The 56661-nt window shown below is 66.0% G+C and carries 53 protein-coding genes (2 of these 53 only partly in view); 24 read left to right on the forward strand and 29 right to left on the reverse strand.

Annotated elements, in window-relative coordinates:
- The 3 genes from N0B28_RS13790 to N0B28_RS13800 form a co-directional block, all read right to left on the reverse strand.
- Positions 1 to 585, reverse strand: partial view of a serine/threonine transporter gene (locus N0B28_RS13790; RefSeq protein ID WP_043861432.1) — the beginning only. 693 nt of this gene lie to the left of the window's left edge; 585 of the gene's 1278 nt are visible here — the first part of the coding sequence; it begins with the start codon at positions 583 to 585; its stop codon lies beyond the left edge, outside the window.
- A 228-nt stretch (positions 586 to 813) separates the two neighbouring features.
- The gene (locus N0B28_RS13795) at positions 814 to 2016 is read right to left on the reverse strand and encodes an amino acid aminotransferase (protein WP_043861431.1); all 1203 of its coding nucleotides are present in this window, start codon (positions 2014 to 2016) and stop codon (positions 814 to 816) included.
- Positions 2017 to 2153: 137 nt separating this feature from the next.
- A complete protein-coding gene (locus N0B28_RS13800) occupies positions 2154 to 3170 on the reverse strand; it encodes an Ldh family oxidoreductase (protein WP_043861430.1) in 1017 nt (338 codons plus the stop codon).
- 148 nt (positions 3171 to 3318) lie between these two features.
- On the opposite strand from N0B28_RS13800, the gene N0B28_RS13805 reads away from it, so the two are divergent.
- The 6 genes from N0B28_RS13805 to N0B28_RS13830 all read left to right on the forward strand — a co-directional run bounded on the left by N0B28_RS13805 (position 3319) and on the right by N0B28_RS13830 (position 8589).
- The gene (locus N0B28_RS13805) at positions 3319 to 4188 is read left to right on the forward strand and encodes a MurR/RpiR family transcriptional regulator (RefSeq protein ID WP_275726776.1); all 870 of its coding nucleotides are present in this window, start codon (positions 3319 to 3321) and stop codon (positions 4186 to 4188) included.
- Positions 4189 to 4217: 29 nt separating this feature from the next.
- Entirely contained in the window at positions 4218 to 4976 is a 759-nt protein-coding gene (locus tag N0B28_RS13810) for an ABC transporter substrate-binding protein (protein ID WP_054914583.1), read from the forward strand.
- Positions 4977 to 5085: 109 nt separating this feature from the next.
- Positions 5086 to 5805, forward strand: a complete 720-nt coding sequence (locus tag N0B28_RS13815; RefSeq protein ID WP_043861427.1) for an ABC transporter permease subunit — start codon at positions 5086 to 5088, stop codon at positions 5803 to 5805.
- Entirely contained in the window at positions 5802 to 6512 is a 711-nt protein-coding gene (locus tag N0B28_RS13820; RefSeq protein ID WP_043861426.1) for an ABC transporter permease subunit, read from the forward strand. Before N0B28_RS13815 ends, N0B28_RS13820 begins: the two co-directional genes overlap by 4 nt.
- Positions 6513 to 6536: 24 nt before the next feature.
- Positions 6537 to 7781, forward strand: a complete 1245-nt coding sequence (locus tag N0B28_RS13825; RefSeq protein ID WP_043861425.1) for an FAD-binding oxidoreductase — start codon at positions 6537 to 6539, stop codon at positions 7779 to 7781.
- A 19-nt stretch (positions 7782 to 7800) separates the two neighbouring features.
- A complete protein-coding gene (locus N0B28_RS13830; protein ID WP_043861496.1) occupies positions 7801 to 8589 on the forward strand; it encodes an amino acid ABC transporter ATP-binding protein in 789 nt (262 codons plus the stop codon).
- A 99-nt stretch (positions 8590 to 8688) separates the two neighbouring features.
- Here N0B28_RS13830 and N0B28_RS13835 read toward each other — a convergent pair whose 3' ends face one another.
- Both N0B28_RS13835 and N0B28_RS13840 read right to left on the reverse strand, forming a co-directional pair.
- Complete coding sequence (locus N0B28_RS13835; RefSeq protein WP_058540134.1) at positions 8689 to 8982, reverse strand: hypothetical protein; 294 nt, start codon at positions 8980 to 8982, stop codon at positions 8689 to 8691.
- A 158-nt stretch (positions 8983 to 9140) separates the two neighbouring features.
- Positions 9141 to 10871, reverse strand: coding sequence for a hypothetical protein (locus tag N0B28_RS13840; protein ID WP_275726780.1), 1731 nt, complete (start codon positions 10869 to 10871; stop codon positions 9141 to 9143).
- Positions 10872 to 11068: 197 nt separating this feature from the next.
- Here N0B28_RS13840 and N0B28_RS13845 point away from each other — a divergent pair, with 197 nt between their 5' ends.
- From N0B28_RS13845 to N0B28_RS13865, 5 genes are all read left to right on the forward strand, one after another.
- Positions 11069 to 11860 (forward strand): hypothetical protein, encoded by a 792-nt coding sequence (locus tag N0B28_RS13845; RefSeq protein ID WP_275726782.1) that lies wholly within the window; start codon positions 11069 to 11071, stop codon positions 11858 to 11860.
- A gap of 2 nt (positions 11861 to 11862) precedes the next feature.
- Positions 11863 to 13503, forward strand: coding sequence for a hypothetical protein (locus N0B28_RS13850; protein ID WP_275726786.1), 1641 nt, complete (start codon positions 11863 to 11865; stop codon positions 13501 to 13503).
- Positions 13504 to 13540: 37 nt separating this feature from the next.
- A complete protein-coding gene (locus N0B28_RS13855) occupies positions 13541 to 14179 on the forward strand; it encodes a glycine zipper domain-containing protein (RefSeq protein ID WP_275726788.1) in 639 nt (212 codons plus the stop codon).
- A 30-nt stretch (positions 14180 to 14209) separates the two neighbouring features.
- Positions 14210 to 14671 carry a hypothetical protein gene (locus N0B28_RS13860; RefSeq protein WP_054914589.1) on the forward strand — a complete coding sequence of 154 codons (462 nt, stop codon included), beginning with the start codon at positions 14210 to 14212 and terminating at the stop codon, positions 14669 to 14671.
- Between the two features lie 306 nt (positions 14672 to 14977).
- Entirely contained in the window at positions 14978 to 15793 is an 816-nt protein-coding gene (locus tag N0B28_RS13865; protein WP_043861344.1) for a type 1 glutamine amidotransferase, read from the forward strand.
- Between the two features lie 80 nt (positions 15794 to 15873).
- On the opposite strand, the gene N0B28_RS13870 is transcribed toward N0B28_RS13865, so the two are convergent.
- Complete coding sequence (locus tag N0B28_RS13870) at positions 15874 to 16791, reverse strand: LysR family transcriptional regulator (RefSeq protein WP_054914590.1); 918 nt, start codon at positions 16789 to 16791, stop codon at positions 15874 to 15876.
- Positions 16792 to 16903: 112 nt separating this feature from the next.
- On the opposite strand from N0B28_RS13870, the gene araD1 reads away from it, so the two are divergent.
- Genes araD1 through N0B28_RS13890 form a run of 4 tightly spaced genes read left to right on the forward strand, consistent with a single transcriptional unit; the run spans position 16904 to position 22487 of the window.
- Positions 16904 to 17902: an AraD1 family protein gene (araD1, locus tag N0B28_RS13875; RefSeq protein WP_275726796.1), complete on the forward strand. Its 999-nt coding sequence runs from the start codon at positions 16904 to 16906 to the stop codon at positions 17900 to 17902.
- 57 nt (positions 17903 to 17959) lie between these two features.
- On the forward strand, positions 17960 to 19282 hold the full coding sequence (locus tag N0B28_RS13880; RefSeq protein ID WP_054914592.1) for an MFS transporter: 1323 nt from the start codon (positions 17960 to 17962) through the stop codon (positions 19280 to 19282).
- A 30-nt stretch (positions 19283 to 19312) separates the two neighbouring features.
- Positions 19313 to 20869 (forward strand): altronate dehydratase family protein, encoded by a 1557-nt coding sequence (locus N0B28_RS13885; protein WP_058540127.1) that lies wholly within the window; start codon positions 19313 to 19315, stop codon positions 20867 to 20869.
- A 31-nt stretch (positions 20870 to 20900) separates the two neighbouring features.
- Entirely contained in the window at positions 20901 to 22487 is a 1587-nt protein-coding gene (locus tag N0B28_RS13890; protein ID WP_275726802.1) for an aldehyde dehydrogenase (NADP(+)), read from the forward strand.
- Between the two features lie 67 nt (positions 22488 to 22554).
- On the opposite strand, the gene N0B28_RS13895 is transcribed toward N0B28_RS13890, so the two are convergent.
- Together N0B28_RS13895 and N0B28_RS13900 are read right to left on the reverse strand one after the other, a co-directional pair.
- Entirely contained in the window at positions 22555 to 24177 is a 1623-nt protein-coding gene (locus tag N0B28_RS13895; protein WP_275726804.1) for an ankyrin repeat domain-containing protein, read from the reverse strand.
- A 34-nt stretch (positions 24178 to 24211) separates the two neighbouring features.
- Complete coding sequence (locus tag N0B28_RS13900) at positions 24212 to 24541, reverse strand: hypothetical protein (protein WP_043861351.1); 330 nt, start codon at positions 24539 to 24541, stop codon at positions 24212 to 24214.
- Positions 24542 to 24860: 319 nt separating this feature from the next.
- On the opposite strand from N0B28_RS13900, the gene N0B28_RS13905 reads away from it, so the two are divergent.
- Complete coding sequence (locus N0B28_RS13905) at positions 24861 to 25934, forward strand: NAD(P)-dependent alcohol dehydrogenase (RefSeq protein WP_043861352.1); 1074 nt, start codon at positions 24861 to 24863, stop codon at positions 25932 to 25934.
- A 9-nt stretch (positions 25935 to 25943) separates the two neighbouring features.
- Here N0B28_RS13905 and N0B28_RS13910 read toward each other — a convergent pair whose 3' ends face one another.
- Positions 25944 to 26966, reverse strand: a complete 1023-nt coding sequence (locus N0B28_RS13910) for a hypothetical protein (protein WP_043861353.1) — start codon at positions 26964 to 26966, stop codon at positions 25944 to 25946.
- 125 nt (positions 26967 to 27091) lie between these two features.
- Between N0B28_RS13910 and thpR the strand changes: the two genes are divergently transcribed.
- Positions 27092 to 27634: an RNA 2',3'-cyclic phosphodiesterase gene (gene thpR, locus N0B28_RS13915; RefSeq protein WP_058540122.1), complete on the forward strand. Its 543-nt coding sequence runs from the start codon at positions 27092 to 27094 to the stop codon at positions 27632 to 27634.
- A gap of 44 nt (positions 27635 to 27678) precedes the next feature.
- Positions 27679 to 28389: a hypothetical protein gene (locus N0B28_RS13920; protein WP_275726809.1), complete on the forward strand. Its 711-nt coding sequence runs from the start codon at positions 27679 to 27681 to the stop codon at positions 28387 to 28389.
- 65 nt (positions 28390 to 28454) lie between these two features.
- Here N0B28_RS13920 and N0B28_RS13925 read toward each other — a convergent pair whose 3' ends face one another.
- From N0B28_RS13925 to N0B28_RS13940, 4 genes are all read right to left on the reverse strand, one after another.
- Positions 28455 to 29348: an AraC family transcriptional regulator gene (locus N0B28_RS13925; RefSeq protein WP_054914598.1), complete on the reverse strand. Its 894-nt coding sequence runs from the start codon at positions 29346 to 29348 to the stop codon at positions 28455 to 28457.
- Positions 29349 to 29453: 105 nt separating this feature from the next.
- Positions 29454 to 29801: a cupin domain-containing protein gene (locus tag N0B28_RS13930; RefSeq protein WP_043861356.1), complete on the reverse strand. Its 348-nt coding sequence runs from the start codon at positions 29799 to 29801 to the stop codon at positions 29454 to 29456.
- Between the two features lie 9 nt (positions 29802 to 29810).
- On the reverse strand, positions 29811 to 31217 hold the full coding sequence (locus tag N0B28_RS13935; RefSeq protein WP_054914599.1) for an FAD-dependent oxidoreductase: 1407 nt from the start codon (positions 31215 to 31217) through the stop codon (positions 29811 to 29813).
- Complete coding sequence (locus N0B28_RS13940; RefSeq protein WP_116054260.1) at positions 31214 to 32245, reverse strand: ABC transporter substrate-binding protein; 1032 nt, start codon at positions 32243 to 32245, stop codon at positions 31214 to 31216. The genes N0B28_RS13935 and N0B28_RS13940 overlap by 4 nt, the downstream gene beginning before the upstream one ends.
- 176 nt (positions 32246 to 32421) lie before the next feature.
- Between N0B28_RS13940 and N0B28_RS13945 the strand changes: the two genes are divergently transcribed.
- On the forward strand, positions 32422 to 33903 hold the full coding sequence (locus tag N0B28_RS13945) for a PucR family transcriptional regulator ligand-binding domain-containing protein (RefSeq protein ID WP_275726812.1): 1482 nt from the start codon (positions 32422 to 32424) through the stop codon (positions 33901 to 33903).
- A gap of 3 nt (positions 33904 to 33906) precedes the next feature.
- Here the strand turns inward: N0B28_RS13945 and N0B28_RS13950 are convergent, their stop codons facing one another.
- From N0B28_RS13950 to N0B28_RS13985, 8 genes are all read right to left on the reverse strand, one after another.
- On the reverse strand, positions 33907 to 34845 hold the full coding sequence (locus tag N0B28_RS13950) for a LysR family transcriptional regulator (RefSeq protein WP_100632808.1): 939 nt from the start codon (positions 34843 to 34845) through the stop codon (positions 33907 to 33909).
- 27 nt (positions 34846 to 34872) lie between these two features.
- Complete coding sequence (locus N0B28_RS13955) at positions 34873 to 35847, reverse strand: quinone oxidoreductase (RefSeq protein ID WP_275726814.1); 975 nt, start codon at positions 35845 to 35847, stop codon at positions 34873 to 34875.
- Between the two features lie 125 nt (positions 35848 to 35972).
- Entirely contained in the window at positions 35973 to 36281 is a 309-nt protein-coding gene (locus N0B28_RS13960; RefSeq protein ID WP_043861362.1) for an AzlD domain-containing protein, read from the reverse strand.
- A complete protein-coding gene (locus N0B28_RS13965; protein WP_043861363.1) occupies positions 36271 to 36987 on the reverse strand; it encodes an AzlC family ABC transporter permease in 717 nt (238 codons plus the stop codon). The genes N0B28_RS13960 and N0B28_RS13965 overlap by 11 nt, the downstream gene beginning before the upstream one ends.
- Positions 36988 to 37148: 161 nt before the next feature.
- A complete protein-coding gene (locus tag N0B28_RS13970) occupies positions 37149 to 37646 on the reverse strand; it encodes a VOC family protein (RefSeq protein ID WP_275726820.1) in 498 nt (165 codons plus the stop codon).
- A gap of 37 nt (positions 37647 to 37683) precedes the next feature.
- On the reverse strand, positions 37684 to 38622 hold the full coding sequence (dsdC, locus tag N0B28_RS13975) for a DNA-binding transcriptional regulator DsdC (RefSeq protein ID WP_054914605.1): 939 nt from the start codon (positions 38620 to 38622) through the stop codon (positions 37684 to 37686).
- Between the two features lie 14 nt (positions 38623 to 38636).
- Positions 38637 to 39989: a D-serine ammonia-lyase gene (locus tag N0B28_RS13980; protein WP_275726822.1), complete on the reverse strand. Its 1353-nt coding sequence runs from the start codon at positions 39987 to 39989 to the stop codon at positions 38637 to 38639.
- A 37-nt stretch (positions 39990 to 40026) separates the two neighbouring features.
- Positions 40027 to 41370: a gluconate:H+ symporter gene (locus tag N0B28_RS13985; RefSeq protein ID WP_078480339.1), complete on the reverse strand. Its 1344-nt coding sequence runs from the start codon at positions 41368 to 41370 to the stop codon at positions 40027 to 40029.
- 217 nt (positions 41371 to 41587) lie between these two features.
- On the opposite strand from N0B28_RS13985, the gene N0B28_RS13990 reads away from it, so the two are divergent.
- Complete coding sequence (locus N0B28_RS13990) at positions 41588 to 43306, forward strand: amidase (RefSeq protein ID WP_275726827.1); 1719 nt, start codon at positions 41588 to 41590, stop codon at positions 43304 to 43306.
- A 144-nt stretch (positions 43307 to 43450) separates the two neighbouring features.
- On the opposite strand, the gene N0B28_RS13995 is transcribed toward N0B28_RS13990, so the two are convergent.
- The 5 genes from N0B28_RS13995 to N0B28_RS14015 form a co-directional block, all read right to left on the reverse strand.
- Complete coding sequence (locus tag N0B28_RS13995) at positions 43451 to 44686, reverse strand: saccharopine dehydrogenase family protein (protein ID WP_043861369.1); 1236 nt, start codon at positions 44684 to 44686, stop codon at positions 43451 to 43453.
- Between the two features lie 26 nt (positions 44687 to 44712).
- Positions 44713 to 45810, reverse strand: coding sequence for a carboxynorspermidine decarboxylase (gene nspC, locus N0B28_RS14000; RefSeq protein ID WP_043861418.1), 1098 nt, complete (start codon positions 45808 to 45810; stop codon positions 44713 to 44715).
- 157 nt (positions 45811 to 45967) lie between these two features.
- Complete coding sequence (locus N0B28_RS14005) at positions 45968 to 48373, reverse strand: TonB-dependent siderophore receptor (RefSeq protein ID WP_078480337.1); 2406 nt, start codon at positions 48371 to 48373, stop codon at positions 45968 to 45970.
- Positions 48374 to 48483: 110 nt separating this feature from the next.
- Positions 48484 to 49449, reverse strand: coding sequence for a DUF4880 domain-containing protein (locus tag N0B28_RS14010; protein WP_043861371.1), 966 nt, complete (start codon positions 49447 to 49449; stop codon positions 48484 to 48486).
- Positions 49446 to 49955: a sigma-70 family RNA polymerase sigma factor gene (locus tag N0B28_RS14015; protein ID WP_043861372.1), complete on the reverse strand. Its 510-nt coding sequence runs from the start codon at positions 49953 to 49955 to the stop codon at positions 49446 to 49448. Before N0B28_RS14015 ends, N0B28_RS14010 begins: the two co-directional genes overlap by 4 nt.
- 166 nt (positions 49956 to 50121) lie before the next feature.
- Between N0B28_RS14015 and N0B28_RS14020 the strand changes: the two genes are divergently transcribed.
- On the forward strand, positions 50122 to 50868 hold the full coding sequence (locus N0B28_RS14020; protein ID WP_058540110.1) for a hypothetical protein: 747 nt from the start codon (positions 50122 to 50124) through the stop codon (positions 50866 to 50868).
- A 55-nt stretch (positions 50869 to 50923) separates the two neighbouring features.
- Here the strand turns inward: N0B28_RS14020 and N0B28_RS14025 are convergent, their stop codons facing one another.
- The gene (locus tag N0B28_RS14025) at positions 50924 to 51355 is read right to left on the reverse strand and encodes a hypothetical protein (RefSeq protein WP_043861374.1); all 432 of its coding nucleotides are present in this window, start codon (positions 51353 to 51355) and stop codon (positions 50924 to 50926) included.
- A gap of 50 nt (positions 51356 to 51405) precedes the next feature.
- Complete coding sequence (locus N0B28_RS14030) at positions 51406 to 51702, reverse strand: DUF3144 domain-containing protein (protein ID WP_043861375.1); 297 nt, start codon at positions 51700 to 51702, stop codon at positions 51406 to 51408.
- A 221-nt stretch (positions 51703 to 51923) separates the two neighbouring features.
- On the opposite strand from N0B28_RS14030, the gene N0B28_RS14035 reads away from it, so the two are divergent.
- Entirely contained in the window at positions 51924 to 53600 is a 1677-nt protein-coding gene (locus tag N0B28_RS14035) for an MFS transporter (protein WP_275726837.1), read from the forward strand.
- A gap of 41 nt (positions 53601 to 53641) precedes the next feature.
- Here N0B28_RS14035 and N0B28_RS14040 read toward each other — a convergent pair whose 3' ends face one another.
- Positions 53642 to 54874 (reverse strand): M20/M25/M40 family metallo-hydrolase, encoded by a 1233-nt coding sequence (locus tag N0B28_RS14040; protein ID WP_275726839.1) that lies wholly within the window; start codon positions 54872 to 54874, stop codon positions 53642 to 53644.
- Positions 54875 to 54980: 106 nt separating this feature from the next.
- On the opposite strand from N0B28_RS14040, the gene N0B28_RS14045 reads away from it, so the two are divergent.
- Complete coding sequence (locus N0B28_RS14045; protein ID WP_253087135.1) at positions 54981 to 55382, forward strand: GFA family protein; 402 nt, start codon at positions 54981 to 54983, stop codon at positions 55380 to 55382.
- A gap of 137 nt (positions 55383 to 55519) precedes the next feature.
- Positions 55520 to 56661: the 5' portion of a GGDEF domain-containing protein gene (locus tag N0B28_RS14050; protein ID WP_080922866.1), read on the forward strand. The gene runs 37 nt beyond the window's last position; only the first 1142 of its 1179 coding nucleotides appear in the window; its start codon is at positions 55520 to 55522; its stop codon lies beyond the right edge, outside the window.

Here is a 56661-nt window from a genome sequence, read left to right on the forward strand (position 1 = left end):
GAGGATGCCGCCGTTCCAGTGCGGTATCAGGAACACCGCCAGCAATGCCAGGGCCACGATGAAGGGGTACACCAGCAGGCTCATGACCTTGACGGTGGCCTGCTCGCCGCAGCGCACGATGACCAGCAGGCCCAGGATCAGCACGAACGACAGCAGCACCCGCGGCGGCGGCGCCATGTGCAGTTGATGCTCCATGAAGCTGCTGACCGTGTTGGTCAGGGCCACGCTGTAGATCAGCAGGATGGGGAAGATGGCAAGGAAGTACAGCAAGGTGATGCAGGCGCCGGCGCTGAGGCCGAAATGCTCCTCCACCACTTCGGTGATGTCGGCACCGTCACGCCCCGAGAGCACGAAGCGGGTCAGGCCACGGTGTGCGTAGTAGGTCATCGGGAAGGCCAGCAGCGCGAGGATCAGCAGCGGCCAGAAGCCGCCGAGGCCGGCGTTGATTGGCAGGAACAGCGTGCCGGCACCGATGGCGGTACCGAACAGGCCCAGCATCCAGGTGGTGTCCTGCCGGGCCCAGCTACCTAGGGCGGCGGGGGTCGATTCGAAGCGTTGATCAACGCTCGGGGCCTGCTCATTCATCCGGGTGCAACTCCGCTCGCAAGACTGCAACATCGCTGGGAGTGGCCAAACAGACGCATCGGCGCACCCCAGCTGTAAAAGAGGGGCGCGATTGTGCGCGCTTTGGTTGCACTTGCAAAGCCCTTGCCGAGGAGTGGTTGCACCTGCCGGCAACGCAGCGCCGGTCAAGGCCGCCCCCACAAGGCCATCACTGTACGTGTGGGAGCGGGCTTGAGCCGCGACTGGCCGTTATGCGGTCTTGTGCACCGCCGCGAACGCCTCGGCCACCTGCTGCAGGTTGTCCGGGCGCACGCCCGACATGCACACCCGGCCGCTGTCGATCAGGTACACGCCGAACTCGTCACGCAGCCGGCGCACCTGCTCCACGCTGAAGCCGGTGTAGCTGAACATGCCGCGCTGGCTCAGGAAGAAGTCGAAGTTCTGACCCGGCAGCAGCACAGCCAGTGCATCCACCAGCGCCTGGCGCATGTCCAGGATACGCAGGCGCATCCCCTCCACTTCAGCCTGCCACTGGGCGTTCAGGCCGGCATCGCCAAGCACCGTCGCAACCAGTTGTGCACCGAAGTTGGGCGGGCTGGAGTAGTTGCGGCGCACGGTCGCCTTGAGCTGGCCCAGCACGCTCTGCGCGGTGGCGCTGTCGTCACAGACCACCGACAGGCCGCCAACCCGCTCGCCATACAGCGAGAAGATCTTGGAGAACGAGTTGCTGACCAGGCACGGCACGCCGGCGCGGGCAAACTCGCGAATGGCGTAGGCGTCGGCGTCCAGGCCTTCACCGAAGCCCTGGTAGGCGATGTCGAGGAACGGAATCAGCTCGCGCGCCTTGACCACCTCGATCACCTGCTGCCATTGCGCCTGGTTCAGGTCGACCCCGGTCGGGTTGTGGCAGCACGGGTGCAGCAGCACGATGCTGTTGGCCGGCAGGGTCTGCAGGGTGGCGAGCATGCCGTCGAAGTCCAGGCCACGGGTGGCCGGGTCGAAGTACGGGTAGGTGTTGACCTTGAACCCGGCGCCTTCGAAGATCGCGCGGTGGTTGTCCCAGGTCGGGTCGCTGACCCAAACCTGCGAGTCGGCGAAGTAGCGCTTGAGGAAGTCGGCACCGACCTTCAGCGCACCCGAGCCGCCCACGGTCTGCACGGTGGCCACACGTGCGCCACCCACGGCCGGGTGATCGGCGCCGAACAGCAGCGCCTGGATCGCCTGGCGGTAGCTGCCCAGGCCTTCCATCGGCAGGTACAGCGAGGCTTCGTGGGGCTGGTCGGCCAGGCGTTTTTCCGCCTCGCCCACTGCCGCCAGCTGTGGCACCACACCGGCGGCGTCGTAATACAGGCCGATGCTCAGGTTGACCTTGTTGGCACGCGGATCGGCCTTGAAGGTCTCCATCAGGGAGAGAATCGGATCGCCGGCATAGGCATCGACATGTTTGAACACAGCGTGCAGCTCCTTGGGTCTGGGCAAATCGTGAAAGACGCTGCCGAGGATACCTGTAGCCGCCGATTTGTGACATGACCCTGGATGCAACTGATCAGTGCAGCTGCGCATGCATCCGCCGGCGAAAAGGCCGCGGGTCACCCCTTGGCCAACACCTGCAACTGCTCGAACTCCTGCGCCGTCACGCTCACCCCGTCCCGCGCCGACGCCTCGCGCTCACGCAAGCGCCGCTCGCCGGGCATGCGGGTCAGGCCTACCGCCTGCATCTGTTCCACCAGTTCACGGCTGCGCTCGGCAAAACGGCTGCCTTCGGCCTTGGTCGGGTCGATCACGATCACCAGTTGCCCGGTCCACGGGGTCTTGGCGCCCGGGTGCTGCGACCAGTCGAACTCGAACGAGAAGTTGCCGCCGGTCAGCGCCGCGGCCAGCAACTCGACCATCATCGACAGCGCCGAGCCCTTGTGCCCGCCAAAGGGCAGCAAGGCACCCCCGTCGAGAATCGCCTGCGGGTCGCAGGTCGGCTGCCCGTCGCGGTCCACGCCCATGCCTTCGGGCAACTGCTCGCCCTTGCGCGCGGCAATCTGCACGTCACCATGGGCGATGGCGCTGGTGGCCATGTCGAACACGATCGGCGCATGCCCGGCACAGGGTGCGGCGAACGCGATGGGGTTGGTACCGAACAGTGGCTTGCGCGCGCCGTGCGGCACCACGCAGGTCATGCTGTTGACCACGCTCAGGGCCACCAGGCCTTCTTCGGCAAAGGGCTCGACATCCGGCCACAGGGCCGCGAAGTGATGCGAGTTGTGTATCGCCAGCACCGCAATGCCGGCACTGCGGGCCTTTTCCACCAGCAGCGCCCGCGCCGCCTCGAGCGCCGGCTGGGCAAAACCGCCCCCGGCATCGACCCGTACGTAGCCGCTGGCCACGTCCTGCACCTGGGGCACCGCCGTGCCGTTGACCCAGCCACTGGCCAGGGTCGACACATAGGCGGGGATCCGGAATACCCCGTGGCTATGGGCGCCGTCGCGCTGGGCGCTGGCGCAGTTGGCGGCCAGCGTGCGGGCAACCGATTCGCTGGTGCCGTGGCGCACGAAAATCTGCTGCAACAGGCGCTCGAGATCGGCCTGGGGCAAGTGGTGAACAGCTGCGGACATCTGAAGCTCCCTTGTTGGAATTGGTATGGGCGACAGCAGTGAGCGATAGCGGACTTTCCTCCGATTGACAGCAAACTGTCAAATGTTGACTTGATGACAGAAAACATTCATTTTCTATTCCCAGCGCAACCGCCGTCGAGAATCGTCCGTGAGCCAACCGATCAAGCAACGCCTGGAAAACAGCCTGCAACATGCGGCGGCCTCGGGTCGCAAGATCGCCACGTACATGCTCGCCCATTTCACCGACCTGCCCTTCGAGACCTCGGCCAGCCTGGCGGCAAAAATCGGCGTCAGCGAATCGAGTGTCGGGCGTTTCTGCCGCTCGCTCGGCTACGTGCACCTCAAGGCCCTCAAGCACGATCTCAAGGACGACTTGGGCGATGGCCCATGGCTGGTCGGTGATCGGTTGCAAGAATTTCGCCAACAACAGGGCAAGGACGACATCGACCGCGCGCGCAGCCTCGAGCTGGAGGTCGCCGCCCTGGTGCGGGTCTACGAGTACAGCCGCACCGAGGCCTGGCACACCGTGGCCCGGCGCCTGGCCGAACGGCGCCGGGTATTCATTGCCGGGTTCCAGACCGAGCGCGGTATCGCCCAGTGCATGAGCCACCTGCTGCAATACCTGCGCGATGGCGTGCAGGTGGTGGACGGCAGCGCCGGGCACTTCGGCGAAGTGCTGCTCAGCGCCTCGCACGACTGCGCGCTGGTGGTGTTCGAGGCGCGCCGCTACTCGCGCCACGCCCTGGTGCTGTGTCGCAAGGCGCGCGAAGCGGGCATCCCGGTAACACTGGTTACCGACACCTTCTGTGACTGGGCCGATGCCAACGCCGACGAGGTGTTTCGCATCCCCACCGAATTCAATCTGTTCTGGGAGTCCACCGCGACGATGCTGTCGTGGGTACACCTGATGGTCAACGAGGTCTGCAAGAAGCTCGGGCCGGATGTTGAAAAACGCTTGGAAGCAACTGCCGCTCTACACAACGAATTCGTTGGCTACACGTCAACGAGCAAACAATAGCAAGAGTGCAATCAACCACGAGGTGTTTCATGAAACCCGTCCTCCGCTTTGCAGGCGCATGCGCGCTGCTGTTCGCCGGCATCACCTCGGCCCAGGCCGAAACCCTGAAGATCGCCACCGAAGGCGCCTACCCGCCGTTCAACTACGTCGACTCCAAGAACCAGCTGCACGGCTTTGACGTGGACATCGCCAAGGCCCTGTGCGAACAGATGAAGGTCGAGTGCACCGTGGTGGCCCAGGACTGGGAAGGCATCATCCCGGCGCTGATGGCCAAGAAGTACGACGCCGTGGTGGCCTCGATGATCAACACCGAAGAGCGCCGCAAGAAAATCGCCTTCACCAACCACTACTACAAGACACCGCTGTCGGTCGCAGTGCCCAAGGACAGCGAGATCACCGACGCGCAGACCGACTTCAAGGGTTACACGGTGGGCGCGCAGTCCTCCTCCACCCAGGCGATCTACGCCGAAGACGTGTATGGCAAGGCCGGTGCCGACGTCAAGCTGTACCCGACCCTGGACGAAGCCAACGCGGACCTCGCCGCCGGGCGCCTGGACGGGGTGATTGCCGACAAGTTCCCGCTGCTCGAATGGCTGGGAAAGGCAGGCAAGGACTGCTGCAAGATCCTGGGTGACGTCAAGGGCACCACCGCCGATGCCTCGATCGCCGTGCGCAAGGAAGACGAGGCGCTGCGCGAGCGCCTGAACAAGGCCCTGGACGAGATCGTCGCCAACGGGACTTACCAGAAGATCTCCAGCAAATACTTCGACTTCGATATCTACCAGTAAGACCGCATTCGCTGGCAAGCCAGCTCCCACAGGGTTTTGCGTCAACCGCGACCCTGTGGGAGCCGGCTTGCCGGCGAAGAGGCCCTGTTGTCTTGCCGAGGGTTCGCGCATGATCGAACAACTGTCCCTGTTATCCTTCGCCAGCGGCGGCTGGGGCCAGGCCCTGCTGGCCGGCGCCCTGGTGACCATTTCCCTGGCCCTGGCCTGCCTGCCCATCGGCCTGCCGCTGGGCCTTGGCGTGGCGCTGGCCGCCCGCTCGAAAAAACGCTTCCCGCGCGCCTGGGCCACCGTGTTCTCCACGGTATTTCGCGGCCTGCCCGAACTGCTCACGCTGTTGATCATCTATTACGGCTGCCAGATCGCCGCGCAGAAGATCCTCACCGCCATGGGCTACGAGGGCGAGGTAATGATCAATACCTTCCTCGCCGCCATGATCGCCTTCAGCCTGGTGTTCGCCGCGTTCTCCAGTGAAATCTGGCTGGGCGCGTTCAAGACCATTCCCAAGGGCCAGTACGAGGCCTCGGCCGCGCTGGGCCTGAGCAAAACCACCACCTTCCGCAAGGTGGTGTTCCCGCAGCTGGTGCGCATCGCCCTGCCGGGCCTGTCGAACAACTGGCTGTCGCTGCTCAAGGACACCTCGCTGGTGTCGACCATCTCGCTGGTCGACCTGATGCGCCAGACCAACCTGGCCGTCAGCGTGACCAAGGAGCCGATGTTCTTCTACACCGTCGCCTGCCTGGGCTACCTGCTGTTCTCGGCGCTGTCGGGCCGGGTCTTCGCCTATATCGAACGCCACACCAGCCGTCACCTGCGGAGTGCACGCACATGAATCTCGATGCCCTGCTGGCGTTCTTCGTCGACCCCGACCTGCTCGAACGCTACGGCCCGCGCTTTATCGACGGGCTGCTGGTCACCGGCAAACTGGTGGCCATCTCCTTCACCCTGGGCGCCCTGCTGGGCCTGCTGCTGGCGCTGGCGCGGCTGTCGAACAACGTGCTGCTGCAACGCCTGAGCGCCGGCTACATCTACTTCTTCCGGGGCTCGCCGCTGCTGGCGCAGCTGTTTCTGCTGTACTACGGGCTGGGCTCGCTCAAGAGCTTCTGGCAGGACGTCGGCATGTGGTGGTTCTTCCGCGAAGCCTGGTACTGCACCCTGCTGGCCTTCACCCTGAACACCGCCGCCTACCAGGCCGAGATCTTTCGCGGCAGCCTGATGGCCGTGGCCCCCGGGCAATACGAGGCGGCCAGAGCACTGAGCCTGAAGCGCTCGACCACCTTCTTCAAGGTGATCCTGCCGCAGTCGCTGATCGTGGCCATCGGCCCGCTGGGCAACGAGCTGATTCTGATGATCAAGGCCAGTGCAATCGCCTCGCTGGTGACCATCTACGACCTGATGGGCGTGACCAAGCTGGCCTTCTCGCGCAGTTTCGACTTCCAGATCTACCTGTGGGCCGCGGTGCTCTACCTGCTGATCGTGGAGATCGTGCGCCGCAGCCTCAAACACATAGAAGCCCGACTGGGCCGCCACCTGCGCTGAACCGTAGCCGTAGAGGATTTTTTCATGCATTGCCAAACCATCGTTCTGGGCGCCGGTATCGTCGGTGTTTCCACGGCCCTGCACCTGCAAGCACGCGGGCGCAAGGTGATCCTGATCGACCGTGACGAACCGGGCAGCGGCACCAGCCACGGCAATGCCGGCCTGATCGAGCGCTCCAGCGTGATCCCCTATGCCTTCCCGCGCGAGCTGTCCAAGCTGCTGCGCTACGGCCTCAACCGCCAGCCCGACGTGCGCTACAGCTTCAGCTACCTGCCCAAGGCCGCGCCCTGGTTGCTGCAATACTGGAAGAACTCCGCCCCGGCGCCCCTGGCCGAGGCCACCCGCGCCATGCTGCCGCTGGTGCAGCGCTGCGTCGAGGAACACGACGCACTGATCGAGGCTGCCGAACTGGGCGCCATGGTGCAGGCCAAGGGCTGGATCGAGGTGTACCGCACCCAGCCTGCCCTGGCCCAGGCCGTGGCCGATGCCCAGGCGCTCAAGCCCTACGGCCTGCAGTTCGAGATTCTCGACAAGCAGCAACTGCACGAGCGCGAACCGGACCTGAGCGCCAACGCCGTGGGCGGCATCCACTGGCTCGACCCCAAGACCGTGAGCAACCCCGGCGGCCTCACCCGCGGTTACGCGGCGCTGTTCGTCAAGCGCGGCGGGCAGTTCATCCAGGGCGATGCGCGCACCCTGCGCCAGGTGGCCAGCGAATGGCAGGTCGACACCCGCCAGGGCCCGGTCACTGCACCGGAGGCGGTGATCGCGCTGGGCCCGCAGGCCGGCGAGCTGTTCCGCCCGCTGGGCTACGATATCCCGTTGGAGGTCAAGCGCGGCTATCACGTACATTTTCATGCCAAGGCCGGTGCTGCACTCAAGCATTCACTGTGCGACGTGCAGGGCGGCTTCGTGCTGGCACCGATGGCCCAGGGTATTCGCCTGACCACCGGCATCGAGTTCGCCGCCAGCGACGATGCGGCCAACGAGGTCCAGTTGCAGCGCTGCGAAGCCATCGCCCGCCAGCTGTTCCCGCTGGGCGAGCGCACCCAGGACGCGCCGTGGCTGGGCCGACGCCCCTGCCTGCCGGACATGCGCCCGGTGATCGGCCCGGCGCCGCGGCACAAGGGCCTGTGGTTCAACTTCGGCCACGCCCACCACGGCCTCACCCTGGGCCCGGTATGCGGGCGCCTGCTGGCAGAAATGATCACCGGCGAAAACACCTTTACCGACCCGACGCCCTATGGCGCCGACCGCTTCGAACACTGAGATCGCGGAGAACAACAACATGACCGCACCACTGAGCCTTGCCGCTGCACGCCCCGACACGCACCCCGACCCGCGCAAGGTCGTGGTGAGCATCGACGGGCTGAACAAGTTCTATGGCGACTTTCACGTACTGCGCGACGTCGACCTCAAGGTGCGTGAAGGTGAGCGCATCGTGCTGTGCGGGCCGTCCGGCTCGGGCAAGTCGACGCTGATCCGCTGCATCAACCGCCTGGAGATCGCCGAAAAAGGCACCCTGCTGGTCAACGACACCGACCTGGCGCTGACCACGCGCCAGGCCGCCGAGGTGCGCAGCGAGATCGGCATGGTGTTCCAGCACTTCAACCTGTTCCCGCACATGAGCGTGCTCGACAACTGCACCCTGGCGCCGATGAGCGTGCGCGGCCTGTCGCGCAAGGAGGCCGAGGAGCGGGCACGGTTCTACCTGAACAAGGTGGGCATCGAGAGCCAGGCGGGCAAGTACCCCAGCCAGCTGTCGGGCGGGCAGCAGCAGCGGGTGGCAATCGCCCGGGCGCTGTGCATGAAGCCAAAGATCATGCTGTTCGACGAGCCGACCTCGGCACTGGACCCGGAGATGGTCGCCGAAGTGCTGGATGTGCTGGTCAAGCTTGCCGACACCGGCATGACCATGCTGTGCGTGACCCACGAAATGGGCTTTGCGCGACAGGTGGCCGAGCGCGTGCTGTTTCTGGACGGCGGGCAGATCATCGAGGATGCCCCGCCCGAGGCGTTCTTCAACAACCCGCAGAGTGATCGGGCCAAGGGCTTCCTGGCGCAGATTCTGCACTGAAGCCGCTGACCTTTCGCGGGTCACGCCCGCTCCCACAGGGGCTCACGCCGGCCTTGAGGGAGCGGGCTTGCCCCGCGAAGAGCCCACCACGTACTACGCCTAGCGCGCCTGCATCTTCGACTTGATAAACCCGGCCACGAACGTCAGCACCGCGCCGCCGGCACCACCGCCGACGATGCTGCTGATGATCGCCGCCATGTCCAGCGACCCGCCAGCCCCCATGCCGGCCCCGGGCTCACCGGTGATCGCGGCCAGTATCTGGCCCACGATCACCCCGCCCACCCCGCCGAAGATCGAATTGAGCAACGGCCCCATGCTCTGCTTGCTCATGCCGGCGGCATTGCCGCCTACCACACCACTGATGACCTGAATGACCAGACTCACGATGTCCATGGCTATACCCCTGCGCAGCGCTGATTGAGTGACGGCTCAGCTGCGACTACGACTACAGGCACTACCGGCGGCATCGAGACGTCTCGATCCGATCAACGACAGCCAGCTGTTGCGGATACGCGAAGTATAGGACAGGTACACGCCCTGCCCTTGCCCCCTCACACGTCGAAGTTCATGCGCCGCAGCCGCGCATCGATGGCCGGCGCGTTGAGCGCGCGGTTGAACACCAGGGCCAGCAGCAGCGACAGCGGCACCAGCGTGGGCAAGGCCCCCAGCATGCCGACCAGCGCATTGGGCAGCATGTGCTGCAGGCGTGGCCCGTCCCGCAGCAGGGCGATCGGCGTGTCCGGGAACAACGCCAGCAGCGGCATCAGGCAGAAGGCCAGCACCACGGCGGCCAGCAGCCGATTGCCCGGGCCCTTGCCCATGAAGCGGTTCATGCGGTGCCACAGCATGTCCTTGAACAGCCAGGTGCACAGCAGCCCCACGCCCACCAGCATCACCCCGTTGATCGGGCTGGTGAACGGCAGCACCAGGTAGTGCTTGAACATGGCCCACACCGTGGCCGGGCCATCGGCCCTGAACAGCACCTGCGGCCCGCCGAACTTCACCTCCAGAAGCTTGCCCGCGCTGAAAAAGAACAGCACCAGCATCAGCAGGCTCAGCCGCCAGAAGTAACCCAGCGCACGGCGCAGCACCAGCCTGGGCTCCAATTTGCTGCGCAGGGCCGTCTGCTGGTCCGAGGCGTTCTTGCGCAGCGCGAAGAAGCGATTGGCCTGCTCGGGGCTGACAGTGCCGTTTTTCACGTCCGACAGCTGGCTGACGTAATTCACGTGTCCAGACTCCTCGATCATGCGCCTGGCCACCGAACGCTCGCTGGCCAGGGCCACCTGTTCGATGTCTGCCGGGTTTTCCAACTGCTCGATCACCCTGTCGAAGTAGCTGGCGGCCAGCCCGTCATCGAACACCACATGCCGGTAGCGGCCAAGCATGTTGCAACGGATGCTGCGCCGTCCGGCACGCACCTGGGCCTGGCTGTAATAGCAGGTGCCGTCCACGCTCAGTACCAGGTCGCCCTTCTCGGGTGTGTTGTCCGGGTAATAAGGCGCGGCGAACCCTTCGGCAGCCCGCTCGATGGTTTCGGGCTCATCCCCCCACTCGTCGACGTAAGGCTTGAGCCAGGTATCGTTGGACTTCAGGTGCACCGAATTGCCGACCGCCTTGGCCGACACCTCCAGGGTGTAGCGGGTGCAGATGAACTTGTCGCCCAAACAGCCGCCGCAGGTCACCTGCCCCCCCATGCAGCCGCACGCCACAGAGCCGCCCACACAACTGGGGCAGTTGTCGCCGCCTGCGCCCATGCAGTAGGCACAACTGCCACTGCCGGTGCGGCCGGAGCCGCCACAGCCCCAGCACTGCGTGCGGCCCTTGCCGCTGCAACTGCTGCATCTTAGCTTGCAACTGCCGTTGCACACGGTGCAGCGCTGCTTGCCGTAACCGCTGCAGGTGCCGCAGGTATGGCTGGTGTAGAGCGGGTCCAGGGCAAACAGCTTCACCTGCTGGCTGCGCAGAAAATGCGCGGGATTGCTGCCCAGCCCCTTGAGCACACGGTTCTTGTAATGCGCCGCGCCCCTGCCCAGCAGCACTTGACGCTGCTCGGCCATCGACTGCTCGAGCTGGTGTTCGCTCACCGAATTGATCCGCAGCCCCACCGAAGCCGACTCGCGGCGCACTTCGGTCACCAGGCTCCAGCGCCGGCTCACGCTCACCGCGCGCCCCTTGTCCTCGACCTGCTGCACGGTCAGCTCGAGATCGGAGGTGTCATAGCCGCACCCCTGCAGGCGGCTGCGCAGTGCTTGCTCCACGGTGCGGGTGAATGCCTGGGTCATCGTCTACTCCGTCTCAATGCGCGCGTCCTGTTTTCGCCTGCTGGCGTAACGCCACAGAATGCCACGCCGCCCCTGGCGTGCGCTACGCGTCACGTTTCGGTTATCAGCAATTCATGTAGGAAACTGCCCAATATGTAGCCCTGTGCTACCATCCCGCGCAGCGGGTCACGCGCGCCATCAGTACAGGGAAGCACTCTTTGAAACACCACACCTCCTCACGTTTCAGCGCACTCGCCCTGGCCTGCTGGCTAATGGCCGGGCTCGCCTTCCAGGCATCCGGCGCGCTGGCCGACCAGTTGATCGGCACCCACCCCTCGGCTGCCGGCCCGATCAACCACATGGAAACCCCGCAGGGGCACGCCTACCTCACGCTGCCCCAGCGCAAGCTGCAATTGCAGCTGCCAGCGCAGTGGCGCGAAACCAATGTGGAGGGCACCTACGACCTGCAGGGCGAAACCGCCGTGGTGCTCAGCTACCGCACGCCGCAATGCGACTCGCAAAGCGCGCTGGTGGTGTTGTCCGGCACCTCGGCGTGGGGGCCTTACCGCCTGGGCGGCTGTTCCGACATGCTGGCCTTGCAGCGCGCCGAAGACGGCAAAAGCCTGGTGGCGATGCAGCTCAACGGCACGCAGTCGGCGGCCTGGACCTACTCATCGCTCGACCGGCAGTTTCGCGGCCCGCTGCGGGTCGACCTGCCGAACCTGCTCAAGGGCCTGGCCAGGGCGACACCAGCCCCTGCCAGGGCCGCAGCGCTACGCCCTGCACCCGTCCAGCACGCCGTGGCCCCGACGCCCCCGCCGCAACCCAGGCCCGCGCCCGCAGTGGCCAGGGTCGAAGCCAAACCGCCAACGCCTGCCCCGGCAGCAGCGCCATCGGCCGCGCCGCAGGTCACGCCCCAGGTCGCCACTGAGGTGGTAGACCGCGCCAAAACCGCGGCGCCGGCCCAGCGCCGGGTGACGCTCGACCTGACCTCCGAGCTGGAACACTAGCCGTGAACAGCCGCCTGTCGCCCGACCTGACGGGCCGGCCATGGCGCGAGTGGCTGCGCCGGCCTGTCGTGGCACGTGCGTCAACGCCCCGCCAACAGCAACGCTTCGTGGCCCGCCTGATGCTGGGGCTGACGCTGTGTTACCTGCTCGTCGAGATGGGCTTCAACGCACGCCTGCTGGATGTGGTGGGCGGGCTGGCCAGCCCCGCCCAGGTCGAGTCGATCGAATTCTACGGACGCCTGATCGCCGGCACCGCCGTGGCCCTGCTGGGCCTGGGCTGGGTACTGAAAAAGGCCTGCAGCCAGTACTGGAGCCTGGGCCGCACGCTGGCCTGGTCTGCGCTGACGGTGGGCAGCTGCCTGCTGGTGGTGTTTTATGCGCAGCTGGCCCTGATCAACCACCTGGTCGCCACCTCCACCCCGCAGGAGCGTGCCCGCGCCGTGCTGGGCGTGCCCATCAGCTACCTGTTGGTGCATCGCGAGTTCGGCCTGAAGGGGCTGGAGCTGGGCACCGACGACTACAAGCGCCCCGAGGGCAAGACCCTGCTAGCCACCCTGCCGATCCTGCTGCAGTCGGTCGATCGCCTCGAAGAGCGAGTGCGCCAGCAGGGCCTGGCCTTCTTCGAACTGTTCGCCGAAACCCGCCGCGGCCCGCTGGCCGACAACTACCAGCGTTACCGCGAGGCCCTGGCCGAGCTGGACGAGCTGTACGGCAACTACCGCCAGGGCAGCCAGCGCTACCTGGACGCCACCAGCCCGGCCGCCATCGCCCGGCATCAGCAGCAGGCCTGGGACGATTACGTGCAGACCCTCAAGCAGCGCAATCGCCGCCTGACCCCAGGCAACGTGCCGCGCCGGCACTGGCCGCAGGTGCGCCGCATGCTGGATGACAAGGGCATTCAGGTGAGTGACAACTGGCAACCCGGCGACCGCGCCGGCTTCAACCTGGCCGTGGCCAAGCGCGTGCAGGGCCATGCCAGCGGCGCCTACGGCACCGAGCTGTTCAAGCATATCCAGGGCGACTGGATCAAACCCGGCCTGTCGCGCCAGGGGTTCTTCGCCGACCCGGCGATCCAGCAGCGCTGGCGTAGCGCGCTGTACCTGCCCGACAGCCTGTCACTCAAGCCCGACTGGTCGCTCGAGGCCTATGAACAGGCGATCTACCGCCCGACCCTGCGCCTGGATGCCCAGCAACTGCTCGAAGAACGCCTGGTCGAGCCGGCCCGCTATGGCGAGCGCAACGACAAGGCCGACATCGGCCGAGACAGCTACCGCGCCCTGATCGTGCCGATGATCGCCCTGCTGTTCTCGTTGCTGGGGGCCTTCACCCACCTGTTCAAATGCACCCTGTTCGCCCTGCGCGCCGTGCGCCCGGTGCCGCGTCGCGCCTACTGGGGTGCGCTGGCGGTGTACGCGGTGGTGGTGCTGGCGCTGCCGATGCCGTTCAGCAACAAGGTCACCGAACAGCCGCTGTTTCTCACCCTCAAGCAGCGAGGCGCCAGCACCCTGGGCGCCATGGGCTGGGTGATCGCCCACGGTGCGCAGTGGACCGCCCAGGTACAGCCGCTGTTCTACCCGCTCAACGAAGCGATACGCCTGCACCTGCTGCAAGGCCTGAGCTACGGCTACCACGACAACGACTGATGACAGCGCCCCGCCACGGCCTGAAAGGAGCCCCACCTTGACCCGCTCGACCCCCCTTACCCTTGTACTACTGGCTGGCAGCGTGCTGCTCGGCGGCTGCCAGAACTCGCAGATGGGCAGCACCGCACTGGGCGGTGCTGCCGGCTGCCTGGGCGGCGCGATCATTGCGGTCGGCACCGGCGGCAAGCCCGGTGTGGGCTGCGCCATTGGTGCCGCGCTGGGCGCCCCCAGCGGCTACTACATCGGCCGCCAGAAAGACCTGCAGCAGGCCCGGCAGGTGCAGGCCGACATCGAGCGCCAGTCTGCCGACGTAGCCGCCGTGCAGGTCAGTACCCGCCAGGTCGCGGTGCCGGCCGACGAGCGCAATGCGGTGGGCGCCGCCAGCATCGATGCCGTCGACTCCATGCAGGTGAACGTGCCCCAGGCCCTGGTCAACAAGCGCGACAAGCGCCTCAAGGAGCCCCTGGGCCGTGTCGGCAGCTACGTGTCCGGTGCCCGCAGCAAGGCCAATGTGGTGGTCACCACCCGCAGCAAGGGCGACTTCAACTACATCGTCAGAACCATCAAGAGCGGCTACAACGGCAAGGTCGCCACCGACAAGGTCACCTACCAGTACCGCGAGCAGACCCGCGGCACCCAGTCGGCGATTCAGGTCATGCACGACGCCCAGGCTTAAGCCTTCCAACTCCAGTGGAGAACAGCAAGCATGCAGGATTTCAAGATTCAACGCCCCGACCCGGATGGCCGCGCAAAGCCGCAAAGCAAGCCGCAAAGCCAACCGCAGCAGCCCGACAGCACCGACCACACGGCCTACTACAAGCCGCGCCACCGCCAGGCGCAGCAGAACCAGAGCACCTACACCCGCAGCAGCGACAACGGCCCGATGCTGGTCTACGTGCTGTACCTCATCAGCCTGCTGGTGGTGGTCACCGCGCCTGCCGGGCTGGTCTACGCCTACCAGAGCCGCGCTGGCGCCAATGACCTGGACCGCAGCCACTACACCTTCCAGATCCGCATGTTCTGGATCGGCCTGTTGCTGCTGGGGGTGGGCGTCATCGGCATACCCTTCGTGTTCGGCTGGTTCGTGCTGGTCGGCTGGGCTGTCTGGCTGCTGTACGCAATCACCACCGGCATGCGGCGCTGGCGCAAGGGCCAGCCGGCCAGCTGAGGCCTGGTTGCCTACGCCAAAAGTCGTACGTTAAATATAATGAACTACCAAGCACGCTAACAATTGACATTAATCCTTATAAAACAAGGTATTGGGTTGTATTTCTAGAAACAACATAAGGAAATTAGCCTGCCGCAGGGTAAAGCCGTTTGACATATTTAACGGCTCTGGCAAGCTATGTCACAGGTTTCGACCGGGAGTCGTCCTTCCAGGCGCTCTCGGCAGTGCTCGAAACCTCAGGTAGCGTCAGCGGTTCCCGATGCGCCTGCACAACAATGACAGGCCGAGCCTGTCCCAAGGTGACATATGCCCAACAGCAACATTGGCAATAAGAATCAGACCCTGCGCAAGCCTGTCGTGCTCATGACCATGGGTGCCCAGGAACGCAAGGGCCATGCCTACCAGGTAATGACCCACAAATACATCCAACCCCTGGTCGACCATGCCGGATGCGTGCCGGTTCTGGTTCCGACCTGCTGCGGTACCGAAGACCTCGAGCAGTACCTGGACATGGCCGACGGCGTGTACCTGACCGGTGCCGGCAGCAACATCGACCCGGCGCTGTATGGCCAGGAGAACGAAACCCCGGGCAAGGCCCAGGACCGCGACCGCGACCTGTTCGACCTGCCGCTGGTGCAACTGGCCATCGCCCGTGGCCTGCCGATCTTCGGTATCTGCCGCGGCATGCAGGAAATCAACGTGGCACTGGGCGGCGACATCTACCAGAAGGTCTATGCCGAGCCAGGCTTCAACGATCACCGGGAGAACCCCGACGATCCGGTTGATGTGCAGTACAGCCAGGTTCACAGCGTGCGCCTGGAAGCCGGCAGCTGGCTGCGCGAACTGCTGCAGAGCGATGAAATCCGCGTCAACTCGCTGCATGGCCAGGGCCTGAAGACCCTGGGTGAAGGCCTCGAGCCGCTGGCACGTGCCGAAGACGGGCTGGTGGAAGCGATCCATGCACCAAGCCTGTCGCCGTTCCTGTTCGCGGTGCAATGGCACCCGGAATGGCAGGCGGCGCAGAACCCGGACTCGGTGAAGATGTTCGAAGCCTTCGGCCAGGCCTGCCGCCAGCAGGCAGCCAAGGGTCAGGCGGCGAAGAAGGTCGGCTCTACGGCCTGATTCGCGCCAACCGTTTCGCCGGCAAGGCCGGCTCCTGCCGCAGGAGCCGGCCTTGCCGGCGAAGGGCCCGGCCTGTCACCTCACACCCCCAGCGCCTCGATCAGCAACTGCGCCGGCACCGGCAGTTCCACCCCCTTGCGCGTGACCACCTCATAGGGCTCGCTGCGCGAGTTCAACACCAGCGGCAGTTGCGCCAGCATCCCATGCTCGAGCGCGATCCTGGCCGAGTCCCACGGCATCACCGCCACCAGCCCACGGTCCTGCAACAGCAACGTGAGCGTGGTGAAAGTTGATGAAGTTTCAATGGGATACAGTGGAAAGCTCAAACCCGCCTCACGAAATTCACGCTCCAGCGTCAAGCGCATCGGCATGTTCACCGGGAACACCACCCAGCGTGAATCGGCCAACGCCTCGAGCCTCAACTCGGCACACCCCACCAGCGGGTGCTGCAGATTGGCCACCACCACCAACTGCTCCTGATGCCTGGCCCGGCTCACATAGGCGCCCGGTCGCGGGCTCACGCTGGTTCGGCAGATCACCACATCCAGACGGCCCTGATCGAGCAAGCTGAGCAGGCGGTCGCTGGTGTCCTCGACGATCGATACCGACAGGTCCGGCTGGCTCTCGCGCAGACGCGCCAGGCCCTCCACCAGCATCGGTACCGCCCCCATGATCGACCCCACCGACAGCCGCCCGCCGTGGCCCTGCAGAATACCGATCATCTCTTCGCGCAGGTGCGCCAGGTCGGTATTGATCAGGCGCGCATAACGTACCACGCAGCGCCCCAGGTCATTGGCCTCCAGCCCCTTGCTGGTGCGCTCGAACAGCACCGCGCCCAGGGTCGATTCGATTTCATTGAGGGCCTTGGTCGCGCCCGGCTGGGTAATCGACAGGGCCTGGGCGGCCTTGTGGATCGAGCCCAGCTCGTCGAGGCTGATCAGCAGGCGCAACTGGCGCATGCGCAGGCGCGAAGCCATGGTAGTCAGGGGTGGCAGCATAGGTGATTACTTTTGGTTATCCCTCGGTCAACAGCTGTCATTAGGCAGCAAAGCCACGCAAATTTAAAGTGTCGGACAACAGCCCTCCCCACAAGAACAATCAGGAGTCAGCATGCGTCTGATCCAATTCGAAACCCCTACAGCCGCGCGTCACGTCGGCGTCATCGAAGGCGACCTGATCCAAGTGGTACGCAATACCCGCACCATGCGTGAACTGGCCCTGGCCGCGATTCGCAACGCCCGCAGCCTGTGCGACGAAGTGCTCGCCCGCGGCCTGGACGCCACCGCCCACAGTTACGCCCAGGCCCTGGCCGACTGCCGGGTGCTGCCGCCGCTGGACCACGACGACCCCGCCCACTGCCTGATCAGCGGCACCGGCCTGACCCATCTGGGCAGCGCCTCGACCCGCGACAAGATGCACCAGCAGAAAATCGACGACAGCACCGCCCTGACCGACACCGCCCGCATCTTCCAGTGGGGCATCGAAGGCGGCCGCCCGCCCTCCGGCACCGCCGGTGTGCAGCCGGAATGGTTCTACAAGGGCGACGGCTCGATCGTGGTACGCCCCGGCCAGCCGTTCCAGAGCCCCGCCTTTGCCGAAGACAGCGGCGAAGAGCCCGAACTGGCCGGCCTGTACGTGATCGGCGATGACGGCCAGCCCTACCGGGTAGGCTTCGCCATCGGCAACGAGTTCTCCGACCATGTGATGGAGCGGCGCAACTACCTGTACCTGGCCCACTCCAAGCTGCGCAACTGCTCCTACGGCCCCGAGTTGCGGGTCGGCGAGCTGCCCGCTCACCTGGGCGGCGTCAGCCGTATCCACCGCGGTGATAACCTGCTGTGGGAAAAGGAATTCCTCAGCGGCGAGGACAACATGTGCCATTCGCTGGAGAACCTGGAGTACCACCACTTCAAGTACACCCAGTTCCTGCGTCCGGGCGATGTGCACGTGCACTTCTTCGGCACCGCGACCCTGTCGTTCGCCGACCAGGTCAAGGCCGCGCCCGGCGACGTGTTCGAAATCAGCCTGCCCGAGTTCGGCGCCCCGCTGCGCAATGGCATCAGCGTGACGCCTTCGGCCATCTCACCCGGCGAGGTGAAAGCGCTCTGAACCGCAGGCGGCGCCCCGCGCGCCGCCGCGGCATTTCATAACAACCATAAGAGTGAGATGAGCATGAAAGACACCTCCTTGCAGGCCGCCCCGGCACCTGCCCTGGCTGCCACCGATGCCCAGCGGCCCACCACCGTGCGCTGGCGCATCTTCCTGATCCTGCTGTTGCTGGCCGCGATCAACTACATCGACCGCGCCTCGCTGTCGGTGGCGCTGCCGCTGATCTCGGCGGAATTCGAACTGACCCCGGCCATGGAAGGCCTGATTCTCAGCGCGTTCTTCTGGTCGTACGCACTGATGCAGATCCCCAGCGGCATGCTGCTGGACCGTTTCCAGGTGCGCAACATCATCGGCGCCGCCACCATCGGCTGGGGCGCCTTCCAGGCACTGGCCGGCGGCGCGCACAACTGGATCACCCTGCTGATCACCCGCGTCGGCCTGGGTGTGGCCGAATCGCCGATCATGCCGGCCGGGGCCAAGCTCAACGGCGCCTGGCTGACCCCCAACGAGCGTGGGCGTGGCGCCACCCTGGTGGACGGCGGCGCGCCGCTGGGCACCGCATTCGGCGCGATCATCATCGCCGGCCTGATCACCTGGTTCGACTCCTGGCGCATCGCCTTCGTGATCGCCGGGGTGGGCACCATCGTGGTCGGCATCTGGGCCTGGTGGTACATCCGCAACCACCCTTGCGAGCACCCCAAGGTCAACGCCGCCGAGCTGGACTACATCAACCAGGCCAACGCGGTGGCCAGCGACGGCAACGGGCGCAAGGCGATCCTCAAGGAGCTGCTCAAGAGCCGCTCGGTACTGGCCATGTTCGCCGGCTACGCCTGCTACAACAGCGTGTTCTACGGCCTGCTGACCTGGATGCCGAGCTACCTGCACCAGGCCCACAACCTGGACATCAAGGCCATGGGCGGCGCCACCTTCCTGATCTTCATGTGCGGCTTCGTCGGCGAGCTGATCGGCGGCTGGATCGCCGACAAGTGGAAAGCCAGCGGTGGCCAGCCCAACACCGTGATGCGCAGCATGTTCGCAGGCTCCGCCGCCGTGGCTGCCCTGTGCATCCTGCTGGTGGCCTACACCCCGGATGCCGCGCGGGTCATCGCCCTGCTGTGCGTCGCGCTGTTCTTCATCCGCTGGTGCGGCATGTACTGGTGCCTGCCGGCGATCCTGGGCGGCAAGTCCAAGGCCGGCATTCTGGGCGGCAGCATGAACTTCTGCGGCAACATGGTCGGCGTACTGGTGCCGATCCTGATCGGCCTGATCGTGCAGTTCACCGGCTCCTACTTCCTGGCCCTGATCTTCTTCGTGGTCATGGCCTTCGGCCTGATGCTGTTCTCCGGCCTGATCGACTATCGCGAGCGCGGCCTGGCGTAAGCCCGGCCCACGCCTCTGGAGATGACTGAGATGCAACTCATTACAACAACAGGCAGCGACAGCGCCGCCAATGCCGTGATCCGCCTCAACCCGCTGGACGACGTGCTGATCGCCCGCCAGCCCCTGCCCAAGGGCCTGCACCTGCAGGCCGAGCACATCGAGGTGCTGCAGGCCATCCCGGCCGGGCACAAGGTGGCGGTGCGCGCCATCGCCCCCGGCCAGCCGCTGCGCCGCTACGGGCAGATCATCGGCTTTGCCAGCCAGCCCATCGCCGCCGGCGAGCATGTGCACGTGCACAACCTGGCCATGGGCGACTTTGCCCGCGACTACGCCTTCGGCGTGGACGCCAGGGGCACACCGGCCACCACCGACGATACCTTCATGGGCATCGTGCGCGCCGACGGCCGGGTGGCCACGCGCAACTACATCGGCATCCTCACCTCGGTGAACTGCTCGGCCACCGTGGCACGCGCCATCGCCGACCATTTTCGCCGCGACATCCACCCCGAGGCGCTCGCGCCCTACCCCAACGTGGACGGCGTGGTGGCCCTGACCCACGGCGTGGGCTGCGCGGTCGACCCCGGCGGCGAGGCGCTGGCGATGCTGCAGCGCACCCTGGGCGGGTACGCGGTGCATGCCAACTTCGCCTCGGTGCTGATGATCGGCCTGGGCTGCGAGACCAACCAGATCCCCGACCTGCTGGCCGCCCAGGGCCTGAACAGCAGCCACACCCTGCGCACCTTCACCATCCAGGGCACCGGCGGCACCACGCGCACCATTGCCAGCGGCATCGCCCAGGTCAAGTCGCTGCTGGCCGAAGCCGATCAGGTACGTCGCGAGCCGGTCAGCGTCAGGCACCTGACCGTCGGCCTGCAATGTGGCGGCTCCGACGGCTATTCGGGCATCACCGCCAACCCGGCACTGGGCAATGCGGTGGATCGCCTGGTAGCGGCCGGTGGCACCGCGATATTGTCCGAAACCCCGGAAATCTACGGCGCCGAGCACCTGCTCACGCGCCGTGCGGTCAGCCGCGAAGTGGGCGAAAAGCTGATCGCGCGCATCCACTGGTGGGAAGCCTACTGCGAGCGCATGGGCGCCGAACTGAACAACAACCCCTCGGCCGGCAACAAGGCCGGCGGGCTCACCACCATTCTCGAAAAATCCCTGGGCGCCGTGGCCAAGGCCGGCTCCAGCGACCTGATGGACGTCTACGAATACGCCGAACCGGTGCGTGCCCACGGCCTGGTGTTCATGGACACCCCCGGCTACGACCCGATCTCGGCCACCGGCCAGGTCGCCGGCGGCGCCAACCTGATCGCCTTCACCACCGGGCGCGGGTCGGCCTACGGCTGCGCACCGTCGCCCTCGATCAAGCTGGCCACCAACACCCGCCTGTGGGAAACCCAGGAAGACGACATGGACGTGAACTGCGGCGGCATCGCCGACGCCAGCACCACCATCGAGGAACGCGGCGAACACATCTACCGCCTGATGCTGCGCATTGCCTCGGGCGAACGCAGCAAGAGCGAACAACATGGCTACGGCCAGAACGAATTCGTGCCCTGGCAGATCGGCGCCATCACCTGAGCCCCTGCCCTCAACCGACAAGGACCCCGCAATGACCTCTGTTCTCGGCCACAACTACATCGCCGGCCAGCGCAGCGCTGCCGGCACCACCGTACTGCAGAGCCTGGATGCGAGCACCGGCCAAGCGCTGGCGTGCACCTTCATCCAGGCCACTGCCGAAGAAGTGGACGCCGCCGCCAAGGCTGCCGCCAGCGCCTACCCGCAGTTCCGTACCCTGCCTGCGACGCGGCGCGCCGAATTTCTCGATGCCATCGCCGACGAGCTGGACGGCCTGGGCGATGACTTCATCGCCACGGTATGCCGCGAAACCGCCCTGCCCGCTGCTCGCATCCAGGGCGAACGCGGGCGCACCAGCGGGCAGCTGCGCCTGTTCGCCAACGTGCTGCGCCGTGGCGACTTCCACGGGGCACGCATCGACCGCGCGCTGCCCGAGCGCCAGCCACTGCCGCGCCCGGACCTGCGCCAATACCGCATCGGCCTGGGGCCGGTGGCGGTGTTCGGCGCCAGCAACTTTCCGCTGGCCTTCTCCACGGCCGGCGGCGATACCGCCTCGGCGCTGGCCGCCGGCTGCCCGGTGGTGTTCAAGGCTCACAGCGGGCACATGGCCACCGCCGAATGGGTGGCCGATGCGATCCTGCGCGCTGCGCAGCGCACCGGCATGCCGGCGGGGGTATTCAACATGATCTATGGCGCAGGCGTGGGGGAATGGCTGGTGCGCCACCCGGCGATCCAGGCGGTGGGCTTCACCGGCTCGCTCAAGGGCGGCAACGCCCTGTGCAAAATGGCCGCCGAGCGCCCGCAGCCGATCCCGGTGTTCGCCGAGATGTCGAGCATCAACCCCGTCATCCTGCTGCCACAGGCGCTGCAGGTGCGTGGGGCGGCCATCGCCCGCGAGCTGACCGGTTCGGTGACCCTGGGCTGCGGGCAGTTCTGCACCAACCCCGGCCTGATCATCGGCGTGCGCTCGCCGGCGTTCAGTGACTTTGTGCACGCCTTCGTCGCACAGATGGCCGAACAGCCTGCACAGACCATGCTCAATGCCGGGGCACTGGCCAGTTATGCCAAGGGGCTGGAGCACCTGCACCGCCATCCTGGCCTCACGCACCTGGCAGGGGCCGCGCAGAACGGGCGCCAGGCGCAACCCCAGCTGTTCAAGGCCGATGTGAACTTGTTGCTGCAAGGTGATGATTTGCTTCAGGAAGAAGTGTTCGGCCCAGCCACCATCGTTATCGAGGTAGAGGACGATGCGCAGCTGGCGCTGGCATGGCAAGGGCTGCGCGGACAACTGACCGCCACCCTGATCGGCGAGCAGGCCGAGTTGCTCGAATACCGCTGGCTGGGTGAGTTGCTGGTGGAAAAGGTCGGGCGAGTTCTGCTCAATGGCTATCCGACGGGGGTCGAGGTGTGCGATGCGATGGTGCATGGCGGACCGTACCCGGCCACGTCCGATGCCCGGGGCACCTCGGTGGGTTCACTGGCGATCGATCGGTTCCTGCGCCCGGTGTGCTTGCAGAACTACCCCGATGCACTGCTGCCCGAAGCGTTGCAGAATGCCAATCCGCTGGGAATCCAGCGGCTGGTCGATGGCGTCATGAGCCGCGAGGCTGTCGGCGCCTGATGCGGGCGCCTTTGCCGGCAAGGCCGGCTCCTGCACCTGCAGGGGCCAGCCTTCCCGGCGACTGGGGTCAACCCTTGTTGGCAGCCAGGCTGTCAACCAGCATTGCGCTCTGCGCATCGCTGGCTTCGATCATCAGCTGCTTCAGGCTCTTGTCGAAGCCCGGGAACGGCGCTTCGAAGTTGAACGTGGACTTGCCCAGCAGCCCGCCCACGTACTGGATACGCGCCGCGTCCCAGCTCACCTGCTTCTGACGGCCCAGGCGCGGGTCGCGCAGGAACACCAGTTGCACCGGGGTAACGCCCGAATAGTCCGCCTTGTCCAGATCGGCACCGGCCGCGATCAGCGCATTGGCCACGGTCTTGTCACGCTGCGTCATGCAGTAGTGCAAGGCAGTCTGGCCCGCGTAGTTCACCGCGTTGATGTCCTGGCTGGCGATCAGGCGCTGGCCCAGTTCCGGGCGCTCCTTGGTCAGGCTGTTGCTCTTGCACAGCTCGTGCAGCGGCGTGTTGCCGAACAGGTTGGCCGTCTTGGCATTGGACAAGGCCAGCAGTTGGTCGAAGTGCGCGTCCGAGCAGTCGCGCCACGCGTTCTTCAGGCACATCATCAGCCGGGTATTGCCCTCTGCGGTGGTCTTGAGCGGGTCGGCGCCCAGGCTCACCAGCATGTCGTAGGCATTCTCGGCCACATAGTGGACCGGCAGCTCGGCTTCGGCGATCAGCGGCTTGTTCAGGTCGATGTCAGAGGCCTGCAGCAGGTACTTGAGCGACTCCACATCGGCCACGTAGCCGTCACGGGTAGACTTGCCGGCCAGCGCTTCCTTGAGCTTGTAGTGGTTGGGCGGCACGTCCTGGTACGGCACCAGCACCTGCACATCCAGCTCGCGGTAGATCACGGTCTTGCCGGTGTCCTGCCCCGCCGCGTAGGTTTCGCGTTTTTCGACGGTCTTTTCCGGCCAGTCGGGCGAGGCGAAGTACTGGATCGAATCGCCATCGCGCTGGCCATCCTTGTAGGCAGTGACCTTACGCAGACGGTAGGTGCCGTCGTCGAGCAGCACGAACTCCTCCTGCAGGCCCTCCAGCTTGCCCTGGTTGTAGTGCTTGCGCTCCTGCAACTGGCCGGTCGGGTAGAAGGTTTCCTGCACGCCATCGAGCTGGCCGCTGCCGTCCTTGTCATAGTTGGCGACCACGGCCGGCACCTGCTCGCCATTGACCACGCGCCAGGCCGATTGGGCCAGGGTGCGACCGTTCTGCTTGCTGCCCTCTTCGTGCACCGTGACCTGTTCGCGGGTCTGCAGGCCGCTGGCGCAGTCGAACTGGCTCTCGGTCTGCTTCTTGCCGGCGATGACGATGCGCTGCTGCGGCTTTTTCTCGCCGCCGCTGCAATACACGGTCGTGGTGCCGGTCAGTTGGCCGTCATCGAGTTGCGCCTCGATAGCCACCGAGCCGTCGGCATTGTGGGTAACCCAGTCGCCCTGGACCTTGCCGTTCTTGACCTTGAACTCGGAGATCAGCGTGTCGCCTTCCTTCCAGATGATGGTGCCGGACACCGGCTCCTTGGTCTTCTTGTCCACATAGATGGCAGTGGGCTTGCCCTTGCTGCCCTTGGAGGTGGTGACCTCGTCCCACTGGTAACTCGACCCGCAGCCAGCCAGCAACGCGGCCATGCCTGATACAGCCAGTACTTTTTTCACAGAACGTCCTTGGAGTTGAATGTGGCGTGGAGAGTTACTTGATGCGGGTCAGGGTCATGCTGACCAGCTCACCGCCGTCCAGCACCACCAGGCGGTTGCCGTTGTCTTCAACGCGCGCGTTCATCACTGCGGTGCCGTTCTTGTCGCGGGCGACGACGGTGTCACCGTCACGCTTCCACTCGTCGATCTCGTACTTGTCGCCCAGCAGGGTGATGTAGTCCTCGTCCAGCTCTGCGGTACCCACGTTGCTCTTGAAGCCCATCACGCTGGCCTGCACGTTGAACTTGCCTTCGATGGCATCGCTGCCGCAGCCGGCCAGGGCGGCGAACAGCGAGGTGAGCACCAGCGTCTTGATGATTTTCATTAACCGAGTCCTTAGCACGTATCTGTCTTGTGGGTTGCACGCTGGCACTTTCATATCAACCTGCCAGCATGAGCAACCTATGACCCTGTCCTACAATTTAAGTTCACCTCACAAACAACTTTAGATTATTTGCCTAACTATCTGTTTTAAAACAAATGATGATGAAAATAGCCTGGGAACCCGGTGATTTGTTTCCTACACAGATGAGCCCCGCCATGGCCTATGCTCATCAGCTTGACCCGGATCAACAGCCCGCCGCCCGTGCAGGCGCACCCTGCCCCATGAAGTTGCGCGTGTACCCCCTTGAGGAGAAACGACCATGGCCCGCATGAAAGCTGCAATCTTTGTCGAAAAGAACCGCATCGTGCTCGATGAAAAACCGATCCCCGAGGTCGGCCCCTCGGACGCCCTGATCCGCATCACCACCACCACCCTGTGCGGCACCGACGTGCATATCCTGCGCGGCGAGTACCCGGTGGAAAAGGGCCTGACCATCGGCCATGAACCGGTCGGCATCATCGAAAAGCTCGGCGCCCAGGTTAAGGGCTTCACCGAGGGCCAGCGCGTCATCGCCGGCGCCATCACCCCCAGCGGCCACAGCTATGCCTGCCTGTGTGGCTGTTCGTCCCAGGACGGCCCCGGCACGCCGCACGGTTTCAAGCCGGCCGGCGGCTGGAAGTTCGGCAACACCATCGACGGCTGCCAGGCCGAATACGTGCTGGTGCCGGACGCCATGGCCAACCTCTCGCCGATCCCGGACGGGCTGAGTGACGAACAGGTACTGATGTGCCCCGACATCATGTCCACCGGGTTCTCCGGGGCCGAGCGCGGCGGCGTGCGTATCGGCGACACGGTGGCAGTGTTCGCCCTGGGGCCGATCGGCCTGTGCGCGGTGGCCGGGGCCAAGCTGATGGGCGCCACCACCATCATCGGCGTCGACACCGTGCCCGCGCGTCTTTCGGTAGCCCGCCAACTGGGCGCCACCCATGTGGTGGACTTCAAGCAGGGCAACGTGGTGGACCAGATCATGGCCCTCACCCACGGCCGTGGCGTAGACGTGAGCATCGAGGCGCTGGGCACCCAGTCGACCTTCGAGTCGGCGCTGCGCATCCTGCGCCCGGGCGGCACGCTGTCGAGCCTGGGGGTGTATTCCTCCGACCTGACCATCCCGCTGTCGGCCTTTGGCGCCGGGCTTGGCGACTACAGCATCGTCAGCACCCTGTGCCCCGGCGGCAAGGAGCGCATGCGCCGCCTGATGGAGGTGGTGGCCAGCGGCAGCGTCGACCTCAAGCCGCTGGTGACCCACCGCTACAAGCTCGACGACATCGAGGCGGCCTACGAACTGTTCGCGCACCAGCGCGACGGCGTGATGAAAGTCGCGATCACTCCATGAGCACCGCCATCAGGGCTGCATCGCCGGCAAGCCGCTGCTGAGCACCAGGCTGTCGCGGATCTGCCCCGACAGCGCATTGACCCCCGCCATCACCCCGGTGGCGGGGTTCTGCATCAGGCCCTGCCATTCCTCATTGAGCGCCACATTGAGGATTACCCGCAGCTGCTCGACCATGGCCGGGCGCTCGCTTTCGTGCATCATCGCGCCGATGCCCGCCGAGGCCACCGAGATCAGCGCCCCCACCGCCTTGCCCACCGCAGCCGCCACCGCGCTGGCCGCGCCGCGCGGCACCAGTGTTGCTTCGAGCTGGGCGCTGGCGCGCTTGGCCACCGACGACAGGCCCGTGTCGGACGGCGCCTGGCCTGCCGCCACCGCAGCCTTCTGGATCTGCTCGTTCAACGCCAGGTAGGCCGGCAGGGTCAGCAGTGGCTGGGCCGTGATCAGCTGATGCACCGAGGCGTCGCGTGCGGCCGGCGGGCCGAGGGCGATGGCGGGAATGCGGTTCAGGTGCAGGGCGAACTGGTCGGGGGCGGCGCGGTAGCGCTGGCCGATACCTTGCAGCTGCTGGCCGAGCAGTTGCACGTACAGTTGGGTGGCGCGCTCGCGGATCAGCTGCGGGTTGATTTCCCTGGCCACCGGCTCCAGCACCCGTTCGCGGTACTGCTCCTGCAGGTAGAGCGCCAGGCGGTCCTCGCCGGGCGCGGTCTGCTGGTTCTTGCTGACCTTGTACCAGGCCACCTTGAGGGTCAGCCACTGCTGGGTCCAGTAACCGGTGAACCACGGAATGAAGTCCGCCTCGGTGCGCGCGTGCACCGCGTCTTTCCATACCTTCATGGAGCGTCGCGCATAGTCCTGGGCGGAACGGCTGGCGCCCTCGGAGGCATCGATGATGTCCCAATCGACACGTTGCCAGGCGGCCTGGGACAGCACCACCGGGGGTTGCGGCGCTGGTGTCGGCCGGGACCGGGCGCAACCGCCGATGGCCAGCAACAGTGCAAGGGTGCAGAGGGCGAGCAGGATGCGCTGGTTCAAGGTCGGCCCCCCGGTACAGTGAAGCGCTTGCCTGGAGTATAGCGAGCGGCGCGGGAACCACGGCTGGCCTTGGTCGGCGCTGCTCGGTACCCTGTCGGCACCTGCACACATTCAAGGGAGCTTCCATGCGAGGTGAACTGCGAACCCCGGGCGAGCCGTTCAAGCGCCTGTTCATCGCCCTGCCCTGTACCGAGCAGCAATGCCGGGCCATCGGCAAATGGCGCAGCACACTGGGGATCACCCGTGGTCGTCCGGTGCCTGCGGCCAATTTTCACCTGACGCTGATGTTCCTTGGGGAAGTCGGCGTCTCGCGCCTGCCTGCGCTGTGCGACGCCATGGCGGCGGTGCCGCGCCCCGAAGGCCCGCTGCGCCTGGAGCTGGACCGGCTGGTCGCATGGCACCGCGCTGATGCACTGGTGCTGGAGCCCATGCAGACGCCGGTGGCCTTGCGTCAATGGGTGTATGCCCTGCAGCAGGCGTTGCTGCCGCTGGGCGTGGAAGACAGCGTGCGTGAGTTTCGTGCGCACCTGACGCTGGTGCGCGACTACCCGGGTGATGTACCGGAGACGCCGGAGCCACCGGCGTTCAGATTGAACATCGACGATTTCGTGTTGTTCGAGTCCAGTGGCGGCCGCTACAAGCCGATAGCGCAGTGGCCGCTGGCGTGAACCCCTGCCGACCGTGGTGTCGGCGCTGAATGGCAAGGAAGAGCATGTATTACTGGAACAAGGACAACTTCGAAGGCCTCAGGCGCATTGGCGAGGTCTATGCCTCCCGTGAAGGCTTTGCCGGTTTCTCGCGGTATTGCCTGCTGCGCGAACAGGGCCTGAAAAAGCCGGCGCTCAAGGCGCTGGACGAGTTTCTCGACGGTGCGCGTCAGCGGGAGGTGGGCCAGCAGCGGGCGATTGTCTGCGAGATTGCCGACCTTGCCTTCAGCAACAATGGTGCGCACCAGTTGTTGTCGCATGCCTTGACCCGCTACCTCAGGCAGGTGCTGCGAGCCTGGTGCGACGAGGGCCCGGCGTTGGCCGAGCCTTATCGCTGGATGGGCAAGCTGACGGGCGAGTCGGCGTGGTTCCAGGCGGCACTGGCGCACGACCCGCAGGATCAGGTGGCATTGCGGCAGTTGGCGCTGGATGAGCTGGGCGAGGTTGATTTCATGGTTCATCACCTGCATGAGTCGGTGTTTCTGGGTGACGTTACCGTTGCGGCGACGAAGCTTGCGCGTGCCAGTGCGCTGGCGCGGCTGATCGAGGCCGAGACGACCCGCAGTTACATTGATGGTGAAGTGTGCAGCCTGCGTGAAATGCTCGAGGCCTGGGCGGTGTATCAGCAGGGGGATCAGTCGGTGGGGTTTGCCCAGTGGTGCGAGGCGCAGGCGCATGAGTTCCGGTTCCTGAAGAGCTACTACTACACCGAATGAGGAGTGGCCCACCTCTATTGTAGGAGCCGGCCTTGCCGGCGAACGAGCGAAACGCGCTCGCCTCCCTAGAGATAAGCCTGCTCCCGCCCCGGGCTGCGCTCGAAATGCCGCTTGTACTCGCGGCTGAACTGCGACGTGCTCTGATACCCCACCCGATGCGCCACCTGCGCCACACCCAACCCCTCGCCTATCAACATCTGCTGCGCCTTGAGCAAACGCAACCGCTTGAGGTACTGGATCGGCGACAGCAACGTGCAGCGCTTGAAGTGCTCATGAAACGTCGAGGTACTCATGTTCGCCCGCCCCGCCAACGCCTCCACGCTCAACGGCTCGGCGTAATGCTCGCGCAAATGGCTGAGGGCTGCAGCGATGCGCGCAAAATGCCCCTGCTGCTCCACCAGCGCCCGCAGCACCCCGGCCTGCGGCCCACGCAAGGCCACGTACAACACCTCGCGCACTCGCGCCGCCCCCATCACCCGGCTTTCCAGCGGGTCGTGCAGGCATCGCAGCAGCCGCTCCACGCTCTCGCGCATCGGCGCATCCAGCGCCGCTGATGTCATGGACTCGGGCGTCTGCGCCGCCACCACCTGGCCAGCCCCCAGCCCCATGCTCTGCACCAGTTCGCTCAGCACCGTGCGGTCGATCGCCACCGACACGCCCAGCAGGGGTTCATCTTCGGTGGCGAAGGTTTCGCACATGAACGGCACCGACAGTGCCTGCACCAGGTAGTGGCCAGCCCCATATTCCAGGGTGCGCGGCCCCAGCCGGGCCAGTTTGCTGCCCTGGGCCAGGATCATCAGGCTCGGTTCGTAGATCTGCGGGCTGCTCGCCACGTAGTGGCTCCAGGACAACACCTGCACCTGCGGCAGGTGGGTGTCGACCGGGCCCGGGCGGGTGGCAAGGGGTTGGATCAGGGCGCAAAGCGTGGCATTGGCATCGGCGTGGCAGGTGAGCTGCATGGGGTACCGCATCAGAGGATCAGACACGCGCATCATCGCAGATTCGCTGCCCACCGCCACTACCGCACGCCCGATCCCGGAGGATCAGGCATGACTATCGGAGCATTACCCCAGGATCAGGTAGGTCTTGCGTACCGTCTGGCGCACGTCCCAGGTGCCCTGGCTGTTGGCGGCAAAGTACAGCGCATCGCCGGCACCGAACGGGATAGGTTCGCCACCCTCGGGGGTGAAGCTACCCTCGCCGCTGATGATATAGCTGTACTCGGCCTGCACCACCTGGCGCCGGAAGCGCCCCGGCGTACATTCCCACAAGCCGGTGCTGGCGCCCTGCCCGGCCAGCTCCTGGTGCAACGCGGTACGCGCCATGGCCACCGGCTCGCCCAGGGGGGCGCCGACTGCCGCGCTGGGGCCGAAGGCGGTGTCGTCTTCAAGGTGAATCAGTACAGGGTTCATGTGCAGTCCTCAGGATTTGTCTTCAAGCCCGGCCGGAGCCAGGCGGGCCAGCATGCAGTCGAGACGGCCGGCGGTGTGGCCGGCCATTTCGGCGCGCTCCTTGCGTATCACGGCGTTGCGCACCAGCGAACCGCCCACATACCGCAGCGGCTCCGGCGGGAAGGCCTTGCAGTTGCGCCCCACCAGCGCACAGGTGCTCCAGGCATCCTTGCGCCCCAGGGCCAGGCTGGCCAGGATGCGCCCGCCCAGGCGGCTGGGGCCCACGCCGTTGCCGCTCCAGCCGATGCCGTAGTGGATGTTGCCCTGCTCGCCCAGGCCGCCGAAGGTCGGCAGGCTGTCGTAGGTGCGGTCGATGGGCCCCGACCAGGTATGGGTGATGCGCACGTCATCGAGCATCGGGTAGGTACGGCGCAGGTCGGCCTCGGTCAGCGCGATGCTGCCCGGGTCGTGGCTGAACACCGGCCCGATCCTGCCGCCGTAGGCTATCGCCCCGGTGCCCTTGCCGAAGGCGATACGGCCATCCACGGTGGTGCGGTAGTAGTCGACCATCAGTTGCGAATCGGTGATCGACTCGGCGCCGGTCCAGCCCATCTGTTCCAGGCGGGTCGCCACCGGCTCGGTGAGCACGATGGAACTGTTGACCGGGGTGATCAGGCGCGCCAGTTGCGGCAAGGCAGCCGCCCAGGCATTGGTGGCCAGCACCACCGAGCCGGCACGGATGCGCGCCTGCGGGGTCAGCACCTGCACCGGTGTGCCGGGCTGGATATCGCTGACCGCAGTACCCTCGGCAATCACCACCCCCGCCTCCAGCGCCACCCGGCGCATGCCGCGCACCAGGGCGCCGGGTTGCACGGTGGCGTTGCTGCGCTCGAACACGCCGGCCAGGTGCACCTTCGAGCCACAACGGCGCGCCACCTCGGCAGCCGGCACCCGCTCGAACGGCGTCACCCCAAGGCGGGCACAGGCGGCCAGCGTGGCGTTCCAGGTGTCGATGTGCGCGGGGCTGGTGGCCGTCCACAACCAGCCCTTCTGGCGAAAGTGCGCGTCGATCTGGTGCTGCTGGCAGAACTCGCCCAGCTCGCTGATCGCCCGCTCGGCGCTGTGCCCCAGAAACAGCGCCTGCTCCGGGGTGCAGAAGCTCGCCAGGGTGCCGACCTTGGGCCACCACGACATCACGAAGCCGCCGTTGCGCCCCGAGGCGCCCCCGCCGCACACGTCCTGCTCCAGCACCATCACGCGGATATCCGGCTCATGTTCCTTGAGGGTCAGGGCGGTCCACAGGCCGACGAAGCCGCCACCGACGATCACCACATCGGCGTCGTGCTCGCCCTGCAGCGCCGGGCCGGGTTTGAGGCTGGGCTCGGCGCTTTCCAGCCAGTAGCTGCGTTTGAGCGGTGCGCTGGGGGTCAGTTTCATGAGCGTGCCGCCCAGGCGTTGAAGCGCTGTTCGAGCAGTTCGCCGTGGTCGGCCCAGAAGCTTGCGTTCATCGGCAACTGGCCTTGCAGGTTGGGGCTGCCGGTGGGCAGCTCGCTGACCCGCTGCTCGCTCAGCAGGCCCAGGGCCTCGCGGTTGACCGGCCCGTAGGCGATCTGCTCGGCGTAGCCCTTCTGCTGCTCGGCCTTGAGGGTGTGGTTGATGAACTTCAGTGCTTCGTCGCGCTTCTTGGCCCCACGCGGGATGGCCCAGGCGTCCATGTCATAGATGCCGCCATTCCACACGATGCGCAGCGGGGTCTGGCTCTGCACCGCGCTGATCCGGCCGCTGTAGGCCGAGCTCATCACCACATCGCCCGAGGCCAGGTATTGCGGCGGCTGGGCGCCGGCCTCCCACCACTGGATGCTCGACTTGATCTGGTCGAGCTTGGCGAAGGCGCGGTCCTGGCCTTCACGGGTGGCCAGCAAGGTGTAGACATCGGCCGCTGGCACGCCATCGGCCAGCAGGGCGAATTCCAGGGTATACATGGCGCCCTTGCGCAGCCCGCGCTTGCCGGGGAATTTCTCCAGGTTCCAGAAGTCGTCCCAGCTGGTGGGGGCCACCTTGAGCTTGTCGGCGTTGTAGGCGATCACCGTCGACCACACGAAAAAGCCCACGCCGCACGGCTGTACCGCACCGGGCAGCAGTTGCGCGGCCACGGCCGGGTCGGGGGCGAACTCTTCGAGCAGGCCTTCTTCACAGGCGCGTGCCAGCTCGGGCAACTCCATCTCGACCACATCCCACGAGACGCTGCCGGTATCGACCATCACCTTGACCTTGGCCATCTCGCCATTGAACTCGCCGGCCACGATACGGGTGCCGGTCTGTGCCTGGTAGGTGTCATAGAAGGCCGCCACCTGTGCGGCCTTGTTGGCCCCGCCGTGGGACACCACGGTGAGGTCGGCCAGCGCCGATGTGCTGCACGCAGCGGCAGCGATCAGGGTGAGCGAAAAGGCCAGATTCTTGTGCATTGTTATGTTCTCCGGGTCGGGATGGCTCAGTAGGCCAAGTGTCGAGCCGCAGCCGGGCCGCCACAATCAGACGCAAACAAGATTCAGCCGCGCACCTTCATACGTTCGTACAAAGCCGTTCAAAGGCGCGCCATGCCCGGTTACACTGGCCGTCACCCTGCCCCGGAAGCTGCCCCATGGCCCTGTCTGTCAGCGACATCATCGCCCTGCCCGAACTGCGCACCCGCGTCATCAGCGGTGCCGGAGGGCTGGGCAAGCCGGTGCGCTGGGCCCACGTGTGCGAACTGGCCGAGCCCAGCGAATGGCTGGGCGACGCCGACCTGCTGATGACCACCGGCATCGGCATACCCACCGATGCCGATGCCCAGCGCGCGTACGTGGAAAACCTCGCGGCCGCTGGCCTGGCGGGCATGATGATCGGCGAGAACATGCAGGCCCCGGCCAACCTCGAGGCCTTGATGGAGCGGGCCGACGCCCTGGGCTTTGCGGTGATGTTCACCCACTACGGCGTGCCCTTCGCCGCCGTCACGCGGGCCATCGTCGATGCCGGCCAGCAGGAGGAGCAGGCGCGCCGCAATGCCATCACCCGGGTCTACGAAAGTGCCCGCATGAGCATCCAGGGGCTGGGCCTGGGCGCACTGCTCAAGCGCCTGGAAAAGGACGTGCAGGCGCGCCTGACCCTGCTCGACGCCGCCTCGCTGGCGCCCTGGCGCGACGCACTGGGCGGCCTGCCGGCAAGCCAGCGCCAATGGCTGGCAGCCCGCCAGCGCGACACCTCGGGCAACCGGCCGGTGGTGCAGCGCCATGCGCTGGAGGCGGGCGAGCTGCTGGTGATGGCGCTGCCGTCCCAGGCCGACTGCCTGCTGGTGGCCGAAGGTGACGGGCTGCTCGACTACGGCCTGTTGCACCACGTGGTGGCGGTGCTGGGCATCGAGCTGGAGCGCCTGCGGGTCGACAACGAGCGCAACCTGCGCCTGGGCTCCGAGCTGCTGGACGATCTGTTGCAGCAGCGTCTGCCGGCGCATCAGGCACAACAGCGCCTGGCCGCCTTCGACATCGGCGCCGAACAGGCCTGCCTGCTGCTCGGCCGCGCCGCCGGGGTGTCACCGGCGGCCTGCGACGAAGCCCTGCAACGCCAGGGTCGTCGCGTGCTGATTCGGGTTCAGGGCGATGACCTGATCGTGCTCGGCGCCGCCGAAAGCATCCCGCAGCTGCAGGCGCAACTGCAGGCGCCGCTGGGGGTGAGCAACCCGCTGGGCCACGCCGGGCGCAGTGTCGAGGCGCTGCGCGAGGCGCGCCTGGCACTGGCCCACACCAGCGCCGCGCAACCGCTGGTGACCTACGCCCAGGCCGGCGCCAGCGTACCGTGGCTGGCGCAGAGCCTGGATGAAGCCGAACGTACTTTCCGCAACGTACTGGGCCCGCTGGCCGACTACGACAGCCAGCAGAACACCCAGCTGCTGCACACCCTGCAGGTGTTTCTGCAACACAACCGCTCGTGGCTGGCGGCGGCCGCGCAGCTGCACGTGCACAAGCAGACGCTGGTGTACCGCATGCGCCGCATCGAAGAGATCACCGGCCGCTCGCTGGACAGTACCGAGGACGTGGCCACGCTGTGGTTCGCCTTGCGCGCGGCGCGCATGGCGGGGCTGGCCTGAGGGCTAGGCGGCAGACGCCCCAGCGTGCTGCCATGGCGCCCCCTTGGCAAAGGCCGCCTCCATCCAGTGCTTGAACGCCAGGGTAGTGGCCGTGGTGAAGCGCGCCGAAGGCCGCATCAGGTAGATGCCCGACGCCGAGTCCAGCTGCCACTGGGGCAGCACGCGCACCAGGCGCCCCTCGGCCAGGTCCTGGTGCATCATCCAGTCGCCACCGGCCAGAATCCCCACGCCGCAGCGCGCCGCCGCCAGCAGTGCCTCGTTGTCATTGCTGATCAGGCTGCCCTGCACCCGCACCGTCTGCTGCCCGCCCTGCCCGTTCAGGCGCCAGTCGGGGAACGAACGCAAGCCGCTGAAACCCAGGCAATTGTGCCCGGCCAGGTCGGCTGGCCGTTGCGGTGCGCCGTGACGATGCAGATAGGCCGGCGCAGCACACAGGATGCGCGTGTGCTCGCACAGCTTGCGCGCCACCAGCCGGTTGTCGGCCAGCTCGCCGACGCGCACGGCCACGTCGAAGCCTTCGCCCACGATATCGACGAAGCGGTCGGCATAGTCGACGTCGACGGTCACCTCGGGGTAGGCCAGGGAAAACCCGGCCACCAGCGGGCTCAGCCAGCGCCGGCCCATCGCCCCCGGCAGCGCCACGCGTAGACGCCCGCGCACCTGCGCCGCACCGTTGCAGGCCTCGAGTTCGGCCGTGCTGATCAGGCTGGCGGCATGCTGCAGGCGCTCCACCAGCCGCGTGCCCTCGTCGGTGAAGCGCAGTTGCCGGGTGGTTCGCTCCACCAGGCGGATACCCAGGCGCTGCTCCAGAGCCGCCAGGCGCTTGGACAGCACCGAGGCATGGCGTTGCAGCACCCGGCCGGCGGCAGCGAACGAGCCGTGCTCGTGCAGCGCCAGCAAGGTGGCAAATTCATCGGCCTGACGGCTGTCGAAAGGGTCCATCGGTGAGTTCGGCCTCGTGCGCGTCGGTCAGGGGATCAGCACGACCGCCCCCTGGGACCGGCCTTGCTCGATGGCAGCATGGGCGCTGGCCACGTCGGCCAGGGGGTAGCGTTGCCATATGTGCGGCTGGATGATACCCGCCGCCAGTGCATCCAGCACATCCTGCGCGCGCTGCTGGTACTCCTGGGGGCTGGCGGTATGTGCCGCCAGTGACGGCCGGGTGAGGAACAGCGAGCCCTTGGCGTTCAGCGTGCCCACCTCGACCGCTGGGGGCGCGCCGCTGGTGGCGCCGAACGACACCAGCGTGCCGTGCGGGCGCAGGCTGTCCAGCGACGCCTCCCAGCTCACCCGGCCGACCGAGTCGTAGACCACATCGACCTTGTGGCCCTGGGTCAGCTCGCTCACCTGGGCCGCCAACGTGGCTGCGTCGAACACCAGCACCGCATTGCAGCCGGCCGCCTTGGCGCGCTCGACGCTTTGCGCCCTGGACACCACACCAATCACATGGGCGCCCAGGTGCCTGGCCCACGGCACCATGATCTGCCCTACCGCCCCCGCCGCACCGTAGATCAGCACACGCGTGCCGGGGCCTACCGGGTAGCTCGCCTTGAGCAGGTACTGGGCGGTGATGCCCTTGAACAGCACGGCAGCCGCGTCTTCGAACGACACGGCAGCGGGCAGCCTGACCAGGCGCTCGGCCGGGTACAGGCGTGCACTGGCATAGCCACCCAGCGGCCCGGTGGCATAGGCCACACGGTCGCCCACGGCCACCTCGGTCACGCCCGCCCCCAGCGCCCGCACGGTGCCGGCACCTTCCAGGCCCAGCGCGGACGGCAAGGCAATCGGCACGGTGCCCTTGCGCTGGTTGATGTCCAGCGGGTTGACGCCGATCGCGGCCTGTTCAAGCCACACCTGGCCCGGGCCTGGCGCTTGCACGGCGCCGGCCTGAAGCTGCATCACCTCGGGGGCGCCTACCGCCTGGAGCGTGATTGAAGTCACCATGATGTTGCCTCTTGCAGTGGTTGAAGGTCTGCAAAGGCTAATTAGCGCACCCGTAAACGACAATACAGCGCCATTGCCGAACATATGTGCACCTGATGCAGCAATGCCACATGCCCTTCGGCCCCCTACAGCGCCCGCACCAGCGCCGCTGCCACAATGCCTGCCGCAATCGCCGGCAGCGGCTTTTTCACCAGCAGCATCACCACCGCCGTGCTCAGCAGCGCCAGGCGTGCGCCGTTGTCGCCGTTCACCGCCAACGGCGTCAGCACCGCCACCAGCACCGAGCCGGACATCGCGCTGATGAACTGCTGCACGCGGTAGTTGATGGGCACGAACGACATCACGAACACACCCCCCCAACGGGTGGCCAGGGTCACCAGGCCCATGATCACCACCAGCAGCAGCGTGCCGGCGCCTGCAGTTTCAACGTTCATGCTTGTTCTCCATCCACACCACACCCAGAATGCCGCCCGCCAGCGCGCCCACCACCACGTGGCTGTTCTCCGGCAGGTACCAGTAGGCCAGCAGCGATGAACCGGCCGCCACGATCCAGATCATCAGCATGCGCAGGCTCTTGTGCCCGCCCAGCACCATCGCCAGCAGAAAGCAGCCCATCACCATGTCCAGGCCCAGGCTGACCGGGTCGTGGATCGCATTGCCGAAATGCAGCCCCAGCCAACTGCCCAGGCACCACGCCGACCACAGCGCGATACCGCCGCCCAGCACCAGGCCCAGGCCCGGCTTGCCGGCGTTCAATGCCTGCATGGCCATCGCCCAGTTGGCGTCGGACACCACCAGCATCACGCCGTAGCGCCGGGCAGTGGGCAGCTCGCGCAGCCAGGGGTACAGCGTGGCGCCCATCAGCAGGTGACGGGCATTGATGGCGAACACGGTGATAATCAGCGGCACCAGCGGTACCTGCTCGCCCCACAGTTCCAGCGCGGCGAACTGCGAGGCGCCGGCGAACACCAGTGCGCTCATCAGCAGGGTCGCCGCGTCCCCCAGCCCGGTCTGGGCTGCAGCGAGGCCGAAGGCCACACCGAACACCACGACGAACAGGGAAATCGGCAAGAGTTGCTTGAAGCCAGCCCAGACGTCGCTCCACGCGAGCCTGGATAGATGCTTCTCTACGGTTGACAAGGCACAGCCTCCTTCGTGTGGCGATCTTGTCATGCACCGGCCCGAAGGGGCGCATGCCGAACCGCTCGTTTTATAGTGACGCACGCGCGCGCTGGCGTGCGGGCGCTACTATGCCCGCACACACGCGCGTCACAAAGCCTGTTGTGCAGTTGTCGGCGAATTTACTCTCGCGTCGGTGCCTGGGGGCGCAAGGCGGCCTCGATGGCGGCGATGTCTATCTTGTCCATCTGCATCATCGCGTCGAAGGCACGCTTGGCCGCAGCCGGGTCGGGGTGAGTGATCGCGGCGGTCAGCGCGCGCGGGGTGATCTGCCACGACAGCCCCCACTTGTCCTTGCACCAGCCGCACACGCTGGCCTGGCCGCCGTTGCCGATGATCGCCTGCCACAGGCGGTCGGTCTCGGCCTGGTCGTCGGTGGCCACCTGGAACGAGAACGCCTCGCTGTGATGGAAGGCCGAGCCGCCATTGAGGCCCAGGCACGGGATGCCCATGACCGTGAACTCCACGGTCAGCACATCGCCCTGCTTGCCGGCAGGGAAGTCACCGGGGGCATGGTGCACGGCGCCCACCGCGCTGTCGGGAAAGATGCTGGCGTAAAAGGTGGCAGCCTCCAGCGCCGCGCCGTCGTACCAGAGGCAGATCGTGTTCTTGCTGTTCATCGTGGTTCTCCACAGAAAAGCGACAGACCTCTGCAGTCTAGTCGCCCGCGGCGCAACCCTTGAGCCAGTCGATCAGTACCTGCACCCGCCGGGGCAACGGGTCGCGCGGCGGGTGAACCAGAAAGTAGTCATAGCGCCCCGGCTGGGAAAACCCGCCGAACGGCAGCACCAGCTCGCCCTGGTCGATACGCGCCTGCACCAGGCGCTGGCGGCCGATGGCGATACCGGCGTGGTGGATGGCCGCCGTCACGCACAGGTCCGACCGATCGAAGGTCAGGCCGCGCTGCGGCAAGGCGTCCAGCAGCCCCTGCTGGCCAGCCCACAGTTGCCACTCGGCATCGAACACCGCGTTCTCCCAGGCCAGTGCATCGTGCAGCAAAGTGCACTGGCGCAGATTGGCGGGGTTGTCGAACAGCTGGTGCAGCTCGGCATAGCGCGGGCTGCACACCGGGGCGATGGTCTCGCTCATCAGCGCATGGCTGACCAGGCCGGGAAACTCGCCATTGGCGTACAGCAGCGCCAGGTCGATGTTGTGCGTGCGAAAGTCGACCGCATCGTTGCCCACCCGCACGTCCAGCGCGATGTTCGGGTAGCGCTGGTGGAAGTCGGCCAGGCGCGGCACCAGCCAGCATTGCGCTGCGGACGGGCGCGCATACAACGCCACCGCCCCGCGCAGCTCTGCCTCGGGCGATGGCTCCAGGGCATCGCCCAGCTGCTCCATCACCCCCTGCAGTATCGCGAACACCCGCTCGCCCTCGGCTGTCAGGCGTATGCGCCGGGTCAGCCGCTCGAACAGGCGCAGCGCCAGGGCCTGCTCCAGGCGGGCGATACGGTGGCTCACCGCGCTGGGGGTCAGGCACAGCTCCTCGGCTGCCTGGGCAAAGCTCAGGTGCCGCGCCGCCACCAGAAAGGTGTGCAGGTTGGCAAATTGCGAGCTGTTCAGGCGTGCGCTCAAACGCGGGGGCAGGTTCAGCATCGGGGCAGGTTCCGCTAGTGTCCGGCCAGCAGTGTACGGCCCTGCGCCAGATACGCCTGCATTTCATCGTCCGGCACCATGCTGCCGCCGGTGCCCCACACCAGGTGCGTGGCATTGGCCAGGCGCTGCGCGCTCAGGCCTAGGCGCTGGCGATAGCCCTGCCGTTCCCCGGTCACCCGCAGGAACCCCGGCAGCCCGGCCAGCGCCGAGGGTTCCAGGCGATGGCCCTCGATGGCTTCGAGTTGCGCCAGTTGCCGATACAGCTGCTCGTCGGTAACGGTGTAATAGCCGTCGATCAGGCGCTGCATGGAGCGCCCGACAAACCCGGACGGGCGCCCCACCGCCAGGCCGTCGGCGGCGGTGCGGTTGTCGATGCCGAAGTCGTACACGCTGACCTGCTCGTGCAGCCCGGTGTACACCCCCAGCAGCATGCAGGGCGAATGGGTCGGCTCGGCGAACACGCAGTGCACCGCGTCGGCGAAGATCTGCTTCAGACCGAATGCCACCCCGCCAGGGCCACCACCAACGCCGCATGGCAGGTAGACGAACAGCGGGTGCTCGGCATCCACCCTGATGCCCGCCGCCTCGAGCTGGCGTTGCAGGCGACGCGCCGCCACCGCGTAGCCGAGGAACAGGTTGATGGAGTTTTCGTCATCGACGAAATGGCAGCGCGGGTCGGCCTCGGCCTGCTGGCGCCCCTGCTCCACCGCCACGCTGTAGTCGGACGCATACTCGATCACCTCCACCCCACAACTGTGCAAGCGGTCCTTCTTCCACTGCCGGGCGTCGGCCGACATGTGCACGCTGGCCTTGAAGCCCAGGCGCGCACTCATGATGCCGATGGACAGGCCCAGGTTGCCGGTGGAGCCGACCGCCACGCTGTACTGGCCGAAAAATGCCCGCGCGCGGTCGCTGTCGAGGCTCGCGTAGTCATCCCCAGGCTGCAGGATGCCCGCCGCCAATGCGAGGTCTTCGGCATGCTTGAGCACCTCGTAGATACCGCCACGCGCCTTGATCGAGCCGGAGATCGGCAGCAGGTTGTCGGCCTTGAGCCACAGCGCGCCCTGCACGGGTACCTGCGCTTCGGCGCACAGCGCGGCCTGCACCTGCGCCAACGGCAGCAGGGGCGACTCGATGATGCCCTTGCTCACCGCCGTCTGCGGGAAGGCCGAGGCAATGTAGCTGGCAAAACGTTCCAGCCGCGCGCTGGCGTCGTCCACATCGGCCAGGGTCAGCGGCACGTCGCCCAGCGCCTGCGCTGTCGGGGCCAGGCCCGGGTTGAACCAGGTGGTCGGTTGCAGGCGCACCAGGTCGGCGATCAAGGGGTGGCTGTGCTGCCACTGGTCCAGGGTCTTGTCGTGAATCATGCGGTTCTCCAGAAAAGTGACGGTAGTACGGGCAGGCTCATACCCAGTGCGACAGCAGCAGGGTCATGCCCAGGGCCACGACCGAAGCCAGCAGTGTCGCGGCAGTGAATTTTTTGAGCGCCTCGCCCAGCGACACGCCCAGGTATTCCTTGACCACCCAGAACGCCGAGTCGGTGACGGTAGTCCAGCCAATCGCGCCGGCGCCAATGGCAATGATCACGATCTCGCGGTTCTGCCCCGGCATCGCGTCCAGCAGCGGCAGCACCATGCCGGCGGCGCTGACCATTGCCACGGTGGCCGAGCCGACCGCCAGGTGCATCAGCCCGGCGACGAACCAGGCCAGCAGGATCGGGTTCAGGTCCCACTGCGACAGGGTGCTGGCCAGCACCTTGCCGACCCCGCTGTCGATCAGTACGCCATTGAAGGCACCGCCGGCACCGATGATCAACAGGATACTGGCCAGCGGGGTGAAGGAGCCGGCAGTCAGCGCCTGCAACCGCGCCATGCCCAGGCCACGGCGCAGGCCCAGCGCCCAGTAGGCGAAGCACACCGCGATGGCCAGGGCAGTGAGCGGGTTGCCGAGGAACATCATCAGCCGGTACAGCCCGGCCTCGGGCGCCAGGGTCATGCTGGCCAGGGTCTTGCCCACCATCAGCAGCAGCGGCAGCAGAATCACCAGCAGGGTCAGGCCCAGGCCCGGCATCGACTGGCCAGCGGCTGGCGTGGCGGCAGGCTCTGGCGCGGCCTGCGCGTCGGGCGCGGCGTGCCGCGGGCACACCAGCGTGGCCCATACCGGGCCGGCAATCACCGCGGTCGGCAGGCCGACGATCAGCCCGTACAGGATCACCTTGCCCACGTCGCCCCCCAGCAGTTGGGTGATGGCCATTGCCGCCGGGTGCGGCGGCAGCATGCAGTGCACGGTCATCAGCGATACGGCCAGTGGCAGGCCGACGTAGAGGATGTTGAGCCGGGTCTGGCGGGCCACCACGTAGATCAGTGGTATCAGCAACACGAAACCGACTTCGAAAAACACCGGTATGCCCACCACGAAGCCCACCAGCATCATGGCCCACGCCGTGCGCTGTTCACCCAGGGCGTCGAGCAGCGAGCGCGCAATGCGTTCGGCGCCGCCCGACACCTCCAGCAGTTTGCCCAGGATGCTGCCCAGGCCGATCACCGCCGCAAGAAAACCCAGGGTGCCGCCCATGCCCTTCTCGAACGAATCGGCGATGGCCGGCAGCGGCATGCCGGCCCCGGCGCCCACCACAAAACTGGCCAGCATCAGCGCCAGGAACGAGTGCACCCGAAACCTGACCACCAGCACCACGATCAGGCCGATGGCCGCCATCAATATCAGTAACAAACCTGCGTCTTCGTGCATGACTTCGCCTTTATTTGTTTTAGTGAGCGATTGCCGCGCAGGGCGCGGTCGGAGGCGATTAGGCGGCACGCAGGCAGGCCTTTACAAAGGATGGTTTTTCAGCGCACAGGTGATCTGAGGTCACCTGCCAGGGCCCTCGCCGGGCGGACACCTGAACCTTAAACCGCTATGATTCCCGCCATCACTCATGACCCCTTTGGCCGCTGGTAACCACCGCATGATCGAAGTCACCGAAGTTTCCATTGCGCAGCTGCGCGCCGCCCTCGAATCGGGCCAGACCACCTCGGTCGAGCTGGTGAAGGCCTACCTCGCCCGCATCGATGCCTACGACGGCGCAGACACGCCCACCGCGCTCAATGCGGTGGTGGTACGCAACCCCGAAGCCCTGCGCGAAGCCCAGGCATCCGACGAGCGTCGTGCCCAGGGCAAGCCCCTCGGCCCGCTCGACGGCATCCCCTACACCGCCAAGGACAGTTACCTGGTCAAGGGCATGACCGCCGCCTCCGGCAGCCCGGCCTTCGCCAACCTGGTGGCCTACCGCGACGCCTTCACCATCGAGCGCCTGCGCGGCGCCGGGGCGATCTGCCTGGGCAAGACCAACATGCCGCCCATGGCCAACGGCGGCATGCAGCGCGGCGTGTATGGCCGGGCCGAAAGCCCGTACAACGCCGCCTACCTCACCGCACCCTTCGCCTCGGGCTCGTCCAACGGCGCGGGCACGGCCACGGCGGCCAGCTTCGCCGCGTTCGGCCTGGCAGAGGAAACCTGGTCCAGCGGCCGCGGCCCGGCCTCCAGCAATGGCCTGTGCGCCTACACCCCTTCGCGCGGGGTGATCTCGGTGCGCGGCAACTGGCCGCTGACGCCGACCATGGACGTGGTGGTGCCCTTCGCCCGCACCATGGCCGACCTGCTCGAAGTGCTCGACGTGGTGGTGGCCGAAGACCCCGACACCCGTGGCGACCTGTGGCGCCTGCAGCCCTGGGTGCCGATCCCCAGCGTGGCCTCGGTGCGCCCCGCCGCCTACCCGCAACTGGCGGCGGACAGCGCGGCGCTGGCCGGCAAGCGCTTCGGCATCCCGCGCATGTACATCAACAAGGACCCGGATGCCGGCACCTCGGACAGCCCCGGCATCGGCGGCCCGACCGGCCAGCGCATCAACACGCGGCCTTCGGTGATCGCACTGTGGGAGGCGGCGCGCAAGGCACTGGAAGCGGCCGGCGCCGAGGTGCTCGAAGTGGATTTCCCGCTGGTATCGAACTGCGAGGGCGACCGCCCAGGTGCCCCCACCGTGTTCAATCGGGGCCTGGTGTCCAAGGCATTCCTGCACCATGAACTGTGGGACCTGACGGCCTGGGCCTTCGACGACTTCCTGCAGGCCAACGGCGACCCGCAGCTCAACCGCCTGGTGGACGTGGACGGGCCGAAGATCTTCCCCCACGACCCCGGCACCCTGCCCAACCGCGAGGGCGACCTGGCGGCGGGCATGGACGAGTATGTGCGCATGGCCGAGCGCGGCATCACGCCGTGGGACCAGATCGCTACCCTGCCCGATGGCCTGCGCGGGCTGGAGCAGACGCGGCGCATCGACCTGGAAGACTGGATGGACAGGCTGGGGCTGGATGCGGTGCTGTTCCCGACGGTGGCCGATGTGGCCCCGGCCGATGCCGATGTAAACCCCGCCTCGGCGGATATTGCCTGGAGCAACGGGGTGTGGGTGGCCAACGGCAACCTGGCGATCCGTCACCTTGGGGTGCCGACGGTGACGGTGCCGATGGGGGTGATGGCGGACATCGGCATGCCGGTGGGGCTGACCTTTGCCGGGCGGGCGTATGATGACTCGGCGTTGCTGCGCCTGGCCTCGGCGTTCGAGGCTACGGGTTCAAAGCGCTTGATACCGCCGCGAACCCCGATGCTGGTGGGTGGCCGTTTATCTTGAGTTGATTGGGCTGGCCTCTTCGCCAGCAACGCTGGCTCCTACGGGTTTGGTAGGTCTGTAGGAGCCAGCCTTGCTGGCGAAGGGCACAACACAAAAAAGGGGGACGCCATCACGGCGCCCCCCTTTTTTGTCAGCCTGAACCCATCAGTTCCAGGGACGATCGCCGTTCTCGTCCTTGATGCGGGTCGGCAGGCCCATCACGTCCAGAGCCTTCAGGAACGGCTCGGCCGGCAGTTCCTCGACGTTGGCCATGCGCTGCACGTCCCACTCGCCACGGGCCACCAGCAGGGCCGCCGCCACCGGCGGCACGCCCGCGGTGTAGGAGATGCCCTGGCTGTCGGTCTCGGCATAGGCCTCTTCGTGATCAGCCACGTTGTAGATGAACACTTCGCGTGGCTGGCCGTCCTTGGTGCCCTTGACCAGGTCGCCAATGCAGGTCTTGCCGGTGTAGCCCGGCGCCAGCGAAGACGGATCCGGCAGCACGGCCTTGACCACCTTGAGCGGCACCACTTCCAGGCCCTCGGCGGTCTTCACCGGTTGCTCGGACAGCAGGCCCAGGTTCTTCAGTACGGTGAACACATTGATGTAGTGCTCACCGAAGCTCATCCAGAAACGCACGTTCGGCACGTCGAGGTTCTTGGACAGCGAGTGCACTTCGTCATGGCCGGTCAGGTACAGGTTCTGCGAACCCACCACCGGCAGGTCGTCGGTACGCTTGACTTCGAACATGGTGTTGCTGGTCCACTGGCTGTTCTGCCAGCTCCACACCTGTCCGGTGAATTCGCGGAAATTGATTTCCGGGTCGAAATTGGTGGCGAAATACTTGCCATGGGAGCCGGCATTGACGTCGAGAATGTCGATCGAATCAATGCGGTCGAAATACTGTTGTTGCGCCAGTGCTGCATAGGCATTGACCACACCCGGGTCGAAGCCCACGCCAAGAATGGCGGTGATGTTCTTCTGCTGGCATTCCTCGAGGTGCTTCCACTCGTAGTTGCCATACCAGGGCGGCGTCTCGCAGATCTTGCCCGGTTCTTCGTGAATGGCAGTGTCCAGGTAGGCCACGCCGGTATCGATGCAGGCACGCAGCACCGACATGTTGAGGAAGGCGGAACCGACGTTGATCACGATCTGCGATTCGGTTTCGCGGATCAGCGCCTTGGTCGCCTCGACATCCAGTGCATTGAGCGAAAAGGCCGTGATGTCGGCGGGTACCTTCAGGCTACCCTTGGCCTTGACGCTGTCGATGATGGCCTGGCATTTGGAGATGTTGCGTGACGCGATGGCAATACGACCGAGTTCGTCGTTGTGCTGCGCGCACTTGTGGGCCACCACCTTGGCGACACCTCCTGCACCAATGATAAGAACGTTTTTCTTCAATTTCTTTATCTCTCCTTTCCGCCAGCTTACGAGAGGCTGGACAGGTAGTCGTCAAAACCAAATTCGCGAACCACCTCGACAGTACCGTCAAGTTGTTTCACTACGATGGATGGCATCTTCAAACCGTTGAACCAGTTTTTCTTGACCATGGTGTAGCCTGCCGCGTCGATGAACGACAGCCGATCGCCGATGGCCAGCGGACGATCGAATTGATACTCGCCGAAGATGTCCCCGGCCAGGCAGGATTTGCCGCATACCATGTAGGTGTGCTCACCCTCGCTGGGCGCCAGCTTGGCGTTGAGGCGATAGATCAGCAGGTCGAGCATGTGCGCCTCGATGGAGCTGTCGACCACGGCCAGGTGCTTGCCGTTGTACAGGGTGTCGAGCACGGTCACTTCCAGCGAAGCGCTCTGGGTGATCGCCGCTTCGCCCGGCTCCAGGTACACCTGCACGCCGTACTTCTGCGAGAACGCCTTCAGGCGCGCGCAGAATGCATCCAGTGCATAGTCTTCGCCGGTGAAGTGGATACCGCCGCCCAGGCTCACCCACTCGACCTTGTGCAGCAGCTCGCCGAAGCGCTCTTCGATGGTGTTGAGCATCTGGTCGAACAGGCCGAAATCGCCGTTCTCGCAGTTGTTGTGGAACATGAAGCCGGAGATCTGCGACATGACCGCATCGATCTTGACCGGGTCCCATTCGCCCAGGCGGCTGAACGGGCGCGCCGGGTCGGCCAGCAGGTAGTCCGAGCTGCTCACCTGCGGGTTGACGCGCAGGCCGCGCACCTTGCCTTCGGTGGCCTGGGCATAGCGCTGCAGCTGGCCGATGGAGTTGAAGATGATCTTGTCGCAGTTCTCGATCATCTCGTCGATTTCATCGTCGGCCCAGGCCACGCTGTAGGCGTGGGTCTCGCCTTCGAACTTCTGGCGGCCGAGCTTGAGCTCGTAGAGCGAGGACGAGGTGGTGCCGTCCATGTACTGCTGCATCAGGTCGAACACCGACCAGGTGGCGAAGCACTTGAGCGCCAGCAGGGCCTTGGCCCCGGACTGTTCGCGCACATAGGCGATCTTCTGCATGTTGTGCAGCAGCTTGGTTTTGTCGATGAGGTAGTACGGCGTCTTGATCATTTCGAGGCCCCCGGCAAGGCCGGCCAAAAAAAGGACACGCATTGTGCCTTCACTGCACGGGAATCGAAAGCTCGGAAGTGATTTTTGCCCGACGCGGATTTTTCGGGTGCACCCATCGCAGGTCGAACCCGCCCCCACACGGGAGCGGGCCTGGACGTCAGAAGTCCCAGCGAGTGCTGAACATCACGTTGCGCGGGTCACCGTAGTACGAGGAGTTATAGAAGCCGATGTTGGTGTAGTAGTACTTGTCGAACAGGTTGTAGACGTTGACCGACGCCGACAGGTGCTCGGTGAACTGGTAGCGCGCCATCAGGTCGACCAGCCAGTACGGGGTCTGGGTGAAGGTGTCATTGGTGCCCTTGGCGTAGTTGTTGAGGACCTGCCAGCCCTTGCCCTGCCAGCGTGCCCCACCGCCCACGGTGAGCTTGTCGAGGCGCCCGCCAAGTTTGTAGGTGGTGTAGAGGTTGAGCTGATCTTCGGGCTCCCAGGTAGCTACCTTGGCCCCGCCCTGGTCGCGGCTGACCTTGTGCGTGTAGCCGGCCTGCACCTGCCAGCCGGGTGCCAGCTCCCCGGAGACCTCTGCCTCGTAGCCCTTGGTTCTGGATTTGATGCCCATGTAGGCGTAGTCGATGTCGGGGTTGGTTGGCCTGGCGTTGTAGAACGTGTCGGCCTGCGGGCGGTTATCTTCGTGCACTTCGAAGTAGGCCAGGCTGGTGTTCAGGCGACCGTCGTAGAACTCACCCTTGATGCCCACCTCGTAGTTCTGGCCCTCGTTGGGCTCGAGCATCCTGTTGCGGCTGTCACGGTAGGCCGTCTGCGGCAGGAAGATATCGGTGTAGCTGGCATACGCAGAGAAGTTGCTGTTGAGGTCGTACACCACCCCGGCATAGGGCACCAGCCGTCCGCTCTCCTGGCTGTCGCTGGTGCCGGTGACCTGAAAGTTTGCCAGGCGGCTGCCCAGCAGCAGCGAAAGGTCATCGGTGACACTGAAGCGCGCAGTCAGGTAGCCGCCACTTTGCCGGGTGGTTTCGTCGTTGCGCTTTGTCACCGAGCCCCAGTCCGGCTCGATGGCCTGGCCGTGCCAGCTCTCCAGATCGTATTCGTTGTCGAAGTAGGTGACGTTGTTGTAGTTGTCGCCCTTCCAGTGCGAGCTGGACACCGAGCCACCCACCACCAGTTGGTGTTCGCGCCCGAACAGGCTGAACGGCCCGGTGGCGTAGAGGTCGCCGCTGTCGCTGGTGGTTTCGCCGGTGTACTTGCGCGAATAGATCGACGACACGGTCGGGGTGTCGGGCGACACCGAGCCCAGTGGCGCGTCATAACCATTGATCTGGTGGTTGTACTGACCCTTGATGACCCAGTCATTGGCCAGGCGATGCTCCAGGGTGGCGAACAGCGTGCGCGAGTACTGCTCCCAACTGCTCCACTTGGCGCCATTGTTGAACGAACGCGGCAGGCTGATGGGGTTGCCCTGGGAGTCGTACACCGGACGGCTGCCCGACCAGCCCGAGCCTCTGGGGTCGCTGTCCTGGTAGTCGGCGCCCAGGGTCAGCAGGGTGTCTTCGTCCAGGTCCACTTCCAGGATGCCGTAGTACACGCTGGTCTTGCGCTCGTAATGGTCCATGAACGAGTGCTTGTCCTGATAGGCGGCCACCGCCCGGCCCCGCACGTTGCCACTGTCGGTCAGCGGGCCGCTGAGGTCGATCTCCGAGCGGTAGTTGTCCCAGGAGCCGGCGCCCAGGTCCACATGCCCCCTGAAGTCGGCCGTCGGCTTCTTGCGGATCAGGTTGATCGTGCCACCGGGGCCGCCCGCGCCGGTGAGCAGGCCGGTGGCGCCCTTGAGCACCTCGACCCGGTCATAGATCGCCATGTCGGTAAGGGTCTGCCCGGCCGAGTACTGCGCGTCACGCAGGGTCGGGATGCCGTCGTACTGGAAGTTGACGATGGAGAAGCCGCGCGAATAGTAGTTGGTACGTTCACTGTCGTAGGTCGACACGGTGATGCCGGGGGTGTGGCGCATCACATCGTCGATGGCGTTCAGGCCGAAATCGTCCATGGCCTGACGCGTGACCACCGAGATCGACTGCGGGGTTTCCCGTGGGGTCAGCACCATGCGCGTGGCGGTGGCGATGGTGCCCGGCGTGTAGGAGCCGGTGCCTTCGGTGATGGTGCCCAGCTGGTTGGCGCTGACTTCGGTGGCCTGCAGCTCCAGCTGCGCACTGCCGGTGGCCAGCCTTGGCATTACCCGGTAGCCCTCGCCTTCGGGCATCGCCTGCAGGCCCTGGGGCGCGAGCAGTCGCTCCAGGCCCTCGGCGATGGCGTAGCTGCCGTCCAGGCCGCTGCTGTGGATGCCTTGGGTCAGGGCCGAGTCGACCGCGATCATCACCCCGGCCTGCTGGCCGAATGCGCCGAGCACGCGATCGAGGTTGCCGGCGCCGATATGGAAGGCGTGGGTGGCGTGGGCATCGGCGCCGGCCAGTACGCCCTGGCTGGCGCACACGAGGGAAAGCCCGAGGATGGCCGTGCGCAAGGCACCGGCAAGCGGAGTGAGGCGGCTGTGCATAAACAATTCCATGGGTTGAGGGTGTTGGCGATGCGCTGTTTTTCAGCGTCTTCCCTGGTCTTGATGCATGAGATGGAAAAAACTGCCGCCGCTGTTAAAAATAATCGTTCTCAGGCCACGACCACGTTTGCCCAGTAGCCGAACACACGCTGTACCCGTATCGGCAACACACTGGCCAGCAGGTCGAGGCTGGCATCGGGCCGATCGAGGGAGAACGAACCCGACACCTGCAAGGCCGCCACCGCCGGATCGCAGCGCAGTACGCCGCGCCGGTAGCGGTCGAGCTGGGCCAACACCTGGCCCAGTGGCATGCGCTCGGCAATCAGCAGGCCGTCAACCCAGGCCTGGGCGCCCGCGTCGAGGGGTTCGACACTGCCGACCTGCTGCCCGAACGCCACCTGCTGGCCGGCGCTCAAGGTCATGCGGGTGCTGCCGGCCCAGGCGATAGAGGCACTGCCTGCCAGCACCTGCACCTGGGTACCCGACACCCCGGGCAGGCCCTGGCTGACCACCAGCCGCGAGGCAGGCTCGGGGCGTACCCAGCCATTGGCGGTGCGCACCGCCAGCGAAGCACCTTGCCCCAGGGTGAGCATGATCCGCCCCAGGTTGAGCGCCAGCACGTCTGCGTGAGCATCCACGCCGGTGCGGGTATCCAGGGTCAGCTCCACCTCGCCAGACAACGCCACGTGATGACGCTCGCCGGTGGTGGTGCGGTAGTCACTGAACAGTTCCGGCAGCAGCACCCGCTCACGCACGCTAAGGCCAGCCGCCAGTACCACCCCCAGCCCGGCGAAGCCCTTGAGCACATTGCGCCGCGACGCAGTGCCACGTGCCTGCAGCAATCCGCGCGCGCCGGCGGCCGGTAACGTCCTGGTGCCCTGGCGCAGGTCATGGGTGAGCCCGGCAAGACGCTGCCAGGCCAGTTCATGCTGGGGGTTTTCATTGCGCCAGTGCTGGCAGGCCTGCTGCTCGGCCAGGCTGCTGACACCCGACTGCAGGGTGACCATCCACAGCATGGCCTGCTCTACCACGCCGGGGTCCAGCGGCTGGTTGTCGATCCGGGCGAAGCGGCTCATGCGCCGTAGACCGCCGCATAGCAGTGGCGGTAGGCCTTGAGCATGGCCTTTTGCACCACGTTCACCGTCAGGCCCTGGTGTTCGGCGATCTGCGCGTAGGTCAGGCCGTCAAGCTGTGACAGCAGGAAGATCTCGCGCACCTTGCTGCCCAGCCCATCGAGCACCTGGCCCACCGCGTCCAGCGCCTCGAGCACCAGCAGGCGAGTTTCCGGGGACGGCACCAGCGCCGGTTCAAGATGCGCCAGCGACTCCATGTAGGCCTTCTCCAGCGCATGGCGCCGAAAGTACTGGATGCACAGGCGGCTGGCCACGGTGGTGAGGTAGGCGCGCGGCTCGCGGTACACCGGCGGTGCCTCGCTGCGCAGGATGCGCACGAAGGTGTCCTGCGCCAGGTCCAGCGCCTGCTCCCGGTTGCCCAGCTTGCGGCGCAGCATCTGCGTCAACCAGCTGTGGTGTTGAACGTAGAGTTCGCCCACCGCATGGTGGGTGCTGGAAAGTGGATGCATCGGCAGGGTTCCGGGACGCAGGCTGACGGGAGTCGTGCATGGTAATACTTCTCATTAGCTTGCGGTGGATTTTTATGATTGCCGCCGAAACAACCTGCTTCACCGACACTGGCAGGCCGGCGCTCAGGTGCAGTACTGTGCGAGGCAGCCAAAGGGAGGGCTGCATATGGATCAAGCGACACTCACCACCTTGTTGACCAAGCTCCGCAATTGCGACCTCGAGGGCGCGGCCGCCGACCTGCAGGCCCAGGCGGTGGCATTGGCGGCCCGGGGGGAAGAGGCACTGTCCGACTTCCTCGCCCGCTATGCCTTCCGCTCGTTGCAGGGCAAGCACAGCCCGGACAAGACATCGCCGGCGCTGGCCCAGGCACTGCACGACAGCGAACAGCACCTGCAGCGGCTTCACGACGAGCGCAAGGCGCTGCTCGACGACATCCACACCTACTTTCTGGAGTTCGAGAAGATTGCCGTCAACCTGACCCCGGCACTGATCGAACCGGCGACCTTCAGTGAGCAGAACCGCGACAACCTGCCGTTCATCGAGGACTACCTGAGCGGCCGTCGCGAGGTGGTGGACGATCTCAACCTGCAGAGCGTGCTGAAAAAGCAGATCAAGTTCTACCTCAACCTCAACCTGCACGATGAACGCCCCACGTTGCAGGTCAGCTATCGCAAGACCCACATCCAGCCGGGCAAATCCTGGCGGTTCGTGGAGCTGAGCCAGCAGGCCGGGCAACGCAGCGAACAGTTGAACCGGCTGGTGCAACTGGATACCGAGTGCGATGCGGTGCAGCGCCAGGTATCACGCCTGAAATGGGAGCTGCGCTGCAACGAAGACACCGGCAACCAGCAGGTGGCCGACTTCCAGAAAAAACTGGGGTTGTTCATGGCCAGTGTGGCTGCACAGGCCTGAGGCCGACCGGGTGGAGGCACCGGCGGCCCAGCGCCCCCGCCCGGCCATTCGCGGATCAGCCCAGGCGGCCCCAGACCTGCACCAGCCCCACCAGGTGCACCACCCCGAACCCCAGGCACACCAGCGAGCTCACCACGATGAAGCGCTGGCTGCGCCCGGTATTGGCCAGCACGAAGGGCCCGGCGATACCGCGCAGCAGGTACACCAGCGTGATCGCGCACAACGCCGGCAGCAGCAACGGCAGCGGCGCGATCACGCCCGCCCCCGACAATGCAAAGGCCGCCCAGCTCAGCAGCACCAGCGCAATCGCTGCCGTGACCACCGCCGGAAAGGTCCGGCCCGCCTCCGCCGCCCGGATGAAGCGCTCACCCGCCCCGAACAGGCGATACCAGGACGGCCCCGCGATGATCGTACCCACGTGCAGCACGGCCGCCAGCGCGCTGAGCGCCGCGGCAATCACCAGCGCCAGATTGTATTCACCTGCCATAACGGTTCTTCCTTGTAGGAGCCGGCGTTGCCGGCGAAGCGGGCAACGCGTTACTTGGCCGAACCCTGCATGTACGTCGCAAAGTTGTTGATATGGTCGTCCAGGTTGTCTTCGAGCATCATCCGGTACTGGTCGCAGAAGTACGTGAGCATCGCCTCGCGTGCCTGCGCCATTTCTTCCCCCGACTTGAAGTTGCGCGCACTCACCCAGGCATTGAACCGGGTGGTGCCGAACATCATCGAGGCACTCACCTTGCCCAGGTCCTGGACCTGCCCGAGCTGCTCGTTGGACAGCTCTATATGGGCGTCGGCGCGGTCGTAGAACGAGTCGTCAGCATTTTGCGGCATTGCGTGTCCCTTTCTCATCACGTCTGGTTATTGCAGCCCTCTCCTGCCGTCCGGCCAACCGTCGGCGAGTGGATATCTGCGCGAAGCTGATTATGCTTCAAACGAGCGGGCAGCGCTGCGAGGTGTCTGTGCGCATTGCGTAGTCCGATGACATCAGCCCCAGGGCTTGGGTGAAGTGGCAGTGGGTGTTCCGGCCTACAACAACAATCCGGAGAAAACTCATGGCGACAATCGACAGCACTTCCACAGGCAGTGCGCCCAGGCGCGGGATCACCAAAGAGGAACGCAAGGTCATCTTTGCCTCGTCCCTGGGCACCGTGTTCGAGTGGTACGACTTCTATCTGTATGGCTCCCTGGCGGCGATCATCGCCAAGCACTTCTTTGCCGGGGTCAACGAAACCACTGCCTTCATCTTCGCCCTGCTCGCCTTCGCCGCCGGGTTTGCGGTAAGGCCGTTCGGCGCCATCGTGTTCGGCCGCCTGGGCGACATGATCGGACGCAAGCACACCTTCCTCATCACCATCGTGATCATGGGCGTGTCCACCGCGGTGGTGGGCCTGTTGCCCAGCTACTCGAGCATCGGCGTGGCGGCCCCGGTGATCCTGATCACCCTGCGCCTGCTGCAAGGCCTGGCGCTGGGCGGTGAATACGGCGGCGCCGCCACCTACGTGGCCGAGCACGCACCGCCCGGCAAGCGCGGCTTCTTCACCTCGTGGATCCAGACCACCGCCACGCTGGGGCTGTTCCTGTCGCTGCTGGTGATCCTGGCGTGCCGTACCGTGCTGGGCACCGAGGCGTTCGAGGCGTGGGGCTGGCGCATACCATTCCTGCTGTCGATTCTGCTGCTGATCGTGTCGGTGTACATCCGCCTGCAACTGAGCGAGTCGCCGGTATTCAACCGGATGAAGGCCGAAGGCAAGGCATCCAGGGCGCCGCTGACCGAGTCGTTCGCCCGCTGGGACAACCTCAAGGTGGTGATCATGTCGCTGCTCGGCGGTACCGCCGGCCAGGCGGTGGTGTGGTACACCGGGCAGTTCTATGCGCTGTTCTTTCTGTTGCAGACGCTCAAGATCGACCCGCAGACCGCCAACCTGCTGATTGCCGGTTCGCTGCTGATCGGCACGCCGTTCTTCGTCATCTTCGGCAGCCTGTCCGACCGCATCGGGCGCAAGGGCATCATCATGGCCGGCTGCATCCTGGCGGCGCTGACCTACTTCCCGATCTTTCATGCGCTGACCCAGTACGGCAACCCCGACGTGTTCAGTGCCCAGGCACGCAACCCGGTGACGGTGGTCGCCGACCCGGCGCAGTGTTCGTTCCAGTTCGACCCGGTGGGCAAGGCGCGCTTCACCAGTTCGTGCGACGTGGCCAAGAGCGTGCTGGCCAAGCGCGCGATCCCCTACGTGAACGAAAAGGCCGAGCCCGGCAGCGTGGCGCAGGTGCGCATCGGCAGCACGGTGGTGCCCAGCTTCGACGGCAGCCGCCTGCCGGCCGCCGACTTCAAGACGCAGAACGATGCCTTCTCCGCCACCCTGGGCGCGGCCCTGAAGGACGCCGGCTACCCGGAAAAGGCCGACCCGAACAAGACCAACTACCCCATGGTGCTGTTGCTGCTGACCATCCTGGTGATCTACGTGACCATGGTCTACGGGCCGATCGCCGCGTGGCTGGTGGAGCTGTTCCCGGCGCGTATCCGCTACACCTCGATGTCGCTGCCCTACCATATCGGCAACGGCTGGTTCGGCGGCTTCCTGCCCACGGTGGCGTTCGCCATGGTCGCGGCCACGGGGGATATCTACTACGGGCTGTGGTACCCGATCGTGATCGCGGTGATGACCGCCATCCTGGGTACCTTCTTCCTGCCCGAGACCAAGGACCGCGACATCAACCACAGCTGAAACCGCCCGCCCTCCCGGGTGCCGGGAGGGCGCGGTGCAGCCTACTGCGAGAGGTGCCGGATCATCGCCACCGTCAGGTACAGGCGCGGCGCGATGCTGGACAGTTCGATGTATTCATCGTCGGCGTGCAACCCGGCCCCGACCACGCCCATGGTTTCGAGCACCGCCGGCGTGGCGCTGCCGGGCACATAGGCATAGCCGGCGTCGGTGCCAAAACGCATGGCGATGGGTTCCAGGGTGCGATCGATCTGGCCATACAGCTGCTGGGCAGTGCTGGCCAGGGCGGCGGAGCCTTCATTTCTGGCCAGCGGCGGGCGCCCCTTGCGCAGGGTCAGCGTGACCTGCGTGTCGGTGATGAGCCGGGCCTGGCTGATACGTTGCGCGTCGGCCAGCACGCGGTCGCTTTCGGACAGGTCGGCATAGCGCATGTCGGCTTCGGCGGTGGCCAGCGCCGGGATGATGTTGGCTTTCTCGCCGGCCTTGGCCAGGGTCCAGTTGACCGTGGTGCCTTTGGCCGGGTCGCCCAGGTCCTTGAGCTGCACCACCTGGTGCGCCAGCTCGGTCAAGGCGTTGCGCCCGTCTTCAGGGGCGGAGCCGGCGTGTGCCGAGCGACCGCGCACTTCCAGCAGCAGCTGGTTGATGCCGTTGGTGGCCACCGTCACCGCGTCCTTGTTCGGGGGCTCGTAGGAGAAGACGTAGTCATGCTTGCGCGCAAGCTCGGCAATGATCTGCCGGGAGCCGAGCGAGCCCATTTCTTCATCGGGGTTGAACAGCACGGTCAGGGTGGCGTAGTCGTTGAAGCGCACATCCTGCAGCAGCTTGATCGCATGCAGGATCATCGCCACCCCGCCCTTCGCGTCGGCCACCCCGGGGCCATAGGCACGCTCGCCCTCGATGCGAAACGGGCGCCTGGCGGCGGTGCCGGGGCCGAACACGGTGTCGTAATGCACCATCAGCATGAAGCGCTTGCTGCCGCTGCCCTTGAAGGTGCCGACGATGTTGTTGCCCACCGAGGGCGTGGCGGCGCTGGTCTGCACCGTGGCGCCCAGGGCCTCCAGGCGCTTGACCAGCAGTGCACCGACGTCGGTGAGGCCTTGCTGGGTGCCGGTACCGGTGTCCACCGATACCAGGGTTTTGAGGGTATCCAGGTAGCTCGACTGCTCGGCCTTGGCTTTTTCCAGCAGGTCCTGGGCGGGGGAAGCGATGGCGCCGGTACAGGCGAAGGACAGGCAGAGCGCCAGGGCGCTGGCGTAGGGAGGGCGAAACAACGGCATAGGGCGGGGCCTCGGTGCAGGGTGGCAAAAGGGTGTGTTGCATGACGGGCAAGGGATCAGCTTAGACTGTCGGCCCTGTATTGCGAGCAACCGGGTTGGACCTTCCATGACACACCAGTACCAGGGCAGCTGCCTGTGCGGCGCCATCCGTTATCAGCTCAGCGCGCCCCTCAAGGCGGTTTCGCACTGCCATTGCAGCCAGTGCCGCAAGGGCCACGGGGCGGCGTTCGCCAGCTACGCCAGCGTCAGGCGCGACGACCTGCAACTGCTGCAGGGAGGCGAGCGGCTCAAGTCGTACGCATCGTCCGAGTCGGTGGCGCGCCAGTTCTGTGGCGACTGCGGTTCATCGCTGTTCTGGTCGCGCTCACAGGGGGACCATGCCGACTGGATCTCGGTTGCGCTGGGCACCCTGGACTCACCCCTGACGTTCGACAGGCAGCGCCATGTGGAGGTGGCTTCGAAGGCGCCGTGGTACGTAATCGAGGACCATTGGCCACAGGGTCGATAGGGTCTTTTGCACTGCCCGCGACAGGCTGGCCCAGGTTTGCGACAGCCGGCTGAAACGCTTCGCGCAAGCACTGCGAAAAACCGATTCAAACGCTTACAATCGCCGCTTTCCGTGCACTTCATGCAGGCCCGCTCGCCATGGCGCTAGACCCACCCACGATGCTCACCATCACGATCGCCCTCGCCGCGGCCGCCGCGCTGTACCTGGCGATCGAGTGGCGCAGCGTGCGTGAACCCTCGCTGCTGTTCTGGAGCGCCGGGTTCGCCACCATCACCGTGGGCTGTACCCTCGCGCTGCTGCGCAGCAGCGGCCTGCTGCTGATCGGTATCTGGTTCGCCAATGGCCTGCTGGTGACGGCGCACTGGCTGTTCCTGCTGGGTGTCGGGCGTTTCACGCAAACGCAGCTGTCGCGGGGCTGGTACCTGGTCTTCGTGGTATGGCTCGCGCTGCTGGTGGTACCCGAGGAGCCGCAATGGTCCAAGCTGATGCTGCTGGTCAACTCGCTGCTGGTGGCGCTGCTGGCGCTCAAGGCCAGTGCACTGCTGCGCCCGCATGGCAAGTCGCTGAGCGTGGGGGCGGTGCAACTGCGCTACGTGCTGCTGATGCACGGCCTGTTCTACGTGGCCAAGGCGATCACGGCGGTGGTGCCCGGCACGTTGATCGACCTGGCGGCGTTCCGCGGCCAGATCATCCAGATCTCGCTGGTGGAAGGCGCCATGGCAATCATGCTGATTGCGCTGTCGATGACCGGCACCGAGCGCTACCGGCGAGAAAAACGCATCGCCCGCCTGGCCGCCCGTGACCCGCTGACGGCCCTGTACAACCGCCGCGCCCTGGAAGTCCGTGCGCCGCGCCTGCTCGAAGACGTGTCGGCCACGCGGCCCGGAGCGTTGCTGCTGATTGATATCGACAACTTCAAGCTGGTCAACGACCTGTTCGGGCATAGCGCCGGTGACCGCCTGCTGGTCGACCTGAGCGAGATGATCCGCGCGGTGCTGCCCACCGGCGCCCTGGCGGCGCGACTGGGTGGCGATGAGTTCGTGATTCTGCTCAACAACGCCCCCACCGAACGTATCCTGGCGCTGGGCGGTGCCTTGCGCGAGCAGTTCCGGCAGGCCGCCGCGCAGCTGTTCCCCACGCCTGCGCCAGTGACCCTGAGCATCGGCGCCAACCTGTTCGACCAGCCGCCGGGCAGCCTCACGGCCCTGATCGAACAAAGCGACAGCGCGCTCTACGCCTCCAAGCGCGGTGGACGTGACAGTATTCGCGTGGTGGACCG

Origin of the sequence: Pseudomonas sp. SD17-1, assembly GCF_029201585.1 — a bacterium.
GTDB classification, from domain to species: Bacteria; Pseudomonadota; Gammaproteobacteria; order Pseudomonadales; family Pseudomonadaceae; genus Aquipseudomonas; species Aquipseudomonas palmensis.

Excerpts from the sequence above, each read along its gene's own strand:
- N0B28_RS13800 (WP_043861430.1), bottom strand. The coding sequence starts at position 3,170 with ATGTCCGCAGCTGTTCACCACTTGCCCCAGGCCGATCTCGAGCGCCTG.
- N0B28_RS13810 (WP_054914583.1), top strand. The coding sequence starts at position 4,218 with ATGAAACCCGTCCTCCGCTTTGCAGGCGCATGCGCGCTGCTGTTCGCC.
- N0B28_RS13815 (WP_043861427.1), top strand. The coding sequence starts at position 5,086 with ATGATCGAACAACTGTCCCTGTTATCCTTCGCCAGCGGCGGCTGGGGC.
- N0B28_RS13820 (WP_043861426.1), top strand. The coding sequence starts at position 5,802 with ATGAATCTCGATGCCCTGCTGGCGTTCTTCGTCGACCCCGACCTGCTC.
- N0B28_RS13825 (WP_043861425.1), top strand. The coding sequence starts at position 6,537 with ATGCATTGCCAAACCATCGTTCTGGGCGCCGGTATCGTCGGTGTTTCC.
- N0B28_RS13830 (WP_043861496.1), top strand. The coding sequence starts at position 7,801 with ATGACCGCACCACTGAGCCTTGCCGCTGCACGCCCCGACACGCACCCC.
- N0B28_RS13835 (WP_058540134.1), bottom strand. The coding sequence starts at position 8,982 with ATGGACATCGTGAGTCTGGTCATTCAGGTCATCAGTGGTGTGGTAGGC.
- N0B28_RS13840 (WP_275726780.1), bottom strand. The coding sequence starts at position 10,871 with ATGACCCAGGCATTCACCCGCACCGTGGAGCAAGCACTGCGCAGCCGC.
- N0B28_RS13860 (WP_054914589.1), top strand. The coding sequence starts at position 14,210 with ATGCAGGATTTCAAGATTCAACGCCCCGACCCGGATGGCCGCGCAAAG.
- N0B28_RS13865 (WP_043861344.1), top strand. The coding sequence starts at position 14,978 with ATGCCCAACAGCAACATTGGCAATAAGAATCAGACCCTGCGCAAGCCT.
- N0B28_RS13870 (WP_054914590.1), bottom strand. The coding sequence starts at position 16,791 with ATGCTGCCACCCCTGACTACCATGGCTTCGCGCCTGCGCATGCGCCAG.
- araD1 (WP_275726796.1), top strand. The coding sequence starts at position 16,904 with ATGCGTCTGATCCAATTCGAAACCCCTACAGCCGCGCGTCACGTCGGC.
- N0B28_RS13880 (WP_054914592.1), top strand. The coding sequence starts at position 17,960 with ATGAGCATGAAAGACACCTCCTTGCAGGCCGCCCCGGCACCTGCCCTG.
- N0B28_RS13885 (WP_058540127.1), top strand. The coding sequence starts at position 19,313 with ATGCAACTCATTACAACAACAGGCAGCGACAGCGCCGCCAATGCCGTG.
- N0B28_RS13890 (WP_275726802.1), top strand. The coding sequence starts at position 20,901 with ATGACCTCTGTTCTCGGCCACAACTACATCGCCGGCCAGCGCAGCGCT.
- N0B28_RS13900 (WP_043861351.1), bottom strand. The coding sequence starts at position 24,541 with ATGAAAATCATCAAGACGCTGGTGCTCACCTCGCTGTTCGCCGCCCTG.
- N0B28_RS13905 (WP_043861352.1), top strand. The coding sequence starts at position 24,861 with ATGGCCCGCATGAAAGCTGCAATCTTTGTCGAAAAGAACCGCATCGTG.
- thpR (WP_058540122.1), top strand. The coding sequence starts at position 27,092 with ATGCGAGGTGAACTGCGAACCCCGGGCGAGCCGTTCAAGCGCCTGTTC.
- N0B28_RS13920 (WP_275726809.1), top strand. The coding sequence starts at position 27,679 with ATGTATTACTGGAACAAGGACAACTTCGAAGGCCTCAGGCGCATTGGC.
- N0B28_RS13925 (WP_054914598.1), bottom strand. The coding sequence starts at position 29,348 with ATGCAGCTCACCTGCCACGCCGATGCCAATGCCACGCTTTGCGCCCTG.
- N0B28_RS13930 (WP_043861356.1), bottom strand. The coding sequence starts at position 29,801 with ATGAACCCTGTACTGATTCACCTTGAAGACGACACCGCCTTCGGCCCC.
- N0B28_RS13935 (WP_054914599.1), bottom strand. The coding sequence starts at position 31,217 with ATGAAACTGACCCCCAGCGCACCGCTCAAACGCAGCTACTGGCTGGAA.
- N0B28_RS13940 (WP_116054260.1), bottom strand. The coding sequence starts at position 32,245 with ATGCACAAGAATCTGGCCTTTTCGCTCACCCTGATCGCTGCCGCTGCG.
- N0B28_RS13945 (WP_275726812.1), top strand. The coding sequence starts at position 32,422 with ATGGCCCTGTCTGTCAGCGACATCATCGCCCTGCCCGAACTGCGCACC.
- N0B28_RS13950 (WP_100632808.1), bottom strand. The coding sequence starts at position 34,845 with ATGGACCCTTTCGACAGCCGTCAGGCCGATGAATTTGCCACCTTGCTG.
- N0B28_RS13955 (WP_275726814.1), bottom strand. The coding sequence starts at position 35,847 with ATGGTGACTTCAATCACGCTCCAGGCGGTAGGCGCCCCCGAGGTGATG.
- N0B28_RS13960 (WP_043861362.1), bottom strand. The coding sequence starts at position 36,281 with ATGAACGTTGAAACTGCAGGCGCCGGCACGCTGCTGCTGGTGGTGATC.
- N0B28_RS13970 (WP_275726820.1), bottom strand. The coding sequence starts at position 37,646 with ATGAACAGCAAGAACACGATCTGCCTCTGGTACGACGGCGCGGCGCTG.
- dsdC (WP_054914605.1), bottom strand. The coding sequence starts at position 38,622 with ATGCTGAACCTGCCCCCGCGTTTGAGCGCACGCCTGAACAGCTCGCAA.
- N0B28_RS13980 (WP_275726822.1), bottom strand. The coding sequence starts at position 39,989 with ATGATTCACGACAAGACCCTGGACCAGTGGCAGCACAGCCACCCCTTG.
- N0B28_RS13985 (WP_078480339.1), bottom strand. The coding sequence starts at position 41,370 with ATGCACGAAGACGCAGGTTTGTTACTGATATTGATGGCGGCCATCGGC.
- N0B28_RS13990 (WP_275726827.1), top strand. The coding sequence starts at position 41,588 with ATGATCGAAGTCACCGAAGTTTCCATTGCGCAGCTGCGCGCCGCCCTC.
- nspC (WP_043861418.1), bottom strand. The coding sequence starts at position 45,810 with ATGATCAAGACGCCGTACTACCTCATCGACAAAACCAAGCTGCTGCAC.
- N0B28_RS14005 (WP_078480337.1), bottom strand. The coding sequence starts at position 48,373 with ATGCACAGCCGCCTCACTCCGCTTGCCGGTGCCTTGCGCACGGCCATC.
- N0B28_RS14010 (WP_043861371.1), bottom strand. The coding sequence starts at position 49,449 with ATGAGCCGCTTCGCCCGGATCGACAACCAGCCGCTGGACCCCGGCGTG.
- N0B28_RS14015 (WP_043861372.1), bottom strand. The coding sequence starts at position 49,955 with ATGCATCCACTTTCCAGCACCCACCATGCGGTGGGCGAACTCTACGTT.
- N0B28_RS14020 (WP_058540110.1), top strand. The coding sequence starts at position 50,122 with ATGGATCAAGCGACACTCACCACCTTGTTGACCAAGCTCCGCAATTGC.
- N0B28_RS14025 (WP_043861374.1), bottom strand. The coding sequence starts at position 51,355 with ATGGCAGGTGAATACAATCTGGCGCTGGTGATTGCCGCGGCGCTCAGC.
- N0B28_RS14030 (WP_043861375.1), bottom strand. The coding sequence starts at position 51,702 with ATGCCGCAAAATGCTGACGACTCGTTCTACGACCGCGCCGACGCCCAT.
- N0B28_RS14035 (WP_275726837.1), top strand. The coding sequence starts at position 51,924 with ATGGCGACAATCGACAGCACTTCCACAGGCAGTGCGCCCAGGCGCGGG.
- N0B28_RS14040 (WP_275726839.1), bottom strand. The coding sequence starts at position 54,874 with ATGCCGTTGTTTCGCCCTCCCTACGCCAGCGCCCTGGCGCTCTGCCTG.
- N0B28_RS14045 (WP_253087135.1), top strand. The coding sequence starts at position 54,981 with ATGACACACCAGTACCAGGGCAGCTGCCTGTGCGGCGCCATCCGTTAT.